This is a genomic window from Caulobacter endophyticus (assembly GCF_003116815.1).
In the GTDB taxonomy this organism is placed as follows: domain Bacteria; phylum Pseudomonadota; class Alphaproteobacteria; order Caulobacterales; family Caulobacteraceae; genus Caulobacter; species Caulobacter endophyticus.
The window spans coordinates 1-54,807 of record NZ_QDKQ01000026.1 but is presented as its reverse complement, the minus strand read 5'-3'; the positions used below and the strand labels follow the sequence as shown (position 1 = coordinate 54,807).

The following is a 54,807-nucleotide window of genomic DNA, read 5'->3' as shown; positions in this document are numbered from 1 at the left end:
GAGGCCGCCTGGACCGGCGGGCTGGATGATCGCCTCGTGGTCTGCACCGGCGGCGAGCCGCTGCTGCAGCTGGACGCGGCGATCGTCGAGGCCCTGCATGCGCGCGGCTTCCAGATCGCCATGGAGAGCAACGGCACCCTGCCAGCCATCGACGGCATCGACTGGATCTGCGTCAGCCCCAAGGCCGACGCCCCGGTGGTACAGACCTCGGGCCAGGAGCTGAAGCTCGTCTTCCCGCAGGAAAAGGCCATGCCCGAGCGGTTCGCGGACATGGATTTCGAGCGCTTCTACCTGCAGCCGATGGACGGTCCGGACCGCGACAGGAACACGCAATTGGCCGTCGCCTATTGCCTTGCCCACCCCAAATGGCGTTTAAGCGTCCAGACACACAAGTATCTCGGCCTGCCCTGATGGATAGGGCGCTCGGTTTGGTGACAGGACCGCGCGCTAGAGCCTCCCAGGCCTAGTCATAAAAGAAGTCCATGTCCGAACCCGTCTTCGAGATCACGAAGGCCGCGCATTTCGATGCGGCCCACTACATTGAGCAAGGCCCCGGCGATCACCGCTATCGCCGCCTGCACGGCCACTCGTTCCGCGTCGAGGCCAGCGTGAAGGGCGTCATGCAGCCTGCTGGATGGGTTGCGGACCTGGAAAGCCTGGACGTCGCCCTGAAGGCGGTGGCCACCGAGCTCGACCATGGCCTGCTCAACGACCGCCCGGGTCTGGAAAGCCCGACCCTGGAGCGGATCTGCCTCTATTTCGCCGAGCGCCTGAAGCCTCAGTTCCCGGGGCTGTCGCGCGTGGTGCTGTCGCGCCCGACCATCGGCGAGAGCTGCGCGCTGACGCTTTAGATATTAAGGAACCTCGCCCTGTGGGGAGGTGATCGCGAAGCGATCGGTGGGGGCAAAATCAGTCGCTTCCTGGGTAGCTGAAAGCGTTCCTCCCACCCGCCTTCGGCCGCATCACCCAGAGGGAGAGGGTCGTTTATCCCCGACTTTGACGCCGCCGCCTCTTTCGCGGCGGCGCGGAGTTCGCCACACACGCGCCATGCGCATGATCGGCTACTTCCGGGTCCCGCCCGTTCGGGGCGCGACCTTCGACGGACCCCTGGCGGACAAGCTGACGGACGTCGGCTGCCAGGCGCTGCACCATGACGCCTGCTACGCCCTGGCCGTTCACAAGCCGGGCCTGGAGGCGGCCATTGCCTCGGCCGCGCCGGGCGACCTGCTGGTCGTGCCCAGCCTGCACGCCTTCGCCGCCCATATCGTCGACCTGCTGCAGGTCATGGGCAAGCTGCAGGCCGCCGGCGTCTATCTGATGACGCTGGCCGAGGGCATCGACACGCGCATGCCCGGCGGTTTCTTTCCGGTCTGCGCCCAGCTGCTGCAGTTCAACGACCAGACCCGCATGGTGCGCACCGCCGAGGAGAAGATCGTCCGCCTGGGTCGTCCGCGTCCGGCGGCGCCCGGGGCGGTGGGGGAGCCTGCGATCGAGGAGCCTGCGTCGGAAACGGACGCAGAGCCGCCGCCCGAGGCCTGAAGGCCTCTTTTCAGAGAACGATGGTCGCGATACCCCTGCGTCACCCAATGACCCGGGAGGTCCCGCCGTGCTCTACGCCATTCTCTGCTACAACGACCAGGACCTCGTCGCCGGCTGGACCAAGGCGCAGGACGATGCGGTGATGGCCAACCTCTCGGTGGTCCACGACCGGCTCTATGCCGAGGGCAAGCTGGGGCCGGCCGGTCGCCTGGGCTTCACCGGCTCGGCCAAGACCCTGGTCAAGGGCCAGGAGCCGCCGGTGGTGATGGACGGGCCCTACGCCGAGACCAAGGAGGCCATGCTGGGCTTCTACATCATCGACTGCGCCTCGATGGGCGAGGCCCTCGACGTGGCGCGCGCCCTTGGCGAGGCCAATCCGACCGGCGCCTACGAGATTCGGCCGCTGTCGCTCTATCTGCAGGGCGTGGCCGTGGGCGACCAGGTTCCGCAGGCGGCGGAGTAGGGGATCAGCGGCCCCGCTGGGCCTTTTTCCACTCGCGGAACTCGCGCTTTTCGCGGTCCTTGCGGCTCTCGCCAGGGATCACGGCCTTGCCGCCGGCGACCACGACCTTGCCGGTCGTGCCGACAACGGCCCCGGCGGTGTCGACGGCCGCGCCGGCCACGGCGCCGGCGAGGCACCCCTGGGCGCCGACGGCGACGGCCAGCAGGGCCGGAACGATAAGCAGGCGGGAAGCGCGCATGAAGGAAACTCGCGGAACGAAGGTTCGCGGGTTGTAGCCGATCAAAGGTTTACGATCTCCGCGACCAGAAGACGCTGTCGGTGGGCCGACAGTTCTTGTGGCGGAAATACGTCGGCCGACGTGCATTAATATTCGTAAACAAAAAAATCAGGAACGAGTTCGAAAGTTCGATGGTTCAGCTGTCGAATGATCGAGGCCTGACCGATGCCCCGCCGTGAAGACATGATCAAAGAGGAAGCCCGAGCGCTGTGGCGAGCGGTGCATGGCGATCCGGTGCCCGACCTCACCGGCTCGGAACTCCTGGCCATGATCTGCGGCGGCGTTGACGTCGCCGACTACGACCGCGTCCAGTCGCCCTTCCTCCGGCCGTCGTTGATCACGCGGCCGGAAGACTGGCGCGAGCGGCGGGGCGGGTAGGCCAGATCCTTCCCCTAAAGGGAGAGAGCCTTAAGCGCGTTCCCCGCCGCCGCCCGGCAGGAAGGCTCCGCCGCCGGTCTGGGCGCGATGGCGCAGGAAGGCGTCAGCCAGGACGCAGGCGGTCATGGCTTCCACCACCGGCACGCCGCGGATGCCCACGCAGGGATCGTGGCGACCCTTGGTGCGCAGGTCGATCTCCTCGCCGGCCTCGTTGAGGGTCTGGCGCGGGATCAGGATCGAGGAGGTCGGCTTGAAGGCCACGCGAGCCACGACGGGCTGGCCGGTCGACAGGCCGCCAAGCACGCCGCCGGCGTGGTTGGACAGGAACTCCGGTTCGCCATTGGGGCCAAGGCGCATCATGTCGGCGTTGTCCTCGCCGGTCAGGGCGGCGCTGTCGAAGCCTTCGCCGATCTCCACACCCTTGGCGGCGTTGATCGACATGAGGCCCGCGGCCAGTTCGGCGTCGAGCTTGCCGTACAGCGGCGCGCCCCAGCCGGCCGGCACGCCGGTTGCTTCGACTTCCACCACGGCGCCGGTCGAGGAGCCGGCCTTGCGGATCGTCTCAAGATGCTCTTCCCACACCGGGATGATCGCGGCGTCCGGCGACCAGTAGGGGTTCTCTTGCGTCTGCGCCCAGTCCCAGTTGGCGCGGTCGATCTTGTGGGGGCCGATCTGCACCAGGGCCGCGCGCACGGTGACGCCCGGGATCACCAGCCGCGCCACGGCGCCGGCTGCGACGCGTGCGGCGGTCTCGCGGGCCGAGCTGCGGCCGCCCCCGCGATAGTCACGGATTCCGTACTTGGCGAAGTAGGGGTAGTCGGCATGACCGGGGCGGAAGGCCTGGGCGATCTCGCCATAGTCCTTCGAGCGCTGGTCGGTGTTCTCGATCATCAGGCTGATCGGCGTGCCCGTCGTGCGCTGGCCGCCGGTGCGCTCGTCCTCGAACACGCCCGACAGGATGCGCACGGCGTCGGGCTCCTGGCGCTGGGTGACGAACTTGCCGTTGCCCGGGCGGCGCTTGTCGAGAAAGCCCTGGATCATCTCGGCCGTCAGCAGGATGCCCGGAGGCACGCCGTCGACGACGCAGCCGAGGGCGGGCCCGTGGCTTTCGCCCCAGGTGGTGACGCGGAACAGGTGACCGAAGGTGTTGTGCGACATGGCGTGGCTTCTAGCCCAAAGGGCGCTTGGGGGCGAGACTTTGCGGGCGGTGAGGCGTGCTTCAGGCGCGGCGCAATAATTTACCGCCGGAGCGGCGAAACCTCGTCCTTCGACGAGCTCAGGATTTAGTCGAAGGACCAGGACCACGCACTGGATTCACACCCAATCCGGAACCAGGTCCCGGGCCAGCATCTCATCGTAGGTCGGACGCTTGCGGATCACGGCGTAGCGGTCGCCGTCGACCAGCACTTCGGGGACCAGCGGGCGGGTGTTGTACTCGCTGGCCATGGCCGAGCCGTAGGCGCCGGCCGACATGAAGGCCACCAGGTCGCCAGGGCCGAACGGCGGCAGGGCGCGGTCGCGGGTGAAGGTGTCGCCGGTCTCGCAGACCGGGCCGACCACGTCGTAGACGGCCTCGCCCGACTTGGGGAGCACCGGCCGGATGTCGTGGAAGGCGTCGTACATGGCCGGACGCACAAGGTCGTTCATGGCCGCGTCGATGACCAGGAACTTGCGGCCTTCCGGACGCTCGTGGACGTGGATGACTTCCGAGACCATCACCCCGGCGTTGGCGGCGATCACGCGGCCCGGCTCGAAGGCCAGCTTCACCGGCAGGCCCTTGGTCACCTGCGCCACCATGGCGGCGAACTCGGCCGGCGGAGGCGGTTCGGGGTGGTTGAAATAGGGCACGCCCAGGCCGCCGCCCAGGTCCAGACGTTCGAGCGACAGGCCCTCGCCCAGGAGCTGCTCGACCAGGCCCCGCATCTTCATGAACGCGGCGCGCATGGGCTCCAGGTCGGTGATCTGGCTGCCGATGTGGCAGGCCACGCCGATGGGCTCAAGGGCGGCGTTGTTGCTGGCGTTGGCGTAGAGACGCGCGGCCTCGGCGAACGAGACGCCGAACTTGTTCTCCGACTTGCCGGTGGCGATCTTGGCGTGGCCGCCGGCCGCGACGTCGGGATTGACCCGGAAGGCGATCTTGGCCCGCACGCCCAGCTCGGCGGCGACGCTGGCGATCAGCTCCATCTCCGGTTCGGACTCGACGTTGATCTCGGCGACGCCGGCCTTCAGGGCGAAGGCGATCTCTTCGCGCTTCTTGCCCACGCCCGAGAACACGATGCGCTCGCCGGGGATGCCGGCGGCCAGGGCGCGACGGACCTCGCCTTCCGACACCGTGTCGGCGCCGGCGCCCAGGTCGCCCAACACCTTCAGAACCGCCACGTTAGAATTGGCCTTCACCGCATAGGCCACCAGCGGATCGACGACGCCGGCATTGACCAGGGCGTCGCGGAACACGGTGAAGTGCCGCTCCAGCGTGGCGCGGGAATAGACGTAGACGGGCGTGCCGACCTCGGCCGCGATCCTGGCCAGGGGGACGCCTTCGCAGGCCAGGCCCTCGGGGCCGTATTCGAAGTGGTTCACTGAAGGGGCTTTCGGTGTCGGTCGTGCGTCCTTCGAGGCTCGGCTGCGCCTTGCACCTCAGGATGAGGAACTCAGCACAGACCCTCCTCATCCTGAGGCGCCCGCGTTAGCGGGCCTCGAAGGACGCAGGGATTTTCAGTTCGGCGTCGAGGACGGGAAGCCGGCGGCGGACGGGCCGCCGAACGGGTCGGACGGCGCGCCGCGCAGCGGGGCGGCGCGGGTCGTGCGGTTGCTCGACGCCGGGTCGACGTTCTCCTGCACGCCGTTGGGGCGGGCGGGCTTGTTGGCCTGGGCCGAGGCCTCGCGACGCTTGGAGGCTTCGGCGGCCTTCTTTTCAGGGCCCCACAGCGGGGCCGGGCGCTCCAGCTCGGCCTGCTTGCCGCAGGCGGAGAGGGCGGCGCCGGTCAGGCCCAGGGCGGCGATGGCGAGCAGCGTGGCGGGGCGGATCATGCCAGAGTTTCCTTCCAACGCGCGATCTGGGCGCGCACCTGGGCGGGGGCGGTCCCGCCGTAGCTCATGCGGCTGGCCGCCGAGGCGGCCGGGGTGAGGACGGCGTAGACCCCGTCGGTGATCCGCGGATCGATGGCCTGGAACTCGGCCAGGCTCAGTTCGGCCAGATCGACGCCCTTGGTCTCGGCAGCCTTCACGGCCGAGCCTGTCACGTGGTGGGCGTCGCGGAAAGGCATGTTCAGCTCGCGCACCAGCCAGTCGGCCAGATCGGTGGCGGTCGAGAAGCCCGCGCCGGCGGCCTGGGCCATCTTCTCGGTGTTGGGCGTCAGGTCGGCGATCATGCCGGCCATGGCCAGCAGGCTCAGCTCCAGGGCGTCGAAAGCCTCGAAGGTCGGGACCTTGTCTTCCTGCATGTCCTTCGAATAGGCCAGCGGCAGGCCCTTCATGACCACGGTCAGGGTGGTCAGCGAGCCGAGGATGCGGCCGACCTTGGCGCGGATCAGCTCGGCCGCGTCGGGGTTCTTCTTCTGCGGCATGATCGAGCTGCCGGTCGTGAAGGCGTCGGTCAGCTTGATGAAGCCGAACATCGGCGTCGTCCACAGCACGATCTCTTCCGCCAGGCGCGACAGGTGCGTAGCGGTGATCGAGGCGGCCGACAGGGCTTCCAGGGCGAAGTCGCGGGACGAGACGCTGTCCAGCGAGTTGGCGGTCGGACGGTCGAAGCCCAGCGAGGCGGCCGTCTGGTGACGGTCGATCGGGAAGGGCGAACCAGCCAGGGCCGCAGCCCCCAGCGGGCATTCGTTCATGCGGGCGCGGGCGTCGCGGAACCGCGAAGCGTCGCGACCGAACATCTCGACATAGGCCATCAGGTGGTGGCCGAAGGTCACCGGCTGGGCCGGCTGCAGGTGGGTGAAGCCCGGCATCAGAGCGTCGGCATAGGTCTCGGCCTGGGCCAGGAGGGCTTTCTGAAGCTCCGCCAGTTGGGCCGCCGAGCGGTCGGCGGCGTCGCGCACCCACAGGCGGAAGTCGACGGCCACCTGGTCGTTGCGCGAGCGGGCGGTGTGCAGCCGGCCGGCCGTCGGGCCGATCAGCTCGCGCAGCCGCGCCTCGATGTTCATGTGGATGTCTTCGTACTCGTCGCGGAACGGGAAGCTCCCGGTGGCCAGCTCGTCCTCGATCCTGGCCAGGCCTTCGAGGATTTCCTCGCCGTCGCTGCTTGCAATGACGCCCTGGCTGATCAACATCCGCGCGTGGGCGCGGCTGCCCGCCAGGTCTTGCGCCCACAGGCGCTTGTCGAAGCCGATGGAGACGTTGATCGCCTGCATCAGTTCGGCCGGCTTGGCCGAGAACCTGCCGCCCCACATGGCTTGGCCCTGGCCGTTCGCGGCGGGCGATTTGGAGGCGTTGTCGGTCATATGAGCGAAGTCCAGTCGGGTGGGCCGCGCAAGCGCGACGGTCTGAAGTGGGCGATCGGCGCCGTCATGCTCGTCGGCGTCGTCGCGGTCCTATACGTCATCGCCCAGGCTTCGTTCAAACCCGCAGAGCTCGCCGACCTCAAGGAATTCAAGAAGGGGTCTTTAGCCAAGCTGGACGTGCCGGCCCAGCCGCGCGCCGCGCCGGCCACCGTCTTCACCGACATGGACAACCAGCCCCACACCCTGGCCGACTTCAAGGGCCAGGTCGTGGTCATGAACCTGTGGGCCACCTGGTGCGCGCCCTGCAAGAAGGAGATGCCCACCCTGGCCAAGCTGGCCGCCGCCTATGCGACCCAGCCGGTGAAGGTGCTGCCGATCAGCGTCGACCGCGACAGCGACGTCAACCTGATCCAGGCCGAGATGGCCGCCAATCGGCCGCTCGTCTCGTTCCGCGACAAGTCCTACAAGATGTCGTTTGACCTGGAGCCGCGCGCCGCCGGCTATCCGACCACGGTGATCTACGACAAGCAGGGCCGCGAGCGGGCCCGCATCTCCGGCGAGGCCGACTGGTCCAGCCCCGAGGCCCGCGGCCTGGTCGAAGCCCTGCTGGCCGAGAAATGAGTCCCTCCGATCTCGAGCCCATCGCCGACGCCGCCTGGCCCGCCCGTGAGCGCGAGCGCCTGGGCGGCTGGCGGCTGAACGCCGCCGACGGCTTCTCGCTGCGGATCAACGCCTGCTGGCCGCTGGGTGAGGCCGATCGCGATCCGGAGGCCGCCATCGACGCGGTCGAGGCCTTCTATGGCGAGCGCGGCCTGCCGGTGCGCTTCAAGCTGACCGACGGGGCGACGGCGCCGGCCGACCTGTCCGACCGTCTGGCGCGCCGAGGCTACGCCCTGCACGGCGAGACCCTGCTGATGACCGGACCGGCCGTAGGCGTCGCCGATCCGCAGGTCGAGCTTTCGGCCAGGCCCGATCCCGCCTTCGAGGCCCTGCTGATCGCCTCGGCCAAGGGCAATGCGGCCGATGCGGCCGAGCGGCTGGAGGCGTTGGGGCGCATCCCGGCGCCTGCCCGGTTCGCCCGCCTGACGCTGGAGGGCCGCACCGCCGCCCTGGGCGCCTGCGCGGTCGATGGCGAGGCGGTAGGGATCTTTGGCATGCGCACTGATCCCGACTTCCGCCGTCGCGGTCTGGCCCGCCGCGTGCTGGACGCCCTGCTGGCCGAAGCGGCCGGGCTTGGCGCACGCACGGCCTATCTTCAGGTCGAGGAAGCCAATACGCCGGCCATCGCCCTCTATGGCGCGCGCGGCTTTTCGACGGCCTACCGCTATCGCTACTGGAGCAAGCCGGCCCGCGATTGACGCCGAACGGCTTTTCGGGCGCCATCGCCACCGGGGGCGCGGCGAGTGTTGCCGTGCGTTTTCGGGGGGAAAGCGTCGTGGATCACGGCAATCAGAAACTCATCGGCTATGGCGTCACGGCGGTGGTCGTAGCGATCGTCTTCGCCTTGCGGTTCCGCTCGATGAGCAAGGAGCGCCGCCTGAAGCTGGAGTTCATGTGGATCCTGCCGGCGATCATGGTCGCCGCGACGGTGTTCCTGCTCATGCAGTTCACGCCGCATGGGACCGACTGGCTGTGGCTGGCGGGAATCTTCGCCGTGGGAGGGACCATCGGCTGGTGGCGCGGCCGCCTGATCCCGATCGCCATCGACCCCGACACCCATGAGCTGAACACCAAACCCTCGCCGGCGGCGATTCTGTTCCTGCTGGGGATCGTCGTGGTGCGCTTCGCCCTGAAGACGGTGTTCGAGGCCGAGGCCGAAGCCTGGCACATCAGCGCCGTGCTGCTGACCGACGGCTTCGTGGTGTTGGGCGTGGGCCTGTTCGGCGTCTCGCGCCTGGAGATGGCGCTGCGCGCCATCGGCCTTCTGCGCGAGGCCCGCGCGGCCAAGGCGACGCCCCAAGCGGCCTGACTTTGCGATCTTCAATCTCCTGAAGGCGCGTGCTCTCTCCGCGCCTTCTTTGAACGACGATGTGATCAACAAGTTTACAAAACAAACTAGTTGATCCATGGTCGCCTCTAACCTCGACAGGAGGGGGAGGCAAGCCATGCACGCGCCGCTCAGCGCTTCAGAGAAGACGGCCGTTATCGACGGTCGCAACGCCCCGATCGGCGCCCTGCGCGCCTTCGTCACCCTGCTGGTGATCTTCCACCACACGGCGATGACCTATCATCCGTAGGCGCCGGCCCCGAAGGCGTTCGACGCCCAGCCGATCCTGTGGACCGCCTTTCCGGTCGTGGATCCGCAGAGGGTGGGAGCGTTCGGAATCCTGACCCTGGTCAACGACATGTTCTTCATGTCGCTGATGTTCTTCATCTCCGGGCTGTTCGTCGCCGACGGCCTGCGGGCCAAGGGGGCGGGCGGGTTCCTGAAGAGCCGCGCCCTGCGCCTGGGGATTCCGTTCGTGGTCTCCGCGGCCCTGCTGGCGCCGCTGGCCTATTATCCGGCCTGGCTGCAGTCGGGCGGCGCGCCGTCGCTGGCGGGCTTCGTGCAGGCCTGGATCCGCCTGCCGTTCTGGCCGGCCGGGCCAGCCTGGTTCCTCTGGGTGCTGCTAGCCTTCGGGGCGATCGCGGCGTGCGCCTACGCCGTCGCGCCCGGCCTGCTCGACCGCCTGGCCGGCCTGGCCAAGAGCGCCGAGCGCAAGCCGGCCCGGTTCTTCTGGGGGCTCGTGCTGATCAGCACCCTGGCCTACCTGCCGCTGGTGATGACGACGCCGTTCGGCCACTGGACGATGATCGGGCCGTTCACGGTGCAGACAGCCCGCATCGGGCACTACTTCGCCTACTTCCTGGCGGGGATTGCCGTCGGCGCGGCCGGCGTCGGGCGGGGCCTGACCGACCCAGACGGCAAGCTGGCCAAGCGCTGGTGGGCCTGGCAGCTGGCGCCGATCCTGCCGATCGTCGGCGGCGTGGCGACCCTGATCGTCGCCTTCTCGCCCAACCCGCCGCCCAGACCGTTCCTCGACGTGTTCGGCGGGACGATGTTCACCCTGGCCTGCGCCACGCTGTCCTTCGCCGCCCTGGCGACCTTCCTGCGCTTCGTGCGCCGGACCGGAAAAATCGGCGCTAGCCTGCAGGCCAACGCCTACGGCATGTACCTGCTGCACTACGTCTTCACCTCGTGGCTGGCCTGGATGCTGCTGCCGCAGGACTGGAGCGGCCTGGCCAAGGCTGCAGCGGTGTTCGTGGGCGCGACGGCGCTGAGCTGGCTGTCGACCATCGCCCTGCGCCGCATGCCGCTGTTGGGACGAATCCTTTGACCCTGCATGATGCCGCCTACGGAGCCGCGCCCATGAACGACAAGCTGAAGACGGTGCAGGACGACCTGGCCTTCCTGCGCGGCCTGGCCGAGGGCGGAACCGAGCGGGCGGGCCTGGGCGTGGCCGGCGGCGCGCTCTACGGCTCGGCAGGCCTGCTCTACGGCGTCCAGTGCCTGGTCTACGTCGCCCAGGAGCACGGCCTGGTGAGCCTGGGCGGGCTGGGCAACCTGATCCTGGCCTGGCTGCCGACGGTGATCTTCCTGATCCTCATGACGATCGTCATCGTGGTCGAGCGCCGCAAGCCCAAGGCCGGCGTGACCCACAGGGCCATCAATGCGGCCTTCTCGGGGGCGGGCCTGGCCAACCTGGCGCTGATCATCGTCTTCGCCGTGGCGGCCGCCAGGAACCACGACTTCCGCTACTGGCTGTACCATCCGGCGGTGGTGTTCGTGCTGCAGGGGGCGGTCTGGTACGCGGTCTTTGCTTTGCGCAAGCGCGCCTGGATGCTGGCGGTCTCGCTGGGCTGGCTGGCCGCGGGCGTCGCCATGGGGCTGCTGGTCGATCGCGCGGGCCTCTACCTGCTGGTCGCGAGCTTTGGCCTGTTCGCCTTCATGGCCGCGCATGGCTTCTTCATGATGCGCCAGGCCATGGGCCGGCCCGCTGGCCTGGACGCCTGAGACGATCGTGACGGCAAGGTTCGACATCAGCGGGCTCGACGACGTCATCCATGGCCGTGTGCGGCTGGGCGTCGTCGCCTATCTGTCCAGCGCCGAGGTGGCCGACTTCACCGAGCTGAAGACCCTGCTGGAGGTCACCCAGGGCAATCTCTCCATCCACCTGCGCAAGCTGGAGGAGGCTGGTTACGTCTCGATCGACAAGAGCTTCGTCGGCCGCAAGCCGCTGACCCGCGTGCGCCTGACCGAGACCGGCCGGGCGGCCTTCGCCGGATATCTACGGGCCATGGGCCAACTGGTCGAGCAGGCGGGCGGCGAGGGCTAGAGGCCCATCTCCGCCCTGAGCGCCTGCGGCGTCACGCCCGCGGCGCGCAGCTCTTGCAGGGTCTGGGCCTTGTCGCGCTTTGCGTAGCGCCTGCCGTCCGGGCCGACCAGCAGGCGATGGTGGCGGTAGACCGGCGTCGGCAGGTGGAGCAGGGCCTGCAGCAGGCGCTGGATGTGGGCGGCCTCGAACAGGTCTACGCCCCGGATCACGTGGGTGATCCCCTGCAGGGCGTCATCAAGGACCACGGCGAGGTGATAGGCGACGCCGACGTCCTTGCGGGCCAGCACGATGTCGCCAGCGGTTTCTGGACGGGCCTGCACCTCTCCAGTCTCGCCGTCGGGGCCGGCGCCCTGCTCGACGAAGGACAGATCCGAAAAGCCGCACAGCGCCTTTTCCGCCGCGTCGAACGACAGCCGCCAGGCGAAGGCCTCGCCACGCGCCAGGCGCTCGGCTTCCTCGGACTTTGGGAGAGGCGCGCCGCGGTAGGCGACGGCCGGCTCGTGCGGGGCGCGGCCGATGTCCAGCTCCTTGCGGGTCTTGAAGCAGCGGTAGACGAGGCCGCGTTCGCGCAAGGTCTCGATGGCGGCGTGATAGTCGGTCAGGTGCTGTGACTGACGGCGGACGGGCCGTTCCCAGTCAAGGCCCAGCCAGGTCAGGTCCTCCAGGATCGCGGCCTCGTATTCCGGCCGGCTGCGGGTGGCGTCGATGTCCTCGATACGCAGCACGAAGCGGCCGCCGGCTTCCTGAGCGGCCCGAAAGGCCGTCAGCGCCGAGAAGGCGTGGCCGCGATGCAGGTAGCCGGTGGGAGAGGGGGCGAACCGGGTGGCGAAGCTCATCCGCGATCGAACTTGGCGAACATGCCCAGGTGGTCGAACACGGCCTTGAGGAAGGCCTCCTCGCCGCCCAGCAGGGTCTTGAGGCTCTCGAACTGCTTGAAGCCGCTCATCTCGGCCAGGCCATGGCCGGCGCACCAGGCGGCGATGGTCGCCAGTTCCAGGTCGATCTCCGAGACGCCTTCGCCGGCGGCGTGGGCGATGGTGTTGCGCACCTGGCAGTAGGCGCCTTCCTCCTTCATCTGGTCGGGGAGGGCGTCCTTGTCGCGCGAGCAGTCGTACATCACGCGGTAGAGGGCGGGGTTGTCGCGGGCGAAGGTGACGTAGGCCACGCCCAGGCTGGTCATCCGGCGACGGTCGTCGTCGCTGTCCTGGCGCGAGCGCATCAGGGCCGCGTCGAGCTCGACCCAGCCCTCGTGGGCCACGGCGTCGAGCAGTTGGCCCTTGTCCTTGAAGTGGTGATAGGGCGCGGCCGGGCTGACGCCTGCCTCGCGCGCCACCGCCCTCAGCGACAGGGCGGCCGGGCCGTCGGTCTCCAGGATCCTGCGGGCGGCCTCGACGAGGGCGCGGCTCAGATCGCCGTGGTGATAGGGGCGGGCTTCGGGCTGGGCGAGAGTCATCGACGGCCACTCTATCCCTTACGTAGGGAAAATCCATCCAAGCAGCGTCAAGATATCTTGACGGCGCTAAGATCCATGTTATCTAAGCGTCGTTCAGATGGATCGGCCATCAAGAGACCGCCACTGAGCCACGCCGGCCGAGGGGGTCGGCGCGCACCAACTTCAAGGATGTGTGTCATGACCAACCGTAGCTTCGAAGCCTTCGAAGGCCTCTTCGACCGCGTCGCCATCGGTTACTTCCTGGTGGCCGCCGTCGGTGTCGCCGGCGCCGTGCTGGCCATCGCGCTGTAGGCTCCAAAAGGACGAAATGTCCGTCGCGGCCGTCCCGCTGGGGATGGCCGCCGGGGTGCTCCTGATCCACGCCTTGATCCTGGCGCCCCGCTCGGCCATAGCCGGGCTTGCGGAACGACCCGCGACACCTCGGGTTTCCGTCTGATGACCGTCTTTTCCAACTCTTCGCGAGCTGCTCAATGAGCGTGGCCTTCACCAAGGAAGGCGACGCCGAAGCGTTCGCCGCCGACCTTCCCGACCGTCCGATCTCGCAGCATCCCAATCTCGTCACGCCGCAAGGCATGGCGATGATCGAGGCCGAGTTCGCCGACGCCCGCGCCGCCTATGCCGCGGCCCAGGCCGCGGGCGGCGTGGCCGACGACCGCACCGCCATGGCCCGCGCCACCCGCGACCTGCGCTACTGGTCTGCGCGCCGCGCCACCGCCCAACTGGTCGAGCGCGACGAGGGCCGCACCAGCGTGCAGTTCGGCGACGCGGTGACCTTCGACCGCGAGGACGGCCGCACCCAGACCTTCCGCATCGTCGGCGAGGACGAGGCCGACCCGGCCAAGGGTTCGGTGTCCTACGTCTCGCCCCTGGCCCGCGCCTTGATGGGCAAGGGTGTCGGCGACACGGCGATGGTGGCCGGCGGCGAGGTCGAGATCGTCGCCATCGGCTGAGGCCATGCGTTCGCCGCAAGATTCGGATTGCCAGTTCTGACCGGCGAGGGCTTCCTCGCCGGCGTGATTTCCGCCTCCGCTCCCACCCCCGACCTGATCGCCGCCGCCCGCGCGCACCTCGCCGCCGCCGACCCGATGTTCGCCCGGCTGGAGGCGGTGACGCCGGTGTTCGACTGGCGCCTGCGGCCCGGCGGCTTTCCCGGCCTGGCCCGGATGATCGTCGAGCAGCAGATCTCGGTCGCCGCCGCCGCCGCCATCTGGGCGCGGGTGCAGGCGGGGCTGCCCGAGCTGACGCCCGCCGCCGTCATGGCGCTCGATGATCCAGCCCTGCAGGGCCTTGGCCTTTCGCGGCCCAAGGTGCGCTATCTGCGCGAGATCGCCGGGGCGCACCTGTCGGGCGCCTGCGATTTCGACGCCCTGAAGGCGATGCCCGACGAGCAGGCCGTGGCGGCCCTGGTGGCGATCAAGGGCATAGGGCGGTGGACCGCCGAGACCTTCCTGATGTTCTGCGAGGGCCGCATCGACGTCTTCCCCGGCGGCGACATCGCCCTGCAGGAGGCCATGCGGTGGGCCGACGGTCATGCGCTTCGCCCGACCGAGAAGGCCGCCTATGTGCGAGCCGAGGCCTGGAAGCCCTATAGGGGCGTGGCGGCGCATCTGCTGTGGGCCTGCTACGGCGGCGTTCGGCGCGGCGAGATCACGCTTCAGGCGCCGACGGGCTGAACTTTCACAAGCTTCGTCTTGGTTCTGTCGCCGATTGGGATCATCCTTTCTGTGCGTCCGGGAATGAATGGCGATTCCCTGATTTGCGTAGGAAGGAGGCCCGTCTTCAGTCCGACCGCGTACACGCCCCGCAGGAGCGTTTTCGGCTCCTTTTCGGGAGGTCCTGAATGCAGGTCCTGACCCGTCCCCCGTCCGGCATGCCGGCCCTGGTGCTCAATGCCGACTATCGGCCGCTGAGCTACTACCCGCTGTCCCTCTGGCCCTGGCAGGAGGTGATCAAGGCGGTGTTTCTCGATCGCGTCGACGTGGTCTCGACCTACGACCACGTGGTGCATTCGCCATCCTTCGAGATGAAGCTGCCCAGCGTGGTGTCGCTGAAGCAGTACGTGCCGCAGGAGCGGCCGCCGGCCTTCACCCGCTTCAACCTGTTCCTGCGCGACAGCTTCAGCTGCCAATACTGCGGCTCACCCGACGAGCTGACCTTCGACCACGTGATCCCCCGCTCGCAGGGCGGCCGCACCACGTGGGAGAACATCGTCACCGCCTGCGCCCCCTGCAACCTGACCAAGGGCGGGCGCACCCCGCGCGAGGCGGGCATGCACCCTTTCCACACCGCCCGCCGGCCCTCGATGCACGAGCTCCAGGACCGCGGCCGCCGGTTCCCGCCGGGGCACCTGCACGAGAGCTGGCTCGACTATCTCTACTGGGACATCGAGCTGGAATCGTAGGGTTGCACCAAATGCTCCCCCTGAAGGGGGAGCTGTCGCGAAGCGACTGAGGGGGAAGTAATTACCGCATTGGCGGGGGAACTGACCTCGTCAGGCACTTCCCCCTCCGGCCCTTCGGGCCACCTCGCCCTTCAGGGGAGGATCTTGGGGGTACGCCCTAGTCCCGGAAATACCCACGGCGCTTGGTGCGGCCGCGAAGGCGGCGGCGCAGGCGGGGTTCGATGCTGGGCCAGGCCAGCAGCGCCAGCAGGGCCAGGATGACCAAGGCGGGGAACAGCGGCGACATGACCCAAGAACGCGTTCGATGTGAGAAGGCTTCCACCGTTTCGCGATTTTGCGCTGCAAACAAGGACAAAGTTTCTCCGACGCGATAATCCTCGCAAAGCCTCGGCCTCGTCACGAAAGCGCCTTGTTCGCAAGGCTGGCGGCCCAGTTTCGGGTGACGCTTTCCGGCGCAGCTTTCAGGCTGATCTTGTGTTGCGTTGCAGCATACCCAGTCGCCCGCCGTCTTTATGCGGCGCTTATGCGGCCCATACATCTCCCGAATGGAGCCCTTACGCGGCCTTGTGGTCCCTTCCGCGCCAACCTGGAAGGAGGCCGGCATGGCTGACATCGCATTCCTGGCGCTGGGCGGAGGGCTTTTCGTGCTCTTCGGCCTGTTCGCCGTCGCATTGAGGCGCGCATGACCCTGTTCGTGAACGCGCTTTGGGGGGCCGGGGCGATCGTCGTCGCGGCCTACATGGTCACGGCCCTGATGCGGCCGGACCGCTTCTGACGATCCTCGGATAACCTCAAATGAATTGGCAAGGATGGGCGGAGATCGCCCTGACGCTTGGCCTGGCGGTCGGTATCGGCTGGCCGCTGGGCGTCTACATGTCGCGCGTCTGGAACGGCGAGCGCACCTGGCTCGACCCGCTGCTGGCGCCGGTCGAGCGCCTCTTCTACGCGGCGGGCGGCATCGACCCGCGCAAGGGCCAGAGCTGGATCGGCTATGCCGGCGCGCTCCTGGCCTTCAACGCCGTCGGCTTCTTTCTGGTCTATGGCGTGTTGCGCCTGCAGGGCGCTCTGCCGCTGAACCCGCAAGGCTTTGCGGGCCTGTCGCCGCACCTGGCGTTCAACACCGCCGTCAGCTTCGTGACCAACACCAACTGGCAGAGCTATGGCGGCGAGACCACCATGTCGACGCTCAGCCAGATGCTGGTGCTGACGGTGCAGAACTTCGTCTCGGCCGCCACCGGCGCCGCGATCGCCGCGGCCCTGGCGCGCGGTTTCATCGCCAACAAGGGCGAGGACGTCGGCAACTTCTGGAGCGACGTGATCCGCACCACGCTTTGGGTGCTGTTGCCGCTGTGCGTGGTCGTCGCTCTCGTGCTCGCGGCCCTGGGCGTGCCCCAGACCCTGGCCGCCGGCGTCACCGCCCATACGCTGGAGGGCGGCGAGCAGAAGATCTCGCTCTTCGCCACCGCCAGCCAGCTGGCCGTCAAGCAACTGGGCATCAACGGCGGCGGGATCTTCAACGTCAACTCGGCCCACCCGTTCGAGAATCCCACGCCGCTGACCAACCTGATCACGGCGGTGTCGATCAACGTGCTGGGCTGGGCGGCGTTCTTCGCCTTCGGCCGTAGCGTGCTGGCCAGGAAGGACGTTCGCGCCCTGGTGATCGCCGCTGCGGTGCTGCTGAGCGCCGGCGCCGGCGCGATCTACGTCACCGAGACGCAAGGCCCGCCGGCCCAGGTCGCCGCCCATGTCGACGCCAGCGTCAACATGGAAGGCAAGGAGGTCCGCTTCGGCGCGCCCTCGACCGCCGCGTGGGCCGCCATGACCACGGGCGCCTCCAACGGCTCGGTCAACGGCATGCATTCCAGCCTGATGCCGCTGGGCGGCGGGGTGACCATGTTCCTGATGCAGCTGGGCGAGATCCTGCCGGGCGGCATCGGCTCTGGGATCGCCATCATGGTCGTCATGGCCTTGCTGGCGGTGTTCGTGGCCGGGCTGATGGTGGGCCGCACGCCCGAATATCTGGGCAAGAAGATCGAGGCCCGCGAGATTCAGTTCGCCATGCTGGCGGTGCTGGTGATCCCGCTGTTCATGCTGAGCTTCGCCGCCCTGGCCGCCATCCTGCCCGAAGCGCTGAAAGGCCTGATGCACGCCGGTCCTCACGGCCTGTCGGAGATCCTCTACGCCTACGTCTCGACCACGGCCAACAACGGCTCGGCCTTCGGCGGCCTGACCGCCAACGCCCCCTGGTGGAACACCACCCTGGGCCTGGCGATGATGTTCGGGCGCTTTGCTCCGATCGTCGCGGTGCTGGCCATCGCCGGCGCCCTGGCGGCCAAGCCCAAGCTCGCCCCCACGGCCGGCGCCATGCCGACCCATGGCGGCCTCTTCGTCGGCCTGCTGATCGGGGTGATCCTGATCCTCGGCGGCCTGCAGTTCTTCCCCGCTCTGGCGCTGGGACCGATCGTCGAGCACTTCCAGGCGCTCGCCTTCGTCGCCGGTCGCTGATCGAAAGCGCACTTCCATGACAACCTATGAAAATGCAGCGGGCGAGGGCGCCCGGCGCAAGCCGGCCAGCCTCGCCGGCGGCCTCTCGACCCCGATCCTGGCCCGCGCGGCCAAGGACGCCTTCCTCAAGCTCGACCCGCGCAAGCTGACCGGAAATCCGGTGATCTTCGCGACTTGGATCGTGGCGCTGCTGTCGAGCGTCTCGGCGGTCGCCGCCATCGCCGCCCAGCAGTCGGCCGGCTTCGCCGTTCAGGTCTCGCTGTGGCTCTGGGCCACCGTGCTCTTCGCCAACCTGGCCGAGAGCGTGGCCGAGGGCCGCGGCAAGGCCGCCGCCGACAGCCTTCGGGCCGCCCGTGTCACCACCAAGGCCAAGCTGATCATCGACGAGCAGGCCGGCACGATCATCCCGACCCCGGCCCACAAGCTGGTTCCCGGCGAACTCGTGCTGGTCGAGGCCGGCGACGTGGTCCCTACCGACGGCGAGATCGTCGAGGGCATGGCCAGCGTCAACGAGGCCGCCATCACCGGCGAAAGCGCGCCGGTGATCCGCGAAAGCGGCGGCGACCGTTCGGCGGTGACCGGCGGCACCACGGTCGTCTCCGACTGGATCAAGGTGCGGGTCACGGCCGCGCCGGGCTCGACCTTCCTCGACCGCATGATCGCCATGGTCGAGGGCGCCGACCGCCGCAAGACGCCCAACGAGATCGCCCTGGCCGTGCTGCTGGCGGGCCTGACCCTGATCTTCCTGATCGCGGTGGTCACCCTCCTGGGCCTGGGCAAGTTCTCGGGCGTGGCTTTGGACCCGCTGGTGCTGGGCGCGCTGTTCATCACGCTGATCCCGACGACCATCGGCGGGCTGCTCTCGGCCGTCGGCATCGCCGGCATGGACCGCCTCTTGAAGGTCAATGTGCTGGCGACCTCGGGCCGCGCGGTGGAAGCCGCCGGCGACGTCGACACCCTGCTGCTCGACAAGACCGGCACCATCACCTTCGGCAACCGCATGGCGACGGAAGTCATCGCCGCTCCCGGCGTGCGTCCCGACGCGGCCCTGCGCGCCGCGGTCATGGCGTCGCTGGCCGACGAGACGCCGGAAGGCCGCTCGATCGTCGAGCTGGGCCGCCAGGCCGGCCTCTCCCTGGAGTCCCCGGCCGGCGCGACCGCCATCCCGTTCAGCGCCGCGACCCGCCAGTCGGGCCTCGACGTCGACGGCCGTTCGTGGCGCAAGGGCGCGGTGGACGCGGTCTATCGCAGCCTGGCCATCGATCCCAAGCTGATCCCCGGCGAGGTGATGGCGGCCGTCGACCGCATCGCCCGCTCGGGCGGCACGCCGCTGGCGGTCAGCGAGGACGGCGTGCTGGTGGGCGTCATCCACCTGAAGGACGTGGTCAAGCCGGGCGTGAAGGCCAGGTTCGCCGACCTGCGCCGCATGGGCCTGCGCACGGTGATGATCACCGGCGACAACCCGGTGACCGCCGCCGCCATCGCTTCGGAGGCCGGCGTCGACGATTTCCTGGCCGAGGCCACCCCCGAGGACAAGCTGCGGCTGATCCGCGCCGAGCAGGCCAAGGGACGCCTGGTGGCCATGTGCGGCGACGGCGCCAACGACGCCCCCGCGCTTGCTCAAGCGGACGTCGGCGTGGCCATGCAGACCGGCGCCCAGGCCGCCCGCGAGGCCGGCAACATGGTCGATCTCGACAGCGACCCGACCAAGGTCATCGAGATCGTCGAGGTCGGCAAACAGATGCTGATCACCCGCGGCGCCCTGACGACCTTCTCGATCGCCAACGACGTGGCCAAGTACTTCGCCATCATCCCGGCGATGTTCGTGGTCTCGCTGCCGGCGCTTGGCGCGCTGAACATCATGAAGCTGGCGAGCCCGCAGAGCGCGATCCTGTCGGCAGTGATCTTCAACGCCCTGGTGATCGTGGCCCTGATCCCGCTGGCCCTGAAGGGCGTGAAGTACCGCGCCATCGGCGCCGGCAAGCTCCTGTCGCGCAACCTGCTGATCTACGGCGTCGGCGGTCTCGTCGCTCCGTTCGTCGGCATCAAGCTCATCGACATGGCCGTCTCCGCCCTGGGGCTGGCCTGATGAACCGCCCGATCATCACGGACGTCGTCTTCGGCCTCGTGGCGATCGGGCTCGTCTGCCTGGCGGCCAATCTCGGCAGCCAGTGATTTCTCTCTTCCTGAAAGACGAAGAACTCCAATGCGCAAGTTTGCGTTTCTCGTGATCACCGCCTCGACCCTGGTCGCCACCGCCGCCTGGGCGGACGAGACCCCGATCTGCACCGACCGCCCGACCAAGGCCAACAGCACGTGCAGCGTGCCCAAGGGCGCCTGGCAGGTCGAGGCCGACGGGGGGAACTGGACGCAGGCGAAGGCCGGCGGGATCAAGGCCGAGACGACCGCCGTGGCCGCCACGACCCTGAAGTATGGTCTTTCCGACAGCAGCGACCTGCAGGTGACCTGGACGCCTTACCTTCAGGCCCGCGTGAAGGGGCCGGGCGTCGACGACAAGACCGATGGCGTCGGCGACGTGTGGGTCCGGTACAAGACCCGCGTCCATTCCGGCGACAAGGTGAGCCTTGCCCTGCTGCCCTATGTGAAGATTCCGACGGCGGCCAAGGGCCTGGGTAATGACGAGGTGGAGGGCGGCGTAGCCGTTCCGATCAGCATCGCGCTGGACGGCGCCACCCTGACCTTCGGGCCACAGGTGGACCTGCTGCTCGACGCCGACGGCGAAGGCCGCCACGCGACGGTGACCAATGTCGTCAACCTGGCCCGCCCGGTCACCGACCGACTGACCCTGGTCGGCGAGCTGTGGACCAGCAGCAACTTCGACCCCGCCGACACGGTGACCCAGGTTTCGGCCGACGTCGCCGCCGCCTATCTCGTCGCGCCGACCCTGCAACTGGACGCCGGCGCCAATTTCGGATTGAACCGCGACACCCCCGACGCGCAACTGTACGTCGGCGTCTCGAAGCGGTTCTAGGAAAGGAGCTGGAAGGTCATGATCTCGCACCTTCGCCCGGCCCTCGTTTCGATGGGCTTTTTCACCGTCCTTCTTGGCCTGGCCTATCCGCTGGCCATTACCGGCGTGGCCCAGGCCGCCTTCCCGGCGCAGGCCAACGGCTCGCTGGTCCGCGACGCCCACGGCCAGATCGTCGGCTCGGAACTGATCGGCCAGGCCTTCGCCAAGCCGGCCTATCTGCACGGCCGTCCTTCGGCGGCGGGCAACGGCTATGACGCCAGCGCTTCCAGCGGCTCGAACATGGGCCCGCTGAACGACAAGCTGATCGAGCGCGAAAAGACCGACGCCGACGCGCTGCGCGCCGAGTTTCCCGGCGCGGTCATTCCGGCCGACGCGGTCACGACGTCCGGCTCGGGCCTGGATCCGGACATCTCGCCGGCCTATGCCCGCCTGCAGGCCGGACGCATCGCGACCGCTCGCAACGCGCCGCGTGGCGAGGTGCTGGCCATGATCGACGCTGCCGTCAAACCGCCGCTGCTGGGCTTCATCGGCCAGCCGCGGGTCAATGTGCTGGACGTCAACCGGGCGCTCGACGCGCGCTTCCCGATGGTCGGCTAGCCGTTGGCAGGCGACCCCTCTTCATACCCCGAAAGGGGGCGCCCCGACCCCGAGGCGCTTCTGGCGGCCGCCAACAAGGCCCGCCGGGGGCGCCTCAAGGTGTTCCTGGGCATGGCTCCGGGCGTGGGCAAGACCTACGAGATGCTGCGCGCCGCCCGTCGCCGGAAGGCCGAGGGCCAGGACGTGCTGGTCGGGGTCGTCGAGACCCATGGCCGCCGCGAGACCGAAAGCCTGCTGCGCGGGCTGGAGGTGCTGCCGCGCCGTCCGGTCGACAGCCGGGGGCGCAGCTATCTGGAATTCGATCTCGACGCGGCTCTGGAGCGGCGGCCGAAACTGCTGCTGGTCGACGAGTACGCCCACTCCAACGCGCCGGGCTCGCGCCATCCCAAGCGCTGGCAGGACGTCGAGGAGATCCTGGCGGCCGGCATCGACGTCTGGACGACGCTGAACGTCCAGCACCTGGAGAGCCTGGTCGACGTCGTCCTGAGCATCACCGGCGCCCGCCAGCGCGAGACCGTGCCCGACAGCGCCTTGGCCCGCGCCGACGACATCGAGCTTATCGACATCACGCCCGACGAGCTGCGCGAGCGGATGGCGGCGGGCAAGGTCTATGTGCCTGAGACCGCGCGGCTGGCCTCGGAGAACTTCTTCAAGGTCGAGAACCTCACCGCCCTGCGCGAACTGGCCCTGCGGCGGGCGGCCCAGACGGTCGACGACCAGCTGGTCGCGGCCATGCGCGAGAAGGGCGTCGAGGGACCGTGGGCGGCGGGCGAGCGGATCCTCGTCCTGGCCGGCGGCGACGGCATGGCTGCGGGTCTGGTGCGCGCCGGCCGGCGGCTGTCGGACATGATGATGGACGCGCCGTGGACCGTGGCCCATGTGGAACGTCCCGACCGCCCGCCGCCGCCCGAGGCCGCCGCGGCCCGCACCCGCGAGGCGCTGAAGCTGGCCGAGCAGCTGGGCGGCTCGACCGTCGTGCTGACCGGGACCGACGTGGTCGCCTCGGTCATGGCCTGGGCCCGGCGCAACAACGTCACCCAGATCGTGATCGGCCGAATGGGGGGCAGGTCTAGGGATTCGCGCTGGCGCGAGCTGACCGGCCGCTCGCTGGCCGCCGCGCTGCTGCGCGAGGCGCGGGGCCAGGCGATCCACGTGGTCACCGGGGCGGACGCGGAGGGCGTGCGGGATTCGCAGGCGCCCAGGCCCCGCCGCCTCGACTGGCCCGCCTACCTGACGGCCGGCGGCTTCGTGGCGGCGGCCAGCCTGGTGGCCTGGGGGCTGGACACCGCCTTCGACCGGGTGGAGCTTGGGATGATCTACCTGGCCGCGGTGCTGGCGGCGGGGGTGATGCACGGCCTGCGTCCCGCCCTGGCGGCGGCGACGGCGGCCTTCCTGATCTACAACTACTTCTTTCTGGCCCCGCGCTACAGCCTGGCGATCGGCTCGCCCACCGACGTGCTGACCCTGATCGTGTTCTGGGCGGTGGCCCTGGCCACCGGCGGGCTGGCGGGACGGGTGCGCGACCAGGCGCTGGGCTCGCAGAAGCGCGCGGCGGGCGTCACCACCCTGCTGGCCGCCAGCCGCACCCTGTCGGCGGCCTCGGGCAAGGCGGCGGTGGCCAAGGCCCTGGCCGAGCAGGCGGCCGCCGCCTCGGGCGCGCGGGCCATTGTCTTCCTGCCCAGCGATGGAGAGCTGGCGCCGGTCGCCGGAGCGCCGGACTTCGCCGACCTCGGAACCGCGCCCATGGCCGCCGCCCGCTGGGCCTGGGAGAAGGGCGAGGCGGCCGGCGCGGGCACCGGCACCCTGCCGCAGGCGGCCTGGACCTTCTGGCCGCTGGAGGGACTGGGCGCCCGCGCCGGCGTGGCCGGGATCGAGGCCGGGGCCCTGGCCTCCGGCTCCGACGAGGAGCGCCTGCTGCTGGCCTTGCTCGACCAGGGCGCCGTGGCCCTGCAACGCGCGGAGCTGGCCGCCGGCGCTGTGGAGGCCGAGGCCCTGCGCCGCTCCGACCGCTTCCGCAACGCCCTGCTGAACTCCATCAGCCATGACCTGCGCACGCCGCTGACCACGGTGCTGGGCGCGGCCACCACCCTGATCGACTACGGCGACAAGCTGTCGGCGCCGGCGCGGCTGGACCTGGCCATGGGCGTCAAGGAAGAAGCCGAGCGCCTCAACGGCTACGTCGCCAACCTGCTGGACATGACCCGCATCGAGGGCGGCGGGCTGAAGCTGCGCACCGACTGGATCGACGTGCGCGACGTGTTGGCCGCCGCGTGCGACCGCGTGGCCCGCCGGCTGGACGGCCGGGTGCTGACGCGCGACTTCCTCGAGACGCTCAGCCTGGTCCAGGCCGACCCGAGCCTGCTGGAGCAGGTGGCGGTCAACATCCTGGAGAACGCCATCGCCTATAGCCCGCCTGGCGCGCGCATCGAGGTCGCCGCCTACGAGGACCGCGCCCACGTGGTGATCAGCATCGAGGACGAAGGGCGGGGCATTCCGCCTGCCGACCTGGAGCGCGTGTTCGAGAAGTTCCGCCGCCTGCAGGAGCCCAGCGACCGCTCGGCGAACGCCAGCCAGGGCGTGGGGCTGGGTCTGGCGATCGCAAAGGGCTTCGTCGAGGCCATGGGGGGGCGGATCGCCGCCGCCAGCCCGATCCACGACGGCAAGGGCACGCGGATGCTGATCAGCCTGCCCAAGGGCGTCGAAACGCCCCACCATCTGCTATGAGCCGATCATGAGCGCGCTTCGCCCCCGCATCCTGGTCATCGACGACGAGCCGCAGATCCACCGGTTCCTCGGCCCCGCGCTCGACGCGGCCGGCTATGACCCGCTGCGCGCCGACGGCGGCCAGGAGGGGCTGCGCGGCATCGCCCTGTGGTCGCCCGACGCCGTCGTGCTCGACCTTGGCCTGCCCGACATGGACGGCAAGGCGGTGCTGGAGAAGGCGCGGGCCTTCTATGACGGGCCGATCCTGATCCTGTCGGCCCGCGACCGCGAGATCGAGAAGATCGAGGCCCTGGACCGGGGCGCCAACGACTATGTGGAAAAGCCGTTCGGGGTGGGCGAACTGCTGGCCCGGCTGCGCGTGGCCCTGCGCCAGAGGGCGGCGACCCAGGCGCCGGTCGGTCCGATCCGCGCCGGGGCCGTGGAGCTGGACCTGGAAAAGCGCCTGGTCACCCGCGACGGGGCGGTGGTGAAGGTCTCGCCGCGCGAATACGAGGTGCTGGCGCGCCTGGCCATGGGGCGCGGCAAGGTGCTGACCCACAAGGAGCTGCTGACCTCGGTCTGGGGGCCGGCCCACATGCACGACACCCAGTATCTGCGGGTGTTCGTCGGCCAACTGCGGCAGAAGCTGGAAGCCGACCCGGCCCATCCGAAGATTCTGCTGACCGAGCCGGGGGTGGGGTACCGGTTCATCGCCGATTGAGGCCGGAGCGGAAATCCCGTCACGCCTGCCGCGACGGTGATCCGGCCGTCGCCGCCATCAGGTCGACTGGTCTCGTTTCTCTTTTTCTTTCTTCGCCTGGTCGTGATGCCATTTGATGGAGAAGAACATTCCGACCCCCAGAACCAGGATCTTGAGGGGGAAGAAAACTATAGGAAACCAATCTACCCAATTCACAATGTTGCTCCAGGCGGGCGTCGGAAACCAAGGCGCATCGCTTTTCCAAGGACCGGGCAGCCCTACCAATTTTGGTCGCTCAGGTGTCGTGGACAAAGTGTCCAAGCGGGACGGTCGGCTTGAGGCTTATCTCCCGCCTCTGGGCGAGTGCGGGTGAGCTAGCGAGTTCCCCGCCGGATCGCCGCCGCCTCCTTCACGCGGATCAGCAGTCCTGGAATGTCGAGCGGCTTGGCTAGGTGGCCGTCCATGCCGGCGGCGAGGAAGGCTCTGATTTCGGAAGGCGGGGCGTCGGCGGTGAGGGCCAGGATCGGCACGGCGCCGGCCGGTGGGGGCAGGGCGCGGATGGCCCGCGCAGCCTCCAGGCCGTCCATGCCCGGCATGCGCACGTCCATCAGAACGACGTCGAAAGCCCCGTCGCGTACTGCCGCCACGCCCGATGCGCCGTCGGACGCGCCGGTGACCAGATGACCGGCCGCGCCCAGGACGGCTTCGGCGAGGGTGCGGTTGGCGGGGGTGTCGTCGACGACCAGGATGCGTAGAGGACCCGTCCGTCGCTTCGGCCTCTTGGGTCGGGCGGCGCCGTCGGTCGCGGGGAGCGGCGTCGGCAGGGCGGGCATCGCGGAACGTCCAGCTTGGCCGGGCGAGACTGGGTCCGCGCGGGGCGCCGCGCAAGCATCCTGAGGCTGCATCGCCGGTCGGCGGGCCGGGCTATTCGACGCGGATGTGCTGCGCCAGGGCCTGGGCGATGGCCAGGTTGGCCCGGTCGTTCAGGTGCAGGCCGTCGTACTGCAGCGGCGCGCCGATATCGGCCAGGGCGTGTGCGGCGTCGACGGCCTTGACCCCCGTGCGGGCGGCGACCTGGGCGGCGGCTTCGCGGAAGGGGTCGAGCCTGGCTTGGGTGTCGCGGGCCGAGGCCGGCGGCGGCAGCAGCACGATCACCTGGCCGCCGTCGTCGAGGCGGCGGCGGACCAGGGCTTCCAGCAGGCTGGCATAGACCTTGACGTCCAGAGCGCCGGGCTTGCCGCGCACCTTGGCGTCGTTGGCGCCGTACATGATGATCGTCAGGTCGCCGGTCGGCTCGCGCGCCCAGCGGGTCAGGCCGTCCAGGGTCTGGTCGCCCGGCTTGCCGTGGTTGACCACGGCGACCTCGCCGCCCAGCAGGTCGCGCAGGGTCTCGGGATAGGGCTTGGGGCTGCGCGGCGAGGGCGAGCCGTTGATGCCGGGAATCGACTCGCCCCAGCGCTTGAAGCCGTAGGTCAGGCTGTCGCCCTCGCAGACGATGACCGCGCCGCGCCTGAGGCGCACGGGCTCGCCCGGCGCGGCGTCCAGCTTGACGACGGTGCGGGCCGCGGCGCTGCCGGTCGGGCGCCATTGGGGCAGGGTGGTCTGGAACCACGCCGCCGCCAGGCCAAAGCCCAGCACGATCCCCACGCCCAGGCCAGGCAGGAAGAACCGCGAGTGCTTCAGGTCGTGCAGATAGGCGGCGAGGGGGCTCATTGGGTCGGCCTGTTAAGCATGTTCGATGGGCGACTCGAATGCGCGTTTGAAGAGCTTGCCAGCTTTTTCCGCATAGAGCGCCGCGCCTACGGTCAAGGTAAGTATAATTGTTGCTCGAACCCTGCTCTTTTTATCATCAGGGTGATTAATGCCCCTTATAGCCAAGTTTGACAGGCGTTCCGATCCCGGACGGTTGATCGCGTGATTGCATGGTCCCGTCGTCGGGCGCCACAAACTTTGGCCACATAAAAATTTCTTTTTAATAGTCATCAGTTGGTGATTGCGCTTCGACACGGAATGTCGAATTACAATCACTCGATGTTTTTGTGCCGCCGGCTGGGCGGGGCTCTTGTTGAGCAGGGGATAACATGCGCGTAGCGATGATTGGCACGGGCTATGTGGGCCTGGTGTCTGGGGCGTGCTTTGCGGACTTCGGTCACGTGGTGACGTGCATCGACAAGGATCCGCGCAAGATCTCGCGGCTGCTGGCCGGGGAGATCCCGATCTACGAGCCGGGCCTGGACGACCTGGTGGCCCGCAACGTGCGCGAGGGCCGGCTGTCGTTCACCCTGGAAGGCGCCCAGGCGATCAAGGACGCCGACGCGGTGTTCATCGCCGTGGGCACCCCCACCCGCCGCGGCGACGGCCATGCCGACCTGTCCTACGTCTACGCCGCCGCCGAGGAGATCGCCGGCCTGATCGACGGCTTCACGGTCGTGGTCACCAAGTCGACCGTGCCGGTGGGCACCGGCGACGAGGTCGAGGCGATCATCAGGCGGGTCAATCCGGCCGCCCAGTTCGCCGTGGTCTCCAATCCCGAGTTCCTGCGCGAGGGCGCGGCCATCGAGGACTTCAAGCGCCCCGACCGCGTGGTGGTCGGCGCCGAGGACGAGCGCGCCCAGGCGGTGATGCGCGAACTCTATCGCCCCTTGAGCCTCAACGAGACCCCGATCGTCTTCACCGGCCGCCGCACCAGCGAGCTGATCAAGTACGCCGCCAACGCCTTCCTGGCGATGAAGATCACCTTCATCAACGAGATGGCCGACCTGTGCGAGAAGGTCGGGGCCGACGTCCAGCAGGTGGCCAAGGGCATCGGCCTGGACAAGCGCATCGGGGCCAAGTTCCTCAACGCCGGCCCCGGCTACGGCGGCTCGTGCTTCCCCAAGGACACCATCGCCCGGAATCGAACCGGGGTAAACGGATTTGCAGTCCGGCGCGTAACCACTCCGCCACCGGGCCACCGGGTCGACACGCTTGCGTCGGCGAAGAGGGGGTCTGGCTATCAGAGGTCGGCCGGGCTCGCAATGGCCAAACTTGCTTATCCCCACGCTTTACTTCTGGCGGGGCGGTTTCAGGGCGCGGCCAGCCATCAGCAGGGTTCCGGCGTGGTTGGCGTGGGCCGCCTCGGCGAGGGTGCGGGCGGCGTTGCGCACCTCTTCCTGGATGGCCTGGTCGGCGTCCAGCGCCTCGTGATTGGTGGCGTAGGGCTGCCAGTAGCCGATGTAGCGGTCTAGCTCGGCGTTCACGCCGGCCGGCACGAGGTCCATGAACCGCAGCCAGTCCGACAGGCTGCGGCGGACGTTCTCGGCCCCCTCGACATCGCCATGGACCACCACCGAGAACACCCGCCCCTTCAGGTGCTTGGGATAGTCCCAGCCGGCCAGCTCGACGGCCTTGGCCTCGTTCGCGTGCTTGCCGTGGGTGAGGGTGGGGTCGGGATTGCCGCCGTCGGCGCAGACCAGCCGGTCCATCATCAGCTTCAGTGGCGAACTGACCTGGTACCAGTTCACCGGCGTGATGATCATCACCCCGTGGGCCTCGACCCACAGCGGGTAGATTTCGTTCATCCAGTCGTCGACCTGGCCCAGTGAATAGTTCGGGTAGCACGAGCACGGCCAGTGGCAGAGCGGGGCGGCGGTCGAGAAACAGGCCTTGCAGGGGTGGATCGCGCGGCCGAATTCGGAAGCCAGGCGCGACAGGTCCAGGGTCTCGACCGTGATGCCGTCGGCCTCGAAGACCTCGCGGGCCAGCTCGGCCAGGCGGAACGACTTCGACATCTCGCCAGGGCAGGTGTGTTCGCTGCGGGACGAGGCGTTGACGATCAGCACCCTGCAGGGACCGTCCCTGTCGTCGTGGCGGGCCTGGGCGGCGTCGAGGTCGGCCTTGGCGCGCAGCCAGTCGACGGCCAGGTCGTAGTTGGGGTCGTGAAAGTCCGCCCCGGCCTTCTGGGTGTGGGGCGACTTGCGGGAGTTGTCATAGGCGTCCCAGGCGGCGTCGGCGATGCGCGATAGCTCGGCCTGCAGGGGCTCGAACGCGGGGTCGACATAGCGGGCCAGGAACCGCCGTCGGAACGTCGCCTCGTCGAGCCTGGGGCTGGGCATGCCTTTTCTGGGCTCGGGCGTCGGCTTGGTCATCGCAGCTCCTGGCCGGCGCGTTGCGGGGCGCCGGACGGGGAGCCAACGGGACCGCTAAGCGCGCGGTTCCTTGCCACGGGTAAGGTGCAGGCCGGCGATCAGGGCCAGGGCGATGATCGCCAGGCCTTCGGCCAGATACGCCGCCGGGCGGACGTCGTGCTCGCTGACCAGCAGGGCCGCCAGCAGCGGTCCGGCCGCGCAGCCCAGCAGGCTGGCGCCGGGGCCGAGCAGGGCGGCGCGCCGGCTGGGGTCGGCCTCGATGGCCAGCGGCGTCAGGAACGGCGAGGCGAACAGCCAGGCGAAGCCGAAGACGCCCGAGGCGGCCAGGAACAGCGGCGCGGCCGGCATGGCGGCGAAGACCACGAGGCAAGCGGCCGCCGCGCAGACCCCGACGGTCAGCGACACGAACCACGAGATCCGTCCGGCCAGGGCCGTGGCCGCCGCGCCGCCCGCTACCTGAGCGGCCAGCGATATCGAGAAGGCCAAGCCCGCCGTGGTCGCCGGATGTCCGGACTGGCGAGACAGCGGCTCGGCATAGATCCACAGCGCCAGGATGAAGGCCTGGAAGCAGAAAACCGCCAGCAGGGCGACCCAGCCGCGCGGACTGGGCAGGCCCTTGGGGGCGTCCTCGGTCCGGGGCAGGGCGGCCCAGGCGCGCGGGATCAAGGCGCCGGTCAGGGCGGCCGAGGCGGCCAGCGCCGCCAGCGCCACGAAGCCGCCGTTGGGGCCGAACTGGCCGATGACGAAGACGGTCAGCCCCGCCACCACGGCCAGTTGGGCCAGGGTCTGGACGGTCAGGTAGATCCCCGACCAGCGGTCGGGTCGGGACGAGCGGACGATCATGCCGGTGACGATCCAGATCAGCGCTCCGGCCGGAAGGCCGGCCGCCGCCCGTGTCAGCACCAGCAGGCCGTCATGGGCGAAGGTGGAGGCCAGGTTCAGCGCCGCCAGGAAGCAGCCGCAGGCCACCGCCGCCAGTCGCAGCCGTCGGGCGCCAAAGACCGGCCCAAGCAGGGCCGCGCCGATCCCCATGGCCGCCAGCTCAGCCATGCCGGCCAGGCCGATCTCGGTGGCGGTCAGCCGGCCGGTTGCCTCCAGCCCGCCCAGCAGCAGCGGCCCGACGCCAGGAAACAGCACGCCGACGATCCCGATCCACAGCACCGCCAGGCGCTCGGTCAGGCTGGGCTTTGGCCCGATCCAGCCGCCTTCCGCCGCGGGGGCGCTCAATAGCGGGCCCGCAGATAGACGCCATAAGTGCGCGGCGGGCCCATGCTGAACACGTCGAAGCCCAGGCCCTCGACGGCGGTGATGTCGAGAATGTTGGTCGTGTCGAACAGATTCTTGCCCCACACGCCCAGTTCGTAGCGGCCGCCGTCCAGCTTCCAGCCCAGCTGGCCATTAACGTAGGTCCGGCCCTTGTCGCTGAGCCGCTCGGTGTTGGCGGTGTCGAAGAAGACCTTGGAGCGGTAGGTGAAGTCCAGCTGGCCGGCGAAGTCGCCGACCGGCAGCGGGTGCTCGTACCGGACCACGCCGTTGACGCTGGCCTTGGGGGCCGAGGGCAGGCGGTTGCCCGAATAGTCCTGCCCGACCGAGACGAAGTCCTTGTACTCGGCGTTCAGCAGGGCCGCGCCGAGGGTCAGGGACAGGCCGCGCACGGGCCGCGCCTCGATCTCGGCTTCGGCGCCGTACACGCGCGCGGCCGAGGCGTTGGTGAAGTACTGCACCGACAGGGCGCCGCGCTGGATCACGGTGTAAACCTGCAGGTCCTGGTAGTCGTAATAGAAAGCGGCCGCGTTCAGGCGCAGGCGGCGATCGAGGAACTCGCTCTTGGCGCCCACCTCGAAGGCGTCGACGGTCTCGTCGTCGTAGGGGCCCAGGTCCTCCGGCGCGGTGGTCTGGCCGGTGAAGAAGCCGCCGCTCTTGTAGCCGCGATTGTAGGTCGCATAGAGATTGGCGTCGTCGGTCAGGGCGTAGCGCAGGCCAAGCCGGCCCGACAGCGACTTGAAGGTCTTGTCGCCGTCGTAGGTGAACAGGGTCAGCAGGCCGTAGTCGACGTCGCTGACATAGTGGAAGCTCTTGTCGTCGACCGAATAGCGCAGGCCGGCCGTGAAGGTCAGGCGCGAGGTCAGGTCGTGATCGAGCTGGCCGAAGACGGCCCAGCTACGGGTCTTCTGGGTCAGCGGCCAGCCGAACACGCCGATGCTGGCGGCCGGGTCCATGCCGGTCGGGTTGTCGGGCGTCGGACTGCGCAGGTCGCCCAGCACATCGTAGCGGCTGTCGTTGGAGAGGTCGTCCCTGGCCCAGTAGAGGCCGGTCACCCAGCGGGTGGGACCCGTGCCGTTCGACTGCAGCCGGAACTCCTGGCTCAGCGTCTCCTGCAGGGCGATGTAGCGGGCGCTGATCACCTGCAGCGGGTTGGCGTCGGTGTCTTCCCAGTCGTCGCGGGCCGCGCGCTGATAGCCGGTGATCGAATAGAGGGTCATGTCGCCCAGGTCGTAGGACACGCTGGCCGTCGCCCCGAACAGCTTGACGATGTCCTTGCCCTCGAACCGGTAGTCGCCCTCGTAGAGGTTCGCGCTGGTGTTGGCGTAGCCCAGCACGTTCGTGCACTGGCCCGAGGTATAGAAGGCCGGCTTGCAGACGGCGTAGCCCAGGCTTGGGTCGAAGTCGCCGGCCGCCTCGGGCGTCTGGGCCACCAGCGAGCGGTTGTAGGTCCAGATCGAACCGCCGCGCGACTGGTTGAGGCTCAGCGACAGGTCGGCGGTCAGCTTGTCGTCGGGCTTGTAGCGCAGGGCCAGGCGCGTGGCCCAGCGGTTGGCGTCGTTGCCCTTGTTGCCGGTCAGGCGGTTGGTCGTATAGCCGTCGTTCTTGTCGTAGAGGCCGCTGATCCGGAAGGAGAGGGCGTCGCCGGCGATCGGTCCGCCGAAGCCGCCCTGGGCGTTAACGGCGTTGAAGCGGCCGTACTCGACGGCGATGTCGCCGCTCGGCGTGCTCGACGGCTTCCTGGTGACGACGTTGATCGCCCCGCCGGTGGTGTTGCGGCCGTAGAGGGTGCCCTGCGGCCCGCGCAGCACCTCGACCTGCTCCAGGTCGTAGAAGCCGGCCAACTGGGCCAGCGGCGAGGCCACATAGACCCCGTCGACATAGACGCCGACGGCGCTGGCCGTTCCGGGGTTGAAGTCGTTGACGCCGATGCCGCGGATGAACATGCGCGGATTGGCGGCGTTGTCGTCGGTCTTGATCTGCAGGCCGGGCGCCAGGCCCGACAGCGCCAGCACGTCGCCGACCCGCTGGTTCTGCAACTGGGCTCCTGTCATGGCGGTGACCGAGACGGGCACCTCCTGCAGGTTTTCCGCCCGTCTCTGGGCGGTGACGACGATCTCGTCGAGCGCCACGGGCGCGGCCTGGTCGGCCGTCTGAGCCCTGGATGAAGTCGCGGCCGCCATCAAGGCGACGGCCGCGACTCCGGCGAACACTTGCAGTCTGCGCACTACAAATCCCCCCGCATGTCCGTACGAGGAGGATGCTAGCTATAACTATCGTTTTGGCAAGCGGCGTTCGCCGACTTGCGTTTGCCTATTTCTTCGCTGCCCTGGCCAGGGCGGCGGCGACCTCGGCGCGGGCCATCTCCAGATCGAGGCGGAAGGCGGCCGATCGGTGCTCGGCGGCGTAGATCACCGCGCCCGCCTGCAGGCCCGCCTCGGTGGCGCTGACCGTGTGCGAGCCGCAGATCCAGCGACTCTCGGCATATTCGCGGCCCCGGGCGTAGAGGGCGTCGGCGCGCGTCGGCGCCACCTCGGCCAGGATCATCGCCACGTGCTCGCCGTGGGCCGAGTGGCCGGACGGATAGTCGGGATTGCCAGTCAGGTGGGCGGTCTTGGCCTCGCACGTCGGGGCGCTTTCCTTGCCGACATAGGGGCGGGCGGTCCCCCAGAAGGTCTTGGCCACGCCCACCACCGAGCGGTCGGCGCCCGAGCGTTCGAGCAGGGCGGTCAGGACCGGCGCCTCCTGCGGGCTGAGGCGCACGCCCAGAGCCGCGGCGTAGTGGTCATAGAAGTGGCCGGTGACGTCCGAGGTCGCCAGCGCCCAGCGGGGCGTGTCCTTCAGGGCGCGGCTGGCGTCGAAGATGGCCGCGTCGGCCAGGGCGCGGGGCGAGCCCACGGCCGGCGGCGGGGCCAGAACCTTGGTCAGATCGGGGCGCTGGGCCGGGTCGAGATAGCCCTTGGCCGGGGCGCCGGCGGTCATCTCGATCGCGCCGTCGCAGGCCTTGGGCGCGTGCACCGGATTGCAGGCCGCCGCCTCGCCGCCCGGCAGGCGGACCGTGTAGCTCCCCGGCAGGCGCGGGTCGGCCCACAGATAGTCGGTCGAGACGTACTGGGCGCCGCTGGAGAGGGCCGCGCTGCGCATGGTCACGTCGCCGTCGCGGGCGGCCCAGGTGTCGGCGTCGGCGCGGGTGCGCACGATGAAGCCGGCCTTCACGGCGGCGGCGATGCGGTCTTTCTGGGCGATCGGATCATTGAGCGTCAGGTAGGCGGCGGCCGGCGAGGCCTCGTCGGTGTTGACGAACATCGCCCGGCCTTCCAGCGAGATGCGCTTGCCGCGATAGATGGCCACCTTCTCGGGACCCTCGTCCAGGGCGAAGAACACCTTGCCGCGCGCGGCTTCCAGCGTCGGCCAGCCGCCGGCCAGCACCGCCTCGCGCAGGGTCGGCTTCTTGCCCTGGACGAGATCCGGGGTGATCAGGCGGTCGGAGCCGAACACGCTGCGGATCTCGGCGTCGAGGGCGTCGAAGGTCTTCTCGTCGAAGGGCAGGGGCGTGACGCCGCCGGGCAGGCTGGCCTGCCCCTCCTTGGCGTTGAGCATGATCAGGATCGGGGCGTGGTCACGGTGGGCGTCCGACCAGGCGCGGATCTGCGACAGGCATTCGACGAAGCTCACGCACGAGCTGCGGAAGTCGACGTCGGGCATGTGCAGGGTCTTGAAGCCGGGCCTGGCCAGGGCCTGGGCCGTGGCCGGCGGCAGGGTGACGCCGCCGCCCAGGGCGGTCAGCGGTTTGGCGTAGCGTCCTCCCTGCGGGTCGGCGACGACGTCGATCTCCAGCTGGCGGGCGCCGGCGTCCAGCTGTTCGGCCAGCGGCCGGTGAGCGTAGTCGAGGGCGAGAACCGGCCGGCCGCGCGCGGCGACCATGGCCGCCAGCTCGTCGGCGGGAATCGCTTGCTTGTAGGAATTGTGGGTGCCGACCGCGAGCAGGTCGTTCATCCGCAGCGGCGCGTCCGCGCCCGCCGCCATCGTCACCGCAGCCACCAGACCCAGCATCACGCGCTCTCCGAACCGAAAGCGGCCTGTCTAGCGTCGCCGTATGACGGTTCGACGTCAGCGAAGGTTGACCGGCGGGGTGATGCTCATTTATATCCGACCAGTCGGTTATAAATGGAGTTGGCCATGGGCCGTAAACGCATCGTCGACCGTGACGCGGTGCTCGACGCCGCCGAGGCGGTGGTGGCTCGCGACGGGGCCGCGCGCCTGACGCTGGACGCGGTGGCCGAGCAGGCCGGCATCGGCAAGGCCACGGTGCTGTACGACTTCAAGACCAAGGCGGCGCTGATCGATGCGGTGGTCGAGCGGGCGGTGGCGCGTGACAACGCCTTCAACACCGCCATGACCGACAGCCTGGCCGGGCAGGGCGATGCGGTGATCCGGGGGCGTATCCTGGCGGCGGCGACGCCCCTGCCGGACGACTTCCGCGCCGTGGCCCTGAACCTGTGCGCGGCCCTTGCCCAGGACGCCAGCCTGCGCGGCCGTATCCAGGAGAACCAGCGCGCCGTCATCGCCGGCCTGACCGCCGACGCCGCCAGCCCGCGCGGCGCCCTCCTGGCCTATCTGGCCCTGGAAGGGCTGAAGCTGCTCGAGGCGCTCGACTATCACGCCTGGCCGGTCGAGCAGCGCACGCGGATTCTGCGCGAGATCAACTGGCTGGTGACCGCCAGGCCGGACGGCGAGGCGCCCCTGCCGTCGCCGAAGACGAGCTGAGACTCCCACTCAAGGACTGTGAAGATGACCATCAACGAACCCGCCGCCGGCGGGCGCGCGCCCGCACGCCTGTTTCTCACCGGCGGCAGCGGCTATGTCGGCCGCAACCTGATCCGCCGCCTTGTCGCCGACGGCGTGCCTGTGGTGGCGCTGGCCCGCAGCGCCGCCGCCGTCGATATCGTCCGCAACCTCGGCGCCGAACCCTTCGAAGGCGACCTGTTCGATCCCCGCCTGGCGCAGGGCATGGCGGGCTGCGACGCCCTGGTCCACGCCGCGGCGGACACCGACCACGGGGCCGGCGTCGAGGCGCGGCTTGCGCGGATCAATGTCGAGGGAACCCGTACGGTGCTGGCCGCCGCCAAGGTTGCGGGCGTGTCGCGCACGGTGCTGATCAGCACGGAGTCGGTGCTGCTGGACGGCGCGCCTCTGGTCGGGGCGACCGAGGACCATGCCTATCCCCGCCGTCCGGCCGGGGCCTACTCGAAGAGCAAGGCAGAGGCCGAACGTCTGGCGCTGGCGATGAGCGAGCCGGGCTTCGAGGTCATGGCCGTGCGGCCGCGCTTCGTCTGGGGGCGCGACGACACCACGGCGCTGCCGCAACTGGCCGACGCCGTGCGCTCGGGCGCCTTCGCCTGGATCGACGGCGGCCGCTATCGCACCTCGACCACCCATGTGGCCAATCTGTGCGAGGGCGTGGTCCTGGCGCTGAGGAACGGCGTGGGAGGGCAGGCCTATTTCATCACCGACGGCAAGCCCGTGGAATTCCGCGCCTTCGCCACGCGGCTCCTGGCCACGCAGGGGCTGACGGCGCCGGACAAGACCGTGCCGCGCGGCCTGCTGAAGACCATCGCCGGCGTCGGCGACGTCCTGGCGGCGATCAGCGGCGGCCGGATCCGGGGACCGCTGAGCCGGCAGGTCTACGCCACCTCGGCCGTCGAGGTGACGGTCAGCATCGCCAAGGCCTGCGCGGAGCTCGGTTATGCGCCGGTGGTGTCGCGCGAGCAGGGGCTGGCGGAACTGGTCTCTGCTCCTCCCCCGTGCAACGGGGGAGGTGGCGCGGCGCTATCAGCGCCGTGACGGAGGGGGCGACGGCCGGCAATGAGCCAAGTCTCGCCCCCTCCACCGCTTCGCGGTCCCCCTCCCCCGCAAGCGGGGGAGGAGTGGGGGCCACTACCCGAACAACGGCACGGGCCCCCGTCCGCCGCCGTTCCAGGTCGCCCAGTTGGGGAAGACGTACGGCATGTCGGCCGCCGAGACGCCGTACCACTGGGCGATGGCGCCGATGTATTCCTCGACGGCGATGCTGGGGATCCAGCGGCCGTCGTTGTAGGCGTCCTCGGCCCCGCCGTAGGTGGTGTCGGGATAGCGGCCGTGGACCTTGCGCGACGATAGCGCCGCGCCCAGCACCAGGTGATTGGAGCCCCAGGCGTGGTCGGTGCCGGCGTTGGCGTTGGGTTTGTAGACCCGGCCGAAGTCCGACATCGTGAAGGCGGTGACGTTGTTGGCCAGGCCCAGCGCCTTCATGGCGGCGTAGAAGCCGGCCAGGGCCATGGCGAGGTCGGCGTACAGGCTGTTGTGCGAGGCGGCCTGGCCGTTGTGGGTGTCGTAGCCGCCCTGGCTGACGAAGAAGGTCTGCTTGGCGTGGCCCAGGGTGTTTCGGGCCTCGATCATCCGCGCCGCTCGCAATAGCTGGCGCGAGATCTCGCTGGTCAGGGTCGCGCCCGTGTTCGGGTTCTTGAAGTACTGGTCCACGGTCGAGGTCGTGGCGCTGACGATGGTGTTGGCCGTCGCCGCCTGGGCGTAGGCCGACGACATGCCCCGGCCGGTGAAGTCGGTCACAGCCCCGAACGCCGAGGCGTCGGAGAAGGCGTTCAGCGCCGACTGGCGCGCGACCGTGGCCGCGTCCGTGCTGGCGGCGTTGTAGCCGTTGCGCGAGATGCCGCCGGTCGACGGCAGGATCAGCGGCGACTTGCGGCTGCCGATCAGGGCCAGTTGCGAGCCGGCGATCGAGATCAGCGGCGGCAGCTCGGCCTGGTCGGCCTTGTCGAGGATGCGGCCCATGAACCCGTCGAGGTTCTTTTCCCGCATGCGCATGCCCTGCCACTCGTTCTGCTGGTCCTCGTGGGACATCAGGTTCAGCGGGCGCAGGTCAGGGCGGCTCTGGTAGATGGTCTTGGTCAGCGGCTGGAACAGCGTGCCGGCGTTGAGCACCACGCTGAGCGCGCCCTCGTCCCAGGCGCCCTTCAGGGGCGCGAAGGCCGGGTGCAGGCCGAACGCCGTGCCGGTCAGCGGCATCAGGGCGTCCTGCTTGACGGCGATGGACGCGCGCTTGGCGGCGTAGTCGGCGTAACGCTCGTCGTTAGGGATCACCATGTTCCAGGCGTCGTTGCCGCCGAACAGGAAGATGCCGACCATCGCCCGATAGCTGGAGGTGTCGGCGACGGCGGCCGAAACCCCGATCTGGGCGAGGGCGGCGGTGGCGGAGGCGCCGGCGAGCAGCCGGCCGAAATCACGGCGGGAAAGGGTCATGGCTCAGCGGTCGACTTGGAAGTGGGGGGACGTGGCGACGATGTAGAGGGCGACCTGCGCCCGCTTTCGCGCCTGGACGGCGGGGTCGGTGTTCTTGACGGCGGCCATGGCCGATGACAGCGCGCTGCGCTGGGCCGAGGTCATGGTCCCGTTGAGGAAGACGAGGTCTATGCGCTCCAGCATCCTGGCCTCGTCGGCGGCCAGGGCCTCCCACTGGGGCCAGGGCAGTTCGACGGCGGTCGAGCCGGGGATGCTGGCCTGGGCCTTGAACTCGGTGCGCGTGGCCTCGCCGGCCATGGTCCAGTCCCAGGCCAGGTTGTGGCGGGCGATCATGGTCGAGGTGGTCATCAGCTTGCTGGCCGGGCTCATCTCGCCCGAGCCCAGCGGCAGCGGGAAATCGTAGGGATAGAAGTTGAACACCGACGGGGCGCGGAAAGGCATCTGCCCCAGGCCGTTGTCGCGGTAGTAGAAGGCGTAGCCGTCCGACTTCAGGCCCATGCCGCGGGCCAGGCCCGTCAGGAACAGCACCGGCTCCTTGACCTTGCCCGGCGTGGCGGCCGAGCCGCGGGCCTCGGCGTCGGTCAGGATCGCCTTGATCACCGCCTTCATGTCGCCGCGCACGCCCGCGCCGTTGTCGGCGAAGACGGCCGCGACCCGGCCCACATAGGCGGGCGAGGGATTGGCCAGGGTCAGCTGCTGGATCAGCCGCTTGGAGATGAAGGGCGCGGTGTTGGGGTGGTTGAAGACGGTGTCGACCACCGTGTCGACGTTCTGCTGCTGGGTCGCGCCGGCCGGGATGGTCACGTTCAGGAACGTCTTGGCGCCGGTGTCGAACCGCGCGGCGTTGACGATCATCGGCCTGGAATAGTCGACCTTGGTGTAGTCGCTGATCGCCGCGCCATCGAGGCGGGCGTAGGTCCAGCCCGTCAAGGCGCGGGCCACTTCCTTGACCTCGGCGTTGGAGTAGGTGGCGATCACCGCCCCGTCGGCGCCGGTCTTGGGCGTGCCGTCCATGTTCAGCATCACCGTGCCGACCGAGAACAGCTGCATCAGCTCGCGGGCGTAGTTCTCGTTGGGGGCCGACTTGTTGCTGTCGACCATGTCGAGAAATTTGCCCATGAACGGGTTCAGGGTCACCTCGCGCAGGATGTCCTTGTAGTTGCCGAAGGCGTTGCCCAGCAGGATCTGGTTGAAGGTCGCCAGGCCCGCGGTGGTGTGCACCTCCAGGTCGGACGCCACCACGACCTGCGACAGGGCGAAGGCCGTGCGCTGGCGCAGCTGGTCGTCCTTGCCCATGGCGTTGGCGTAAAACCGCATGGCCATCGGCAGGGCGCCGAAGTTGTCGCGGTTGCAGTTGTTCAGGTCCGCGCCCGTCAGGTTCTGGGCCGTGCAGAAGTTGGTCGCCACCGGCTTGCCGGCGATGTCGGCGTAGGTGCTGGCGCTCAGGGCGAACTGCTGGTCGATCCAGGCGCCGGCGTTCTTGGCCGCGACGATCTGGTCGATCAGTTCGGGCGTGGGGCCAAAGCTGGCCTGCTTGGCCAGGCGCGAGGCCTCGGCCGCCGAGATCACCACGGGCGGGGGCGGGGCGGTCGGCGTCGTGCCGCCGCCCTGGGGAGCGGACGAGCCGCTGCCGCCGCCGCCTCCACCGCCGCCGCTGCAGGCCGCCAGAAGGAGGGCCAGGCCGATCCCGGTCCCCGAAGCTAGAAGTTTGATACGCATGGCGCAGAAGTCCCCGGTCACGCCCGCTGTGCGGGCGCGCTGAACACGAAAAACAAGGTGGATGGAGGCCGTCTCTAGCGGTCTGTGAACACGATCTCCCGGACGGCGCGGACGCCGTCCTGGCGATGAAGCTGGACGAAGACGTCGACGACGCGCTCGACATGATCGACCACGTCCTGGCGTCGCAGGTTGGCGCCGGCCTGCAGGGCCATCAGGGCCAGCTGCTCGACCGCGCCGCACGGGTCGTCGGCGTGGACCGTGGTCATCGAGCCCGGATGGCCGCTGGAGACGGCGCGCAGGAAGCTGAAGGCCTCGGCCCCGCGCAGCTCGCCCAGGATGATCCGGTCGGGCCGCAGGCGCAGGCTGGCCTGCAGGAGGTCTTCGGTCCCGATCCGGGCCTGCCCCTGCTCGCCGCGCGCGGCCACCAGGCCGACGGCGTTGGGATGGGCGAGGCGGATCTCGGGCGCGTCCTCTATCAGCACCAGGCGGTGGTCTAGCGGGACCTCTTTCAGCAAGGCGTTGAGGAAGGTGGTCTTGCCGGTCGAGGTGCCGCCGCTGACGACGATGTTCCTGCCCGCGCGCACGGCGGCCGAAAGGAAGCCGCGCACGTCGCCGGCGTCGAGCAGGGCCCGCAGCGCTGCATCGGGACGGAGCTGCGGCGTCGTCGCGCGATCGAAGGCGCCGGCGGCGGCGTAGTCGTCGAGCGACAGGTCGGAGACCACGTGCTTGCGGATGGCCATGACGACGCCGCCGCGCGTGGCCGGGGGGGCGACGACCTGCACTCGCGCGCCGCCGGGCAGCACGGCCGACAGCAGGGGGTGCTCGCGGCTGACGCCCTGGTGGGCCAGCGCGGCGACCTGGCGGGCCAGGCGCCAGAGATTGGTCTCGTCCAGCTCGGGAACGGCGACGGGCGCGAGGGCGCCGCCCAGTCGCTCGACCCACAGTTCGCCGGGCCGGTTGATATAAAGGTCGGTCACCGCCGGATCGGCCAGCCACGGCGCCAGCGGCGCGAGGTAGGCCTCCAGATAGACCCCCATCGGGGCGTGATGGGTCATTTGCGGCCCCGCACGCCCGAGAAGTCGAGATCGCGGGCCACGAAGATGGTCACCGGCGCGCCCTGCGGCGTCTTGATGGTCGGCGAGGTGCTGGTCCCCTTGGCGGCGTTGGCGAGGTTGGCCGCCTCGGACATCGAGCCGATATAGATCTGCGAATTGGCCCGGCTGTTGCTGACCGCCGCGACGCCGGCGCTGAGCACCGAGGTCAGGATCGAGCCGCCGAAGCGGGTGAAGAAGTGGCGGTCGACCTTGCCCTCCAGGCCCCCCCGGCCCAGCGGGTCGGCGGCGGGCGAGCCGATCTGCACCGACACACCGTCGGGGCGGATCACCCGGGTCCAGATCACGAAGACGCGGCTGGCGCCCAGCGCCAGGCCCGACTTGTACTGGCCGATGACGCGGCTGCCGCGCGGGATCAGCACGGTCGATCCGTCGAAGCTTTTCACGTCGCGGGTGACCATGGCGCGGGCCAGGCCCGGCAGGTCGGAATTGATCGCCGTCTCCATTACCGCCGGTATCACCGCGCCCTGCGGGATGACCGCGTCGAGGTCCTGCATGGCGCTGGCCTTGGCGGGCGCGGCCTCGTCCAGGCCCACGCGGTCGGCGAAGCGCTCGTCGGGATTGAGGGCGGCGACGCGCGTGGCCTCGCCGGCGGCGGCCGCGGGGCTGCCGGGCGTGGGCCTGGCAGCGGGTTGGCCCCGGTCGCTGAGGTCGACGACCAGGGTCGGCGCGCGGCGGCGGCCGGAATCGTCCACGGGACCGGCGAATACCGCGGCCGGAGGCGGCGGCGCATAAACGGGCGCAGGCGGCGGCTCGGCCGGGGCGCTGTTGTCGACCGTGAACTGCGGCGCGGGCACGGCGTAGAGCGGCCCCTGCACCTGGGCGAGCTTCGCAACCGGCGCGGGCTGGGCGGCGGCGGGCGGCGCGGCGGCGGGCTGTCGCTGGCTCGCATCGGCGCGATGGCTCGACAGCCAGGCGAAGACGGCGACGCCGAACACGCCGAAGCCGGCCATGATAGCGAGGTTGGAAACGCCGCCGGCCTTGCCGACCACGGGGCGGGCCTGAGCGTCGGCGGCGGCCAGGTCGTCCTGGACCTGGGGCGAGAGGCGCGGATCGATGTCGTGGGTCATCGGGCCTTCCCCGGGCCTTGCCAGGCGGCGTTGACGACGGTGGCGGTGGCCTTGTCGCTGCGCAGCACGAAGCGCGGCGCCAGCTGGTCGACGACCAGATAGCCGTCCTTGACCACGGCGTTGGCCAGGCCCTCCGAGCCGTCGGCGCCGATGACGAAGATCGCCGGCAGTTCGGCCTGGCTCGGCCAGGCGAAGTAGGTGGCGCGGCCGTCGTCGAACACGCGGGCGGGGGCGAGGGCGGCTGATCCCTTGATGGTGTAGGCGGCGTTGCGCGCCGGCTCGACCGCGGCCGGCTTGGCCGGCGGGGCGGCGATCTCGACCGGAACGGCCGGATAGCGGAAGCGCACGACGTAGGCCGCATCCGCCCCGCCCGGCGACACCGACAGCTCGAACACGTAGCGGCGGCGGTCTGTGACGACGGTCATGTTGGTGACCGGGGCGCGATCCACCGGCTTGAGGAACAGCAGGGTGGCGCGCTTGTTGGGCGTCACCTGCCAGCCCAGGGCGTCGCCGATCGAGACGTTCTCGATCCGCTCGTCGGGGGCGAATTCCAGCATGGTCTGGAAGCCCATGACGCCGCTCAGGCGATAAACCTGGTCGGGGTCGTAGGGCAGGGTGCGGATGCGCGGGTCGGCCGAGACGGCCGGGGCGGCTGTCTGGGCGATGACCGGCGTGGCGAGCATGCAGGCGATCGACAGGGCCAGAAGCGAACGCTTCACGGGCGAAACTCCGGAACGGGCAAGCGGGGTCACTGGTCTCTCCGGGCTCCGGAGGCGGCGAGGCGGGGGGCGGCCGGGCGGCGATAGCTGGCGCCCAGCGGAACGGCGGCGGCCTGGGCGGGGGGCGAACCGGCGGCGGACGCGGTCTGCGTGCGGTCGGAAACCACCACCAGGCGGCGCGGACCGACAGGGGAGGACGCGGCGGCGCTGGCGGCCTGCTCCTCGCGACGGGCCAGGCTGACGGCGGCGGCGGCCACGTGGGCGGCGCGCGACGGCGGCTCCAGCGGCGCGGCGCTCGAGCCGCCGCCGGATGCGGAGACCGGCGAGACGTCCTGGCCGATCTGGCGTTCGCGCGGCAGGCGCAGGCCGGCGGCGATCACGCACACCGCTATGGCGGCGGCCACCAGCACGACGGCGAAGACGAGGCTCAGCACCAGCACGGTGATCGCCGGACCCATGTCGAGCTCGGCGAACTGCTGGACGTCCTTCATGGCGGCAAGGGCCTTAAGGGACGGGGCCATCATCGCCAGCTCAAGCGACAGGGCGAGGGTGGCGATCATCGGCAGGATAGAGAGGGCGATCATCGCCTTCAGCCAGCCTTCGACAAGGCCGCGGGTGGTCTCGAACAGCAACAGGCCGGCCACGATGGGGGCGAGCGCCAGCAGCACCGAAAGCACCACCTTGCAGGCCAGCACCACGCCCAGGCTGGTCAACAGCGTGACGAGGCCGCCGACATTGGCGGCGAAGGCCGCGAAGCCGGGGCCGCCCTGCAGGGCCGCGTCGCGGGCGCCGGCGCGGGTGGCGAAATGCTGGGCGGCGTCCTGCAGCGCGTCGAAGGCGAACTGCAGGCGAACATAGGGATCGAGCTTGCCGGTCCCGCCGCCGTCCAGTTGGCCCAGCAGCAGGGCGCCGACCTCGGCCGGGGCCTTGAACAGCAGGTCGTAGACCAGGGTCTCCAGCAGCGCCCAGTTGGTGGCCAGGGCGACGACGAGGGCCAGCTTCACCGCCGCGATGGTGGCGTCGCCGATGCGCAAGGCTCCCCGGCCGAGCACCAGACGGTAGCCCATGAAGGCCACGTACAGCGTCATCAGCACCGTCAGCAGGGTCGAGACCGGCGAGCCGGGCGCCGACAGGGCCGCGTAGCCGGCCTGGGCCAGGCCGTGCACCTGGCAGTCGACCGAACCGATCAGGCCCTGGACCAGGGCCGCGTCGGGCGAAGGGCAGGCGACCGGAGTCATGCGGCCTCCTTCAACAGCTTGGCCATCCAGGCCTCCGGCGCGTCGCCCAGGCGTTCGCGCAGGACGTCCAGCTTGCGCACCGTGCTCTCGCGGCCCGAAAGCACCGTCAGCAGCTCGGGCGAACCGGCGAGGTTCAGGCGGGCCACGACGCTGTCGGTCCCATGCTTGATCAGGAAGCAGCGGGCGGTGTCGGGCAGGCTGCGGACCAGCTCGAACTCGTGCTCGGTCAGGCCGAAGCCCTCGCAGTAGTCGCGGGCCTGGGCCTTGGGATTGGCCATGAAGATCTGGGTGGCGGCCTGCTCGACGATGGCGCTGGCGATGCGGCTTTCCAGGGCGTCCTGGGCCGACTGGGTGGCGAAGCCCACCAGGCCATTGCGCTTGCGCAGGGTCTTTTCCCAGTCCTTGATCCGGGCGACGAAGACGTCGTCGTCCAGCGCCTTCCAGCCCTCGTCGACGACGATCAGGGTGGGGTGGCCGTCCAAGCGCTGCTCCACGCGGTGGAACAGGTACATCATGGCCGGGGTGCGCAGGGCGGGGTCGTCCAGCAGCTGGGTCATGTCGAAGCCGAGGGTGGCGGCCGACAGGTCCAGGCCGTCCTGCGCGTTGTCGAACAGCCAGGCGTGCTCGCCGGTCCCGTGCCACGGCGCCAGCCGGGCCGAGATGTCGGCGGCGTCCGGGCGGCGCGCGCCCTTGAACAGCTCGGCGAAGAACCGCAGGCGGCGCAAGCGCGGCGCCTGGTCGTAGTTGGCGTCGACGGCGTCCTTTATGCGGGCCAGGTCGTCGGGCGTCAGGGTCTCGCCGGGCTGGGAGACCAGACGCGCGACCCAGTCGGCGACGAAGCGGCGATTGGCCGGCGTGTCCTCCAGCGCCAGCGGGTTGAAGCCCGTGGCCTCGCCGGGACGCAACACCTCGTAGCGGCCGCCGATGGCGCGCAGGAAGATCTCGGCCCCCCGGTCCTTGTCGAAGAAGACCGTGCGCGGCTTGTACTTCTGGGCCTGGGCCAGCAGGAAGTTCAGCACCACGGTCTTGCCCGAGCCCGACGGGCCGATGATCGTGAAGTTGCCCAGGTCGCCCTTGTGGAAGTTGAAGTGGTAGGGGCCGGCCGAAGTGGTCTCCAGCAGCGTCACCGCCGGACCCCAGTGGTTGCCCAGGGCCTTGCCGACCGGGAAGTTGTGGCCGCTGGCGAAGCCGGCGAAATTGGCGGTCGAGATCAGCGCGCGGCGGGCGATGTCCTTGAAGGCGCCAGGAAACTGCGCCCAGAAGGCCGGCTCCAGGTTGACGTCCTCGCGCACGGCGATGGCGCCCATCTCGGTGAAGGCGCTCATCACCTCGGCGGTGGACTGGTCGAGGCTGTCGAGGCTCTCGCCGCGCACCAGCACCGACAGGTGGTGCTCGCCGAAGGCGGCGCGGCCGCTGACCACGTCGTCCTTGGCGCGGATCAGGTCGGCCTTGACGCTGATCGCATCGTCGTCGGCCGCGCGCATGCGGCGCAGGGCCAGGTTCATGCGGTCCAGCGTCGGCTGGCGGTCGACGAAGCCGAAGCTCTGGGTGACGACCATCTCGCAGGGCAGGCGCAGCAGGTCGTCCAGCATCCCCGGCGTGGTCTGGGCCGGGTAGTCCTTGACCGAGACGATCGAGGAGAAGCTGCGCGCCAGGGCGCCGGCGCGCGACAGCTCCAGGGTCTCATGGCCGAAGCTCACGCGGCGATAGGGCAGGTACTCGCCCGCGTCGCCTTCAGGCGCCAGCACGGGACGCATCTCGCCGTTATAGAGGCAGGACAGGAATTCCAGCGGCTCGGAGCAGGCGCCGTTGGCGCCCTCGTACTGGCCCAGCACCCGCGCGCCGTAGGGCGCCAGGGCCGAGACCAGGCCGTCGCGGGCGGCGTCGAGTTCGCGGCGGTCCTGGGCCTTCTGGCCGGCGGTCTGGGTCGGACCCTTGGCCAGGCGCAGGGCCTTGTCGATCAGGCCGCCCTGGCCTTGCAGCGGCCGGCGCACGATCGTCAGGAAGAGGTCGTTGACGTAGAGCTTGCGGCCCGAAAGGCGGGCGCTCCACTCGGCGTCGAGGCGAGCGCTGAAGTCGTCGGCGAACGCGCCTTGCGTGCCGACGCGGGCCTCGCGGCGGATGATGTGGTGGTAGACGGCGAAGCGCGAGGAGGCCAGGCCCCGCAGCATCACGTCGCGCACGGCCTTGCGGTAGTTCAGGGTCTCGCTGTCGGCCGTCTCGAACGGCAGGCCGGCCAGGTGAATCACCTGCATCAGGAGGCCGTCGCGCATCTCGATCGTGCGATCGTCCAGCAGGCGCGCGTAGGGCAGGCGCTTGCCGGCCGACGCTTCCTTTTTGGGATTCACGGTTGGTAGCTGTTGCATCGCCAGGCCCGGAAATTGGGTACGCGTGGGCAGCGGCTGACCCTGGTCAGCCACAGGTCGAAGATGCGCGGTTCGCGCAGGCAGGCCGCATAGCCGATCGCGTGGATCACGAGCGCCGCCAGCAGCGCCCAGAACGACTTGGTGATCAGGAAGAGCTCGGTTGTGACCACACCGTTGATCACGAAGTAGCTGTAGGTCACGCCGGCGAACATCTGGGGCCGGGTCAGGGCCCCGAACACCACGTCGCGATCGAGGGGGGCGGCCATCGGGCTTTACGCGCCCGCCGCCGTGCGGATGCCGCTGACGATGGTGGTGGCGCCGAACAGGATGAAGCAGCCCAGGATGACGGTCGCGCCGTAGCGCCAGTTCATCCGGCCGGTCAGCATCATGAAGCCGACGGCGGCCACCGCCATCACCGCCACGGCGGTGGCGACGTTGCCCAGCAGCGTGCCCTGCAGCCACATCACGCCCGACAGCACGGCCGACGAGCCCTGCGGGTCAGCCTGCACGGCCTGGGCATGGGCCTGGCCGGCGGCGGCGAGGAGGGCGGTCGCCAGGGCGGCGGCGCGAACGCTTACAAGTTTACGCATCAGTTGGAGGCTCCGAGGGCGGGAACGGCGAAGGCGGCGCCCGACACGGCCATGCGGCCGAGGATTGAGGTCACGTAGGCTTGGGTTTCGGCGTATGGCGGCACGCCGCCGTGCTTGAGGACGGCGCCGGGGCCGGCGTTGTAGGCCGCCAGGGCCAGCTTCACGTCGCCGCCGAAGCGGGTGAGCATCTGGCGCAGGTACATCGCCCCGCCGCGCACGTTCTGGGCCATGTCGGACGGGTCCACGCCCAGGTCGCGGGCGGTGGCCGGCATCAGCTGCATGACGCCCATGGCGCCCTTGCGCGAGCGGGCGGTGGGCTTGAAGCGGCTCTCTCGCCAGGCCACCGCCTCGACCAGCTTGGGGTCCAGCGCATAGGCGGCCGCGGCCACGGCGATCTCGCGGCGCACCTCTTCGTGGCCTTCCTCCAGGACGGCCGGCGTCAGCGGTTGCGCGATCGCCTCGACAGACTCGCCCGTGTAGACGGCCGGACCCTCGAAACGCGTGACCTCGCCCTCGTCGCCGATCTCCAGGACCTGGGCGGCGGCCGGGACGGTGAACAGGCAGCAGGCCGCGATGGCCGCCAGGCCCATGGCCCAGCGCGCGAAGTCGAACGTCATCGACGCTCCCCCGATCAGCTGTGGTTAATCGATATGCTTAATTGATGTGTATAGGGCGCGACTGACTCGCGTAATGCGTCAGGACAGCGCATCGGTAACCAGTTATCTGTGTCGAGAAGTCTACGTTTAACGGCGTTCAAGCTTCAGCTTGGCGAAGTATAGTGCGCTTATACTGAAGGTCTGGACACGCGCGCAGGGCGTGGTCGATTTCGTCCGTGGGCGGATCTCCCGCAGGCTGCTTCGAAACGGCTTCGTTCGCTGTGCGAGCGAAACGCGCGAGCCTGTGGCGTGGAGGCGCCTCGCGCCCAGAGTGGGGGCGTTGCGGGCCATGCGACCGGCGGAGATCAAAGATGAGCGGCTTGCGGTACGGCTTCCATCACGGCGGCGTCAGCGTTCCCGACCTGGACGCGGCGGTGGCGTGGTACGGGCGCGTGCTTGGCTTCTCGCTGGAGCGCCGCTTCGAGATCCCCACCATCCCGGCCCAGGTGGCGATGATCGCCAACGGCGACCTGCGGATCGAGCTGTTCGAAGTCCCTGGCGCTGCGCCGCTGCCGGACGAGCGCCGGATCCCCGACCGCGACGTCCATACTCACGGCGTCAAGCACGTGGCCTTCGTCACGCCGGACGTGGCGGCCCTGGTCGAGGAGCTGGGGGGACGGGGCGCCGACATCGTCTGGCTGAAGGTCATGCCGCACGGGACGGCCTGCTTCATCCGCGACCTGGCCGGCAACCTGATCGAATTCGTGCAGGGAGCGGTCCCGGCCGGCGAGGCGGGAAGCCTCTAGCGCGCATCGAAGCGCTGCCTGAGCAGGATCGTTTTCGCCGCATTTCTGGAGTGTGGTGGGGACCCAGACTTCCATCTGGGTCCCCGTGGTGCCGCCGGGCAGGATTGAACTGCCGACCTCAGCCTTACCAAGGATGCGCTCTACCACTGAGCTACGGCGGCGGCGAGGAGGGGCGTATAGCCAACGATTTCCGGGATTGCAAAGCCCAAATCGTATTGACCAAGGCCCGTACGCAATTCACCTGTGGACACATGAGCCAGTCATCGAAGCCAAACCCCAGTCCAGACAAGGAAAAAGCCGAACGCGAGGCGCGTCTGGCCCAGGCCCTGCGAACGAACCTTCGCCGTCGAAAGGCGCCCGCCAGCGCTTCGGCCAAGCCGGAATCGTCCTCGCAAGGCGACGAATAGGGGAATCGGCGCGGCCTCTTGCATGCCCACTTGCAAGCGTTAGAACCGCGCCCTCACATGTGACCCGCGCGAAGGACGTCTTTTTCGCGCGTTCGAGGGATTTTCATTGGATCGCATCGCCATCACCGGCGGCGCGCAGCTGAACGGGGTCATTCCCGTCAGCGGCGCCAAGAACTCGGCCATCAAGCTGATGGCCGCCAGCCTGCTCACCGACGAGCCGCTGCGCCTGACCAACATGCCGCGCCTGGCCGACACGCGATTCCTCGGCAAGCTGCTGACGCGCCTGGGCGTCAGCGTCACCGAAAGCGACGGTCCAGACGGCCAGCAGACCATCCTGCACGCCCCGGAGATCACCAGCGGCTTTGCGCCCTACGACCTGGTGCGCCAGATGCGCGCTTCGTTCAACGTGCTGGGTCCGCTGGTCGCCCGGTCGGGCCAGGCCAAGGTCAGCCTGCCTGGCGGCTGCACCATCGGCGCGCGTCCGGTGGACCTGCACCTGCAGGCCCTGGAGGCCCTGGGCGCCAAGATCGACCTGCACGAAGGCTACGTCTACGCCCAGGCCCCGCGCGGCCTGAAGGGCGCCGAGATCGTCTTCCCGATCGTCTCTGTCGGCGCCACCGAGCACGCCATGCTGGCCGCCGTGCTGGCCGACGGCGTGACGGTCATCCGCAACGCCGCCTGCGAGCCGGAACTGGTCGACCTGCAGGAATGCCTCAACGCCATGGGCGCCAAGGTCGAGGGCGCGGGCACCCCCACCGTCACCATCACCGGGGTCGCTCGCCTGAAGGGCGCGACGCACTCGGTCATTCCCGACCGCATCGAGATGGGCACCTACGCCGTCGCCGCCGCCATGGCCGGCGGTGAAGTGCGCCTGACCAACGCCCGGCCCGAACTGATCGAAAGCCTGTCGGTCAAGCTCGAGGAGGCCGGCGCCACCGTCGTGCGCACCGAAGACGGCGTCATCGTCAAGCGCAACGGCTCGCGCCTGAACGCGGTCGACATCGAGACCGCGCCGTTCCCCGGCTTCGCCACCGACCTGCAGGCCCAGTTCATGGCCCTGATGACGACGGCGAACGGCGAAAGCCACATCCGCGAGACCATCTTCGAGAACCGCTTCATGCACGCTCCCGAGCTGATGCGCCTGGGCGCCGACATCTCGGTGCACGGCGGCGAGGCCCGCGTGCGCGGCGTCGCCCAGCTGGAAGGCGCCGAGGTGATGGCCACCGACCTTCGGGCGTCGGTCAGCCTGGTGATCGCCGGCCTGGTGGCGCGCGGCGAGACCGTGGTGTCGCGCATCTATCACCTGGATCGCGGCTTCGAGCGGCTGGAAGAGAAGCTGGGCGCCTGCGGGGCCCAGGTGCGTCGCATCAAGGGCGACGGCGAGCCGGAGCTTTAAGCATGAACGCCGCCCCCCTTCGCCTGCTGGCCCAGGAGCCGGCCGACCTCGAGGTGGTCTCGGCCGCCTTGCAGGACGCTGTCGCCAAGATCGGCGACATCCGCTGGGACGCCAGCGCCCGCACCCTGACCCTGGCCTGCAACCGCTTCCGCTGGGAGGCGGGCAAGGGGCGAGGCAAGGGCGGCGAGCGCGTGCGCTCGGCCCTGCAGCTGGGCGACGTCACCGGCGTCCAGGCCCGCAACCTGCGCCGCGACGCCAAGCAGGCGGTGGTCGAACTGCTGTCGATCGGCTTCGAGCCGGGGCAGGAAGCCCCCGGCGGCACGGTGCTGCTGACCTTCGCGGGCGGCGGCGACCTTAAGGTGGCCGTCGACTGCATCGAGGTGGTGCTGGCCGACGTCTCCGATCCCTGGGCGACCCCGCGCAAGCCGGGCCACGCCGAGTAGGACCAAGGATCACGCCCCGCGGCTAAGCCCGGGGCGTGATTGTTTTCATCCGTCAGTTGGCGCGCGGCTTGGCGTACCAGAGTGCGTTGACGATCACCCAGCGATCCCCGAACCGTCCCAGGTTCAGGTGGTCGACGAACCAGGGTGTCTCCACCCGCGCCACCGCCACGTTGCCGGCGACGTCGAGAACCCTGACGCTGCGGTCCCATTTCTCGCGCGGCGTCTTCAGGGCGCCCTGCCGCGTCAGGTCCACCAGTTCGTCGCGGCTCATCCGCCGCAGGCCCAGCACCTCGTCCGGATCTGGCCGCGAGCGTACCGCGCGCTTGGCGAGGTCGGGATGCAGCACGCGGGCGACACGCGCCGTGTCCCCCTCCAGCTGGCCGTCGACATAGTCGTAAGCCGCCGCCTCGATCGCCCGCACGGCCGCCGGATCGAAGGCCTGGGACGCCGTGGCGCTGGGCGGCCGGGGGCTTGTGTCCTGGGGCGGCGGGGCCGAGCCGTCGATAGCGATGGCCGCGAACAGGACTGCGAGCATGGGAGTCTCCGATATCGACCGGGTTTGCCGCCGCCGATCCTGGCGGGCGTGCTCAAGCTCCACACGCAAAAGTGGCGCTTAATGGACGGGCGCGCGACATCCCCGGCCCCGCTTCGGCGTTAACCAACCAAATCCCTGATTTCCAAACATTTCAAATCGCGACTCAGCTGATACAACTCGCCGGAGTTGAATCGACTTCGAGTGCGTGATGACCAGGATCGGGCCGCAGGGCTATGCCGCCGCCTATGCCTATTCCGGCGCGACGAACGCCCAGACGGGAACCGCCGCCCAGCAGCAGGCCAAGGCCGCCGAGGCCGCCAGGATGGGCGCGTCCAGCGTCAGCGTCACCCTATCGGCGCAGGCTCAGGCGGCTCTGGCGAACAAGACCGACGGCCGCGACCTGGGCGCGGTGGTGTCGGACGCCCGCAAGAGCCTGGATGCCCTGCTGTCGGCCGCCAAGGCGACCAGCGCCCTGAAGGACGGCAAGGCGACGATCGACGTCTCGGGCCTGGATCGCCGCAGCCTCTACGCCATCGCCTCCAATCAGGGCGGGAGCTTCCCGATCGAGGAGCAGGTGGTCGCCAGCCTGCAACTGCAGTCGGGCCAGAACGCGGTCCTGGCCGGGCCCGCCGCCGACGCCCGGGTCACCGGCGACTATGCCGGTCTCTACAAGGCCGCCCTGAGCCGCCACGAGGGCGCGGGGACCGAAGAGAAGGCCACGCTGAAGTGGCAGAACGAGAAGGCCGCCCTGGTCGAGGGCCTGCGCCAGTCCACCGCCAAGCCGGGGACCGCGCCGACGGGCATCGCCGACGATCCGGTGGCAGCCTACGTCAAGCAGAACGGCGGCGTCGTCTCCAATCCCCGCTCGCGGGATATCGACGACGTGGCCGCCGACGTGCGCGTGGCGCTGGACCGGCAGTACGGCCTGGCGACCGGGGAAGGGATGGCCACCGGTCCAGACGCCGGCAAGATCGATTTCGCCCGCTTCGACGACCGCTCGCTGTCGGCCATGGCGCTGAACAAGGGCGGGCAGTTCTCCGACCACGAGGTCAAGGAAGCGGCCGACGAGATCAGGAGCCGCAACCGCGAGGGCGTGTCGTCCTACTGGAAGGCGGCCCAGCAGTCGGGCGACGGCTCGGCCTTCGGGCGGACCCTGGTCTCGCAGTACGTCTCGATGAGCAGCGAGGAGCGCGAGGCGGTCGGCTGGACCCCGGCGCTCTATGACAAGATGGTCTCGCTGCAGAACCTGTCGGCGAAACTTTCGTCGATGTTCGGCCCCGACGGGTCGATCAAGACCGGGATGAGCCTGCTCGACTATCTGTAGCCGTCCGTATCTGGAATAAGGGGGCAAGTTCCGCTTCCACGGATTGCTCATGTCCCTGATCCTAAACACCCCGCGCGCGGCCCTGATGGCCGCGCTGCTCGGCGCCGCCGCCGTCCCCGCCCTGGCCCAGGCACAGGCGGAAGCCGCGCCGGCCAAGCCGATGATCGCCCCGCTGTCGACCGCCTCGGACGCGACCGACATCCACTCCTACGCCAAGCCGAAGGTCGCCCGCGTCACCCATGTCGATCTCGACCTGACCGCCGACTTCACGGGCAAGAAGATGGTCGGCACGGCCGCCCTCGACCTGTTGCTGGCGCCCGGCGCCAAGGAGGTCGTGCTCGACAGCAAGGGCCTGGTGGTCAAGTCGATCACGGACGCCAAGGGCAAGCCGTTGAAGTGGACCCTGGGGGCGGCCGATCCGCACCTGGGCGCGCCGCTGACCGTGACGCTGAACGGCGCCAGGCGCATCGTCATAGCCTATGAGAGCGCTCCGGATGGCGCGGCGCTGCAATGGCTGTCGCCCTCGCAGACGGCGGGCAAGGCCAAGCCCTATCTGTTCAGCCAGGGCGAGGCGATCCTCAACCGCACCTGGATCCCCACCCAGGACAGCCCCGGGATCCGCCAGACCTGGACCGCCCGCATCGTCGCGCCCGAAGGCCTGAAGGCGGTGATGAGCGCAGAGATGCTGACCCCCGACGGCGAGCCCGTCGCCGGCGGCCGCGCCTATCGCTTCAGGATGGACAAGCCGGTCGCGCCCTACCTGATCGCCATCGCCATCGGCGACCTGACGTTCCAGCCGCTGGGCCAGCGCACGGGCGTCTACACCGAACCGTCGGTGATGAAGGCCACCGCCTGGGAGCTGGCCGACGTCGAAAAGATGGTCGAGGCCGCCGAGAAGCTCTACGGCCCCTATCGCTGGGGCCGCTACGACCTGCTGGTGCTGCCGCCGTCCTTCCCGTTCGGCGGCATGGAGAATCCGCGCCTGACCTTCGCCACGCCGACCATCATCGCCGGCGACCGCTCGCTGGTCAGCCTGGTGGCGCACGAACTGGCGCACTCGTGGTCGGGCAACCTCGTCACCAACGCCACTTGGGCCGACTTCTGGCTCAACGAGGGCTTCACGGTCTATTTCGAGAACCGGATCATGGAGTCCTTGTACGGCAAGGACACGGCCGCCATGCTGGCCGACCTCGGCTGGACGGATCTGCATCGGGCCATCGAGGAGGCCGGCGGTCCCACGGGTCCCGACACCCGCCTGCATATCGACCTGACCGGCCGCGATCCCGACGACGGCATGACCGACATCCCCTACGAGAAGGGCGCGGCCTTCCTGCGCACCATCGAAAAGGAGGTCGGGCGCGAGCGCTGGGACGCCTATCTGCGCGGCTATTTCGACCGTCACGCCTTCCAGCCGCAGACGGCCGAAGGCTTCATCGCCGACCTGCGCACGCACCTGTTCAAGGGCGACAAGGCGCTGGAGGCCAAGATCGACGTGCAGCGCTGGGTGTACCAGCCGGGTCTGCCCGAAAACGCCGTCCACGTGCAGTCCAAGGCCTTCGAGGCCGTCGACGCCCAGGCCAAGGCCTTCGCGGCTGGCGGCGCCGCGCCGCTCGAGGCCTGGAAGGGCTGGGGCACTTCGGAGCGCGTGCGCTTCGTCGGCAGCCTGCCGCGGCAGCTTCCGGCCGAACGCCTGGCGGCCGTCGACACGGCCTTTGGCCTGTCGGCCCAGGGCAACAGCGAGATCCGTTTCGCCTGGCTGCAACTGGCCGTCGCCAACCGCTACGAGCCGGCCGTGCCGTCGCTGGAACAGTTCCTGACCGGCCAGGGCCGCCGCAAGTTCGTCGCCCCCCTGTTCGTGTCGCTGTGGGGCCAGGGCGACTGGGGCCAGTCGATCGCCAGGCGCATCTATGCGCAGAGCCGGCCGCTCTATCACGCGGTGACGCGCGAGACGGTCGACAAGACGGTGAAGTAGGGGGCTTTGGCTCCCTATACCCTTGTCCCACTCTTGGCGCCTTCCTCGCCACGAGGACGAGGGAGGCGAGGAGTGTCAGGGGCAAAAGAAAAGGGCGGGACCGCGAGGCCCCGCCCTTTCCATTCTCGGCCCCCAAAAACCGTAAAACCCCCGCGAAAGCGGGGGCCGAGGCTTTTCTGAAGCGCGGGGCGCTCGACGATAAAACGCCTGGGTCCCCGCTTTCGCGGGGATTTTACGGAAGGTGAGCGTCAGGCTTTCGCCGTTTCCTCCGGCATGTCCTCCAACTCGCCTTCCCACTTGGCGACGACGGCGGCGGCGACGGAGTTGCCGACGACGTTGGTGGCCGAGCGGCCCATGTCGAGCAGGTGGTCGACGCCCAGGACCAGAGCGATCCAGGCTTCGGGCAGGCCGAAATAGGTCAGGGTGGCCATGATCACGACGAGCGAGGCGCGCGGCACGCCGGCGATGCCCTTGGAGGTGACCATCAGCAGCAGCAGCATGAAGATCTGCTGCTGGATGGTCAGGTGCACGCCGTGCGCCTGCATGATGAACATGGTGGCGAAGGTGCAGTAGAGCATCGAGCCGTCGAGATTGAACGAATAGCCCAGCGGCAGGACGAACGAGACGATGCGGCGGCGCACGCCCACCTTGGGCAGGCTGTCGAGGATGCGCGGGTAGGCGGCTTCCGAGGAGGCGGTCGAGAAGGCCAGCAGGGCCGGCTCGCGGATGACCCCGAACAGCGGGACGGCGCGCTTGCCCAGCACCACGAAGGCGGCGAGGAACAACAGGGCCCACAGGGTGGCCATGGCGCCGTAGAAGCCCAGCACGAACTTGGCGTAGGTGGCCAGCATGGCCAGGCCCTGGGTGGCGATGGTCGAGGCCAGGGCCGCGAAGATCGCCAGCGGGGCCAGCTTCATGACGAAGCCGGTGACCTTCAGCATGATCTGAGCGCACTGTTCCACCAGGTGCAGCACCTGCGGGGCCTTGTCGTCCAGCGCCGCCACGGCGGTGCCGACGAACAGCGAGAACACCACGATCTGCAGGATCTCGTTCTTGGCC

At 69.5% G+C, this 54,807-nt stretch carries 54 protein-coding genes, 1 tRNA gene and 3 pseudogenes (1 of these 58 only partly in view); 30 read left to right on the top strand and 28 right to left on the bottom strand.

Annotated features, from left to right (window positions below):
* From queE to DDF67_RS05705, 4 genes are all read left to right on the top strand, one after another.
* Positions 1 to 411, top strand: the 3' portion of a protein-coding gene (queE, locus tag DDF67_RS05720; protein ID WP_109099967.1) for a 7-carboxy-7-deazaguanine synthase. The gene continues 222 nt to the left of window position 1, outside the view; the window shows 411 of its 633 coding nt (coding positions 223–633); its start codon lies beyond the left edge, outside the window; the stop codon is at positions 409 to 411.
* Between the two features lie 71 nt (positions 412 to 482).
* On the top strand, positions 483 to 851 hold the full coding sequence (locus DDF67_RS05715; RefSeq protein WP_109099966.1) for a 6-pyruvoyl trahydropterin synthase family protein: 369 nt from the start codon (positions 483 to 485) through the stop codon (positions 849 to 851).
* A 202-nt stretch (positions 852 to 1,053) separates the two neighbouring features.
* Positions 1,054 to 1,539, top strand: a complete 486-nt coding sequence (locus DDF67_RS05710) for a recombinase family protein (RefSeq protein ID WP_158278000.1) — start codon at positions 1,054 to 1,056, stop codon at positions 1,537 to 1,539.
* A 67-nt stretch (positions 1,540 to 1,606) separates the two neighbouring features.
* On the top strand, positions 1,607 to 2,002 hold the full coding sequence (locus DDF67_RS05705) for a YciI family protein (RefSeq protein ID WP_109099964.1): 396 nt from the start codon (positions 1,607 to 1,609) through the stop codon (positions 2,000 to 2,002).
* A gap of 4 nt (positions 2,003 to 2,006) precedes the next feature.
* Here DDF67_RS05705 and DDF67_RS05700 read toward each other — a convergent pair whose 3' ends face one another.
* Positions 2,007 to 2,240 (bottom strand): hypothetical protein, encoded by a 234-nt coding sequence (locus DDF67_RS05700; protein WP_109100009.1) that lies wholly within the window; start codon positions 2,238 to 2,240, stop codon positions 2,007 to 2,009.
* A 204-nt stretch (positions 2,241 to 2,444) separates the two neighbouring features.
* Here DDF67_RS05700 and DDF67_RS05695 point away from each other — a divergent pair, with 204 nt between their 5' ends.
* Positions 2,445 to 2,657 (top strand): hypothetical protein, encoded by a 213-nt coding sequence (locus DDF67_RS05695; protein WP_109099963.1) that lies wholly within the window; start codon positions 2,445 to 2,447, stop codon positions 2,655 to 2,657.
* A 30-nt stretch (positions 2,658 to 2,687) separates the two neighbouring features.
* Here DDF67_RS05695 and aroC read toward each other — a convergent pair whose 3' ends face one another.
* Positions 2,688 to 3,815, bottom strand: a complete 1,128-nt coding sequence (aroC, locus tag DDF67_RS05690; RefSeq protein WP_109099962.1) for a chorismate synthase — start codon at positions 3,813 to 3,815, stop codon at positions 2,688 to 2,690.
* Positions 3,816 to 3,971: 156 nt separating this feature from the next.
* A complete protein-coding gene (gene lysA, locus DDF67_RS05685) occupies positions 3,972 to 5,237 on the bottom strand; it encodes a diaminopimelate decarboxylase (protein WP_109099961.1) in 1,266 nt (421 codons plus the stop codon).
* 43 nt (positions 5,238 to 5,280) lie between these two features.
* Between lysA and DDF67_RS25975 the strand changes: the two are divergent.
* Positions 5,281 to 5,368 (top strand): annotated as a pseudogene (locus DDF67_RS25975) (hypothetical protein); the annotation flags it as partial.
* A gap of 4 nt (positions 5,369 to 5,372) precedes the next feature.
* Here the strand turns inward: DDF67_RS25975 and DDF67_RS05680 are convergent.
* Together DDF67_RS05680 and argH are read right to left on the bottom strand one after the other, a co-directional pair.
* Positions 5,373 to 5,687 (bottom strand): hypothetical protein, encoded by a 315-nt coding sequence (locus DDF67_RS05680; RefSeq protein ID WP_165257656.1) that lies wholly within the window; start codon positions 5,685 to 5,687, stop codon positions 5,373 to 5,375.
* Positions 5,684 to 7,102, bottom strand: a complete 1,419-nt coding sequence (gene argH / locus DDF67_RS05675; protein WP_109099959.1) for an argininosuccinate lyase — start codon at positions 7,100 to 7,102, stop codon at positions 5,684 to 5,686. The genes DDF67_RS05680 and argH overlap by 4 nt, the downstream gene beginning before the upstream one ends.
* Here argH and DDF67_RS05670 point away from each other — a divergent pair, their 5' ends adjacent.
* The 7 genes from DDF67_RS05670 (at position 7,103) to DDF67_RS05645 (ending at position 11,418) form a co-directional block, all read left to right on the top strand.
* On the top strand, positions 7,103 to 7,723 hold the full coding sequence (locus DDF67_RS05670; protein ID WP_109100008.1) for a TlpA family protein disulfide reductase: 621 nt from the start codon (positions 7,103 to 7,105) through the stop codon (positions 7,721 to 7,723).
* A complete protein-coding gene (locus DDF67_RS05665; RefSeq protein ID WP_109099958.1) occupies positions 7,720 to 8,460 on the top strand; it encodes a GNAT family N-acetyltransferase in 741 nt (246 codons plus the stop codon). The genes DDF67_RS05670 and DDF67_RS05665 overlap by 4 nt, the downstream gene beginning before the upstream one ends.
* Before the next feature lie 77 nt (positions 8,461 to 8,537).
* Complete coding sequence (locus DDF67_RS05660; protein ID WP_158277999.1) at positions 8,538 to 9,071, top strand: CcdC protein domain-containing protein; 534 nt, start codon at positions 8,538 to 8,540, stop codon at positions 9,069 to 9,071.
* A gap of 136 nt (positions 9,072 to 9,207) precedes the next feature.
* Positions 9,208 to 9,339, top strand: a complete 132-nt coding sequence (locus tag DDF67_RS26235; RefSeq protein ID WP_269845439.1) for a hypothetical protein — start codon at positions 9,208 to 9,210, stop codon at positions 9,337 to 9,339.
* A gap of 72 nt (positions 9,340 to 9,411) precedes the next feature.
* Complete coding sequence (locus DDF67_RS05655) at positions 9,412 to 10,419, top strand: acyltransferase family protein (protein ID WP_332888316.1); 1,008 nt, start codon at positions 9,412 to 9,414, stop codon at positions 10,417 to 10,419.
* 32 nt (positions 10,420 to 10,451) lie between these two features.
* Positions 10,452 to 11,096: a hypothetical protein gene (locus tag DDF67_RS05650; RefSeq protein ID WP_109099956.1), complete on the top strand. Its 645-nt coding sequence runs from the start codon at positions 10,452 to 10,454 to the stop codon at positions 11,094 to 11,096.
* 7 nt (positions 11,097 to 11,103) lie between these two features.
* Complete coding sequence (locus tag DDF67_RS05645) at positions 11,104 to 11,418, top strand: winged helix-turn-helix domain-containing protein (protein WP_109099955.1); 315 nt, start codon at positions 11,104 to 11,106, stop codon at positions 11,416 to 11,418.
* On the opposite strand, the gene gluQRS is transcribed toward DDF67_RS05645, so the two are convergent.
* Positions 11,415 to 12,254, bottom strand: a complete 840-nt coding sequence (gene gluQRS / locus DDF67_RS05640) for a tRNA glutamyl-Q(34) synthetase GluQRS (RefSeq protein ID WP_109099954.1) — start codon at positions 12,252 to 12,254, stop codon at positions 11,415 to 11,417. The genes DDF67_RS05645 and gluQRS overlap by 4 nt on opposite strands.
* A complete protein-coding gene (locus DDF67_RS05635) occupies positions 12,251 to 12,871 on the bottom strand; it encodes a TetR/AcrR family transcriptional regulator (protein WP_109099953.1) in 621 nt (206 codons plus the stop codon). The genes gluQRS and DDF67_RS05635 overlap by 4 nt, the downstream gene beginning before the upstream one ends.
* Positions 12,872 to 13,341: 470 nt before the next feature.
* Here DDF67_RS05635 and greA point away from each other — a divergent pair, with 470 nt between their 5' ends.
* From greA to DDF67_RS05620, 3 genes are all read left to right on the top strand, one after another.
* Positions 13,342 to 13,821: a transcription elongation factor GreA gene (greA, locus tag DDF67_RS05630; protein ID WP_058346503.1), complete on the top strand. Its 480-nt coding sequence runs from the start codon at positions 13,342 to 13,344 to the stop codon at positions 13,819 to 13,821.
* Between the two features lie 135 nt (positions 13,822 to 13,956).
* Positions 13,957 to 14,544, top strand: coding sequence for a DNA-3-methyladenine glycosylase family protein (locus tag DDF67_RS05625; protein ID WP_109100007.1), 588 nt, complete (start codon positions 13,957 to 13,959; stop codon positions 14,542 to 14,544).
* A 167-nt stretch (positions 14,545 to 14,711) separates the two neighbouring features.
* Positions 14,712 to 15,272 (top strand): HNH endonuclease, encoded by a 561-nt coding sequence (locus tag DDF67_RS05620; RefSeq protein WP_109099952.1) that lies wholly within the window; start codon positions 14,712 to 14,714, stop codon positions 15,270 to 15,272.
* A gap of 157 nt (positions 15,273 to 15,429) precedes the next feature.
* Here DDF67_RS05620 and DDF67_RS26230 read toward each other — a convergent pair whose 3' ends face one another.
* A complete protein-coding gene (locus DDF67_RS26230; protein WP_269845438.1) occupies positions 15,430 to 15,558 on the bottom strand; it encodes a hypothetical protein in 129 nt (42 codons plus the stop codon).
* 509 nt (positions 15,559 to 16,067) lie between these two features.
* Between DDF67_RS26230 and kdpA the strand changes: the two genes are divergently transcribed.
* The 6 genes from kdpA (at position 16,068) to DDF67_RS05585 (ending at position 24,790) form a co-directional block, all read left to right on the top strand.
* Positions 16,068 to 17,777, top strand: a complete 1,710-nt coding sequence (kdpA, locus tag DDF67_RS05610; RefSeq protein ID WP_109099951.1) for a potassium-transporting ATPase subunit KdpA — start codon at positions 16,068 to 16,070, stop codon at positions 17,775 to 17,777.
* Positions 17,778 to 17,793: 16 nt separating this feature from the next.
* A complete protein-coding gene (gene kdpB, locus DDF67_RS05605) occupies positions 17,794 to 19,866 on the top strand; it encodes a potassium-transporting ATPase subunit KdpB (RefSeq protein WP_109099950.1) in 2,073 nt (690 codons plus the stop codon).
* 117 nt (positions 19,867 to 19,983) lie between these two features.
* Complete coding sequence (locus DDF67_RS05600; RefSeq protein WP_109099949.1) at positions 19,984 to 20,769, top strand: transporter; 786 nt, start codon at positions 19,984 to 19,986, stop codon at positions 20,767 to 20,769.
* An 18-nt stretch (positions 20,770 to 20,787) separates the two neighbouring features.
* A complete protein-coding gene (gene kdpC, locus DDF67_RS05595; protein ID WP_109099948.1) occupies positions 20,788 to 21,366 on the top strand; it encodes a potassium-transporting ATPase subunit KdpC in 579 nt (192 codons plus the stop codon).
* Positions 21,367 to 21,477: 111 nt separating this feature from the next.
* Positions 21,478 to 24,090: a DUF4118 domain-containing protein gene (locus tag DDF67_RS05590; RefSeq protein ID WP_233247557.1), complete on the top strand. Its 2,613-nt coding sequence runs from the start codon at positions 21,478 to 21,480 to the stop codon at positions 24,088 to 24,090.
* Positions 24,091 to 24,097: 7 nt separating this feature from the next.
* Positions 24,098 to 24,790 carry a response regulator gene (locus tag DDF67_RS05585; RefSeq protein WP_109099946.1) on the top strand — a complete coding sequence of 231 codons (693 nt, stop codon included), beginning with the start codon at positions 24,098 to 24,100 and terminating at the stop codon, positions 24,788 to 24,790.
* 353 nt (positions 24,791 to 25,143) lie between these two features.
* On the opposite strand, the gene DDF67_RS05575 is transcribed toward DDF67_RS05585, so the two are convergent.
* Positions 25,144 to 25,602, bottom strand: coding sequence for a response regulator (locus tag DDF67_RS05575; RefSeq protein ID WP_233247552.1), 459 nt, complete (start codon positions 25,600 to 25,602; stop codon positions 25,144 to 25,146).
* Positions 25,603 to 25,693: 91 nt separating this feature from the next.
* Positions 25,694 to 26,482 carry an SGNH/GDSL hydrolase family protein gene (locus DDF67_RS05570; protein ID WP_109099943.1) on the bottom strand — a complete coding sequence of 263 codons (789 nt, stop codon included), beginning with the start codon at positions 26,480 to 26,482 and terminating at the stop codon, positions 25,694 to 25,696.
* A gap of 368 nt (positions 26,483 to 26,850) precedes the next feature.
* Between DDF67_RS05570 and DDF67_RS05565 the strand changes: the two are divergent.
* Positions 26,851 to 27,672 (top strand): annotated as a pseudogene (locus DDF67_RS05565) (UDP-glucose dehydrogenase family protein); the annotation flags it as partial.
* 141 nt (positions 27,673 to 27,813) lie between these two features.
* On the opposite strand, the gene DDF67_RS05555 reads toward DDF67_RS05565, so the two are convergent.
* From DDF67_RS05555 to DDF67_RS25955, 5 genes and pseudogenes are all read right to left on the bottom strand, one after another.
* Positions 27,814 to 28,896 (bottom strand): flavodoxin family protein, encoded by a 1,083-nt coding sequence (locus tag DDF67_RS05555; RefSeq protein ID WP_109099942.1) that lies wholly within the window; start codon positions 28,894 to 28,896, stop codon positions 27,814 to 27,816.
* 54 nt (positions 28,897 to 28,950) lie between these two features.
* Complete coding sequence (locus DDF67_RS05550; RefSeq protein ID WP_109099941.1) at positions 28,951 to 30,123, bottom strand: MFS transporter; 1,173 nt, start codon at positions 30,121 to 30,123, stop codon at positions 28,951 to 28,953.
* A complete protein-coding gene (locus tag DDF67_RS05545; protein WP_109099940.1) occupies positions 30,120 to 32,387 on the bottom strand; it encodes a TonB-dependent receptor in 2,268 nt (755 codons plus the stop codon). Before DDF67_RS05545 ends, DDF67_RS05550 begins: the two co-directional genes overlap by 4 nt.
* An 85-nt stretch (positions 32,388 to 32,472) precedes the next feature.
* The gene (locus tag DDF67_RS25960) at positions 32,473 to 33,141 is read right to left on the bottom strand and encodes an acid phosphatase (protein ID WP_233247556.1); all 669 of its coding nucleotides are present in this window, start codon (positions 33,139 to 33,141) and stop codon (positions 32,473 to 32,475) included.
* 9 nt (positions 33,142 to 33,150) lie between these two features.
* A pseudogene (locus tag DDF67_RS25955) lies at positions 33,151 to 34,215 on the bottom strand (phosphatidylinositol-specific phospholipase C1-like protein); the annotation flags it as partial.
* Positions 34,216 to 34,338: 123 nt separating this feature from the next.
* Between DDF67_RS25955 and DDF67_RS05535 the strand changes: the two are divergent.
* Entirely contained in the window at positions 34,339 to 34,926 is a 588-nt protein-coding gene (locus tag DDF67_RS05535; RefSeq protein WP_109099938.1) for a TetR/AcrR family transcriptional regulator, read from the top strand.
* A gap of 24 nt (positions 34,927 to 34,950) precedes the next feature.
* Complete coding sequence (locus DDF67_RS05530; protein WP_109099937.1) at positions 34,951 to 36,003, top strand: NAD-dependent epimerase/dehydratase family protein; 1,053 nt, start codon at positions 34,951 to 34,953, stop codon at positions 36,001 to 36,003.
* A 93-nt stretch (positions 36,004 to 36,096) separates the two neighbouring features.
* Here the strand turns inward: DDF67_RS05530 and DDF67_RS05525 are convergent, their stop codons facing one another.
* The 10 genes from DDF67_RS05525 to DDF67_RS05480 all read right to left on the bottom strand — a co-directional run bounded on the left by DDF67_RS05525 (position 36,097) and on the right by DDF67_RS05480 (position 46,886).
* A complete protein-coding gene (locus DDF67_RS05525; protein WP_109099936.1) occupies positions 36,097 to 37,455 on the bottom strand; it encodes a DUF1501 domain-containing protein in 1,359 nt (452 codons plus the stop codon).
* A 3-nt stretch (positions 37,456 to 37,458) separates the two neighbouring features.
* A complete protein-coding gene (locus DDF67_RS05520) occupies positions 37,459 to 39,174 on the bottom strand; it encodes a DUF1800 domain-containing protein (protein ID WP_109099935.1) in 1,716 nt (571 codons plus the stop codon).
* 74 nt (positions 39,175 to 39,248) lie between these two features.
* Positions 39,249 to 40,229, bottom strand: coding sequence for a P-type DNA transfer ATPase VirB11 (gene virB11, locus DDF67_RS05515; RefSeq protein WP_109099934.1), 981 nt, complete (start codon positions 40,227 to 40,229; stop codon positions 39,249 to 39,251).
* A complete protein-coding gene (locus tag DDF67_RS05510) occupies positions 40,226 to 41,356 on the bottom strand; it encodes a TrbI/VirB10 family protein (protein WP_109099933.1) in 1,131 nt (376 codons plus the stop codon). The genes virB11 and DDF67_RS05510 overlap by 4 nt, the downstream gene beginning before the upstream one ends.
* Positions 41,353 to 42,075 carry a TrbG/VirB9 family P-type conjugative transfer protein gene (locus DDF67_RS05505; RefSeq protein WP_109099932.1) on the bottom strand — a complete coding sequence of 241 codons (723 nt, stop codon included), beginning with the start codon at positions 42,073 to 42,075 and terminating at the stop codon, positions 41,353 to 41,355. Before DDF67_RS05505 ends, DDF67_RS05510 begins: the two co-directional genes overlap by 4 nt.
* A gap of 29 nt (positions 42,076 to 42,104) precedes the next feature.
* Positions 42,105 to 43,313 carry a type IV secretion system protein gene (locus DDF67_RS05500; RefSeq protein WP_109099931.1) on the bottom strand — a complete coding sequence of 403 codons (1,209 nt, stop codon included), beginning with the start codon at positions 43,311 to 43,313 and terminating at the stop codon, positions 42,105 to 42,107.
* Positions 43,310 to 45,661: a VirB4 family type IV secretion/conjugal transfer ATPase gene (locus tag DDF67_RS05495; RefSeq protein ID WP_233247551.1), complete on the bottom strand. Its 2,352-nt coding sequence runs from the start codon at positions 45,659 to 45,661 to the stop codon at positions 43,310 to 43,312. Before DDF67_RS05495 ends, DDF67_RS05500 begins: the two co-directional genes overlap by 4 nt.
* Positions 45,658 to 45,945 (bottom strand): type IV secretion system protein VirB3, encoded by a 288-nt coding sequence (locus DDF67_RS05490; protein ID WP_109099929.1) that lies wholly within the window; start codon positions 45,943 to 45,945, stop codon positions 45,658 to 45,660. The genes DDF67_RS05495 and DDF67_RS05490 overlap by 4 nt, the downstream gene beginning before the upstream one ends.
* 6 nt (positions 45,946 to 45,951) lie before the next feature.
* Positions 45,952 to 46,269: a TrbC/VirB2 family protein gene (locus tag DDF67_RS05485; RefSeq protein ID WP_109099928.1), complete on the bottom strand. Its 318-nt coding sequence runs from the start codon at positions 46,267 to 46,269 to the stop codon at positions 45,952 to 45,954.
* Entirely contained in the window at positions 46,269 to 46,886 is a 618-nt protein-coding gene (locus DDF67_RS05480; protein ID WP_109099927.1) for a lytic transglycosylase domain-containing protein, read from the bottom strand. The genes DDF67_RS05485 and DDF67_RS05480 overlap by 1 nt, the downstream gene beginning before the upstream one ends.
* A gap of 350 nt (positions 46,887 to 47,236) precedes the next feature.
* Between DDF67_RS05480 and DDF67_RS05475 the strand changes: the two genes are divergently transcribed.
* A complete protein-coding gene (locus DDF67_RS05475; protein WP_109099926.1) occupies positions 47,237 to 47,671 on the top strand; it encodes a VOC family protein in 435 nt (144 codons plus the stop codon).
* Between the two features lie 86 nt (positions 47,672 to 47,757).
* Here DDF67_RS05475 and DDF67_RS05470 read toward each other — a convergent pair.
* Positions 47,758 to 47,832: transfer RNA gene (locus tag DDF67_RS05470), tRNA-Thr, on the bottom strand.
* Between the two features lie 352 nt (positions 47,833 to 48,184).
* Between DDF67_RS05470 and murA the strand changes: the two genes are divergently transcribed.
* Together murA and DDF67_RS05460 are read left to right on the top strand one after the other, a co-directional pair.
* Positions 48,185 to 49,474 carry a UDP-N-acetylglucosamine 1-carboxyvinyltransferase gene (gene murA / locus DDF67_RS05465; protein WP_109099925.1) on the top strand — a complete coding sequence of 430 codons (1,290 nt, stop codon included), beginning with the start codon at positions 48,185 to 48,187 and terminating at the stop codon, positions 49,472 to 49,474.
* A gap of 2 nt (positions 49,475 to 49,476) precedes the next feature.
* Positions 49,477 to 49,917, top strand: a complete 441-nt coding sequence (locus DDF67_RS05460) for a DUF2948 family protein (RefSeq protein ID WP_199229167.1) — start codon at positions 49,477 to 49,479, stop codon at positions 49,915 to 49,917.
* Positions 49,918 to 49,969: 52 nt separating this feature from the next.
* Here DDF67_RS05460 and DDF67_RS05455 read toward each other — a convergent pair whose 3' ends face one another.
* Positions 49,970 to 50,452, bottom strand: coding sequence for a nuclear transport factor 2 family protein (locus tag DDF67_RS05455; protein ID WP_109099923.1), 483 nt, complete (start codon positions 50,450 to 50,452; stop codon positions 49,970 to 49,972).
* A gap of 208 nt (positions 50,453 to 50,660) precedes the next feature.
* Here DDF67_RS05455 and DDF67_RS05450 point away from each other — a divergent pair, with 208 nt between their 5' ends.
* A complete protein-coding gene (locus DDF67_RS05450; protein ID WP_109099922.1) occupies positions 50,661 to 51,776 on the top strand; it encodes a hypothetical protein in 1,116 nt (371 codons plus the stop codon).
* Positions 51,777 to 51,825: 49 nt separating this feature from the next.
* Positions 51,826 to 53,748 carry a M1 family metallopeptidase gene (locus DDF67_RS05445; RefSeq protein ID WP_109099921.1) on the top strand — a complete coding sequence of 641 codons (1,923 nt, stop codon included), beginning with the start codon at positions 51,826 to 51,828 and terminating at the stop codon, positions 53,746 to 53,748.
* A 248-nt stretch (positions 53,749 to 53,996) separates the two neighbouring features.
* Here DDF67_RS05445 and DDF67_RS05440 read toward each other — a convergent pair.
* A partial coding sequence (locus tag DDF67_RS05440; RefSeq protein WP_146197966.1) for a dicarboxylate/amino acid:cation symporter occupies positions 53,997 to 54,807 on the bottom strand: 811 nt, incomplete at its 5' end.

Excerpts from the sequence above, each read along its gene's own strand:
- DDF67_RS05715 (WP_109099966.1), top strand. The coding sequence starts at position 483 with ATGTCCGAACCCGTCTTCGAGATCACGAAGGCCGCGCATTTCGATGCG.
- DDF67_RS05695 (WP_109099963.1), top strand. The coding sequence starts at position 2,445 with ATGCCCCGCCGTGAAGACATGATCAAAGAGGAAGCCCGAGCGCTGTGG.
- greA (WP_058346503.1), top strand. The coding sequence starts at position 13,342 with ATGAGCGTGGCCTTCACCAAGGAAGGCGACGCCGAAGCGTTCGCCGCC.
- DDF67_RS05590 (WP_233247557.1), top strand. The coding sequence starts at position 21,478 with ATGGCTCCGGGCGTGGGCAAGACCTACGAGATGCTGCGCGCCGCCCGT.
- DDF67_RS05570 (WP_109099943.1), bottom strand. The coding sequence starts at position 26,482 with ATGAGCCCCCTCGCCGCCTATCTGCACGACCTGAAGCACTCGCGGTTC.
- DDF67_RS05450 (WP_109099922.1), top strand. The coding sequence starts at position 50,661 with ATGACCAGGATCGGGCCGCAGGGCTATGCCGCCGCCTATGCCTATTCC.
- DDF67_RS05700 (WP_109100009.1), bottom strand. The coding sequence starts at position 2,240 with ATGCGCGCTTCCCGCCTGCTTATCGTTCCGGCCCTGCTGGCCGTCGCC.
- kdpB (WP_109099950.1), top strand. The coding sequence starts at position 17,794 with ATGACAACCTATGAAAATGCAGCGGGCGAGGGCGCCCGGCGCAAGCCG.
- argH (WP_109099959.1), bottom strand. The coding sequence starts at position 7,102 with ATGACCGACAACGCCTCCAAATCGCCCGCCGCGAACGGCCAGGGCCAA.
- DDF67_RS26230 (WP_269845438.1), bottom strand. The coding sequence starts at position 15,558 with ATGTCGCCGCTGTTCCCCGCCTTGGTCATCCTGGCCCTGCTGGCGCTG.
- kdpA (WP_109099951.1), top strand. The coding sequence starts at position 16,068 with ATGAATTGGCAAGGATGGGCGGAGATCGCCCTGACGCTTGGCCTGGCG.
- virB11 (WP_109099934.1), bottom strand. The coding sequence starts at position 40,229 with ATGACCCATCACGCCCCGATGGGGGTCTATCTGGAGGCCTACCTCGCG.
- DDF67_RS05500 (WP_109099931.1), bottom strand. The coding sequence starts at position 43,313 with ATGACTCCGGTCGCCTGCCCTTCGCCCGACGCGGCCCTGGTCCAGGGC.
- DDF67_RS05555 (WP_109099942.1), bottom strand. The coding sequence starts at position 28,896 with ATGACCAAGCCGACGCCCGAGCCCAGAAAAGGCATGCCCAGCCCCAGG.
- DDF67_RS05485 (WP_109099928.1), bottom strand. The coding sequence starts at position 46,269 with ATGCGTAAACTTGTAAGCGTTCGCGCCGCCGCCCTGGCGACCGCCCTC.
- DDF67_RS05680 (WP_165257656.1), bottom strand. The coding sequence starts at position 5,687 with ATGATCCGCCCCGCCACGCTGCTCGCCATCGCCGCCCTGGGCCTGACC.
- DDF67_RS26235 (WP_269845439.1), top strand. The coding sequence starts at position 9,208 with ATGCACGCGCCGCTCAGCGCTTCAGAGAAGACGGCCGTTATCGACGGT.
- DDF67_RS05625 (WP_109100007.1), top strand. The coding sequence starts at position 13,957 with ATGTTCGCCCGGCTGGAGGCGGTGACGCCGGTGTTCGACTGGCGCCTG.
- DDF67_RS05710 (WP_158278000.1), top strand. The coding sequence starts at position 1,054 with ATGATCGGCTACTTCCGGGTCCCGCCCGTTCGGGGCGCGACCTTCGAC.
- gluQRS (WP_109099954.1), bottom strand. The coding sequence starts at position 12,254 with ATGAGCTTCGCCACCCGGTTCGCCCCCTCTCCCACCGGCTACCTGCAT.
- DDF67_RS05620 (WP_109099952.1), top strand. The coding sequence starts at position 14,712 with ATGCAGGTCCTGACCCGTCCCCCGTCCGGCATGCCGGCCCTGGTGCTC.
- DDF67_RS05585 (WP_109099946.1), top strand. The coding sequence starts at position 24,098 with ATGAGCGCGCTTCGCCCCCGCATCCTGGTCATCGACGACGAGCCGCAG.
- DDF67_RS05635 (WP_109099953.1), bottom strand. The coding sequence starts at position 12,871 with ATGACTCTCGCCCAGCCCGAAGCCCGCCCCTATCACCACGGCGATCTG.
- DDF67_RS05480 (WP_109099927.1), bottom strand. The coding sequence starts at position 46,886 with ATGACGTTCGACTTCGCGCGCTGGGCCATGGGCCTGGCGGCCATCGCG.
- kdpC (WP_109099948.1), top strand. The coding sequence starts at position 20,788 with ATGATCTCGCACCTTCGCCCGGCCCTCGTTTCGATGGGCTTTTTCACC.
- DDF67_RS05525 (WP_109099936.1), bottom strand. The coding sequence starts at position 37,455 with ATGACCCTTTCCCGCCGTGATTTCGGCCGGCTGCTCGCCGGCGCCTCC.
- DDF67_RS05535 (WP_109099938.1), top strand. The coding sequence starts at position 34,339 with ATGGGCCGTAAACGCATCGTCGACCGTGACGCGGTGCTCGACGCCGCC.
- DDF67_RS05650 (WP_109099956.1), top strand. The coding sequence starts at position 10,452 with ATGAACGACAAGCTGAAGACGGTGCAGGACGACCTGGCCTTCCTGCGC.
- DDF67_RS05670 (WP_109100008.1), top strand. The coding sequence starts at position 7,103 with ATGAGCGAAGTCCAGTCGGGTGGGCCGCGCAAGCGCGACGGTCTGAAG.
- DDF67_RS05455 (WP_109099923.1), bottom strand. The coding sequence starts at position 50,452 with ATGCTCGCAGTCCTGTTCGCGGCCATCGCTATCGACGGCTCGGCCCCG.
- DDF67_RS05665 (WP_109099958.1), top strand. The coding sequence starts at position 7,720 with ATGAGTCCCTCCGATCTCGAGCCCATCGCCGACGCCGCCTGGCCCGCC.
- DDF67_RS05510 (WP_109099933.1), bottom strand. The coding sequence starts at position 41,356 with ATGACCCACGACATCGATCCGCGCCTCTCGCCCCAGGTCCAGGACGAC.
- DDF67_RS05530 (WP_109099937.1), top strand. The coding sequence starts at position 34,951 with ATGACCATCAACGAACCCGCCGCCGGCGGGCGCGCGCCCGCACGCCTG.
- DDF67_RS05445 (WP_109099921.1), top strand. The coding sequence starts at position 51,826 with ATGTCCCTGATCCTAAACACCCCGCGCGCGGCCCTGATGGCCGCGCTG.
- DDF67_RS05490 (WP_109099929.1), bottom strand. The coding sequence starts at position 45,945 with ATGGCCGCCCCCCTCGATCGCGACGTGGTGTTCGGGGCCCTGACCCGG.
- DDF67_RS25960 (WP_233247556.1), bottom strand. The coding sequence starts at position 33,141 with ATGACCGCCGGCGCCCCGGCCAAGGGCTATCTCGACCCGGCCCAGCGC.
- DDF67_RS05475 (WP_109099926.1), top strand. The coding sequence starts at position 47,237 with ATGAGCGGCTTGCGGTACGGCTTCCATCACGGCGGCGTCAGCGTTCCC.
- DDF67_RS05600 (WP_109099949.1), top strand. The coding sequence starts at position 19,984 with ATGCGCAAGTTTGCGTTTCTCGTGATCACCGCCTCGACCCTGGTCGCC.
- DDF67_RS05575 (WP_233247552.1), bottom strand. The coding sequence starts at position 25,602 with ATGCCCGCCCTGCCGACGCCGCTCCCCGCGACCGACGGCGCCGCCCGA.
- aroC (WP_109099962.1), bottom strand. The coding sequence starts at position 3,815 with ATGTCGCACAACACCTTCGGTCACCTGTTCCGCGTCACCACCTGGGGC.
- DDF67_RS05460 (WP_199229167.1), top strand. The coding sequence starts at position 49,477 with ATGAACGCCGCCCCCCTTCGCCTGCTGGCCCAGGAGCCGGCCGACCTC.
- DDF67_RS05520 (WP_109099935.1), bottom strand. The coding sequence starts at position 39,174 with ATGCGTATCAAACTTCTAGCTTCGGGGACCGGGATCGGCCTGGCCCTC.